This is a genomic window from Actinoplanes sp. NPDC051388, from assembly GCF_055586225.1.
Window position 1 is genome coordinate 221275 of sequence record NZ_JBVJIP010000015.1, and the last position, 54256, is coordinate 275530.

59 protein-coding genes (1 of these 59 cut by a window edge) are annotated in these 54256 nt (G+C 71.0%); 24 read left to right on the forward strand and 35 right to left on the reverse strand.

The window, feature by feature from the left end; translation table 11 throughout:
* Positions 1–117: 117 nt before the first annotated feature.
* The 5 genes from ACZ6TI_RS33260 to ACZ6TI_RS33280 form a co-directional block, all read right to left on the reverse strand.
* A complete protein-coding gene (locus ACZ6TI_RS33260; RefSeq protein ID WP_465349157.1) occupies positions 118–1425 on the reverse strand; it encodes a DUF4832 domain-containing protein in 1308 nt (435 codons plus the stop codon).
* 4 nt (positions 1426–1429) lie between these two features.
* The gene (locus ACZ6TI_RS33265; protein ID WP_465349158.1) at positions 1430–2248 is read right to left on the reverse strand and encodes a carbohydrate ABC transporter permease; all 819 of its coding nucleotides are present in this window, start codon (positions 2246–2248) and stop codon (positions 1430–1432) included.
* Positions 2241–3137, reverse strand: a complete 897-nt coding sequence (locus ACZ6TI_RS33270) for a carbohydrate ABC transporter permease (RefSeq protein WP_465349159.1) — start codon at positions 3135–3137, stop codon at positions 2241–2243. The genes ACZ6TI_RS33265 and ACZ6TI_RS33270 overlap by 8 nt, the downstream gene beginning before the upstream one ends.
* Complete coding sequence (locus ACZ6TI_RS33275; protein ID WP_465349160.1) at positions 3134–4366, reverse strand: ABC transporter substrate-binding protein; 1233 nt, start codon at positions 4364–4366, stop codon at positions 3134–3136. Before ACZ6TI_RS33275 ends, ACZ6TI_RS33270 begins: the two co-directional genes overlap by 4 nt.
* Positions 4367–4447: 81 nt before the next feature.
* Positions 4448–5575: an ROK family protein gene (locus ACZ6TI_RS33280; RefSeq protein WP_465349161.1), complete on the reverse strand. Its 1128-nt coding sequence runs from the start codon at positions 5573–5575 to the stop codon at positions 4448–4450.
* Between the two features lie 48 nt (positions 5576–5623).
* Here ACZ6TI_RS33280 and ACZ6TI_RS33285 point away from each other — a divergent pair, with 48 nt between their 5' ends.
* Complete coding sequence (locus ACZ6TI_RS33285; RefSeq protein ID WP_465349162.1) at positions 5624–6871, forward strand: Gfo/Idh/MocA family protein; 1248 nt, start codon at positions 5624–5626, stop codon at positions 6869–6871.
* Positions 6872–6874: 3 nt separating this feature from the next.
* Here the strand turns inward: ACZ6TI_RS33285 and ACZ6TI_RS33290 are convergent, their stop codons facing one another.
* The 8 genes from ACZ6TI_RS33290 to ACZ6TI_RS33325 form a co-directional block, all read right to left on the reverse strand.
* Positions 6875–7858 (reverse strand): arabinan endo-1,5-alpha-L-arabinosidase, encoded by a 984-nt coding sequence (locus ACZ6TI_RS33290; protein ID WP_465349163.1) that lies wholly within the window; start codon positions 7856–7858, stop codon positions 6875–6877.
* 257 nt (positions 7859–8115) lie between these two features.
* Positions 8116–8814: a WXG100 family type VII secretion target gene (locus ACZ6TI_RS33295; RefSeq protein WP_465349164.1), complete on the reverse strand. Its 699-nt coding sequence runs from the start codon at positions 8812–8814 to the stop codon at positions 8116–8118.
* Entirely contained in the window at positions 8811–9131 is a 321-nt protein-coding gene (locus ACZ6TI_RS33300; RefSeq protein ID WP_465349165.1) for a hypothetical protein, read from the reverse strand. The genes ACZ6TI_RS33295 and ACZ6TI_RS33300 overlap by 4 nt, the downstream gene beginning before the upstream one ends.
* 5 nt (positions 9132–9136) lie before the next feature.
* Positions 9137–9592 (reverse strand): YbaB/EbfC family nucleoid-associated protein, encoded by a 456-nt coding sequence (locus ACZ6TI_RS33305; RefSeq protein WP_465349166.1) that lies wholly within the window; start codon positions 9590–9592, stop codon positions 9137–9139.
* 160 nt (positions 9593–9752) lie between these two features.
* Complete coding sequence (locus ACZ6TI_RS33310) at positions 9753–10319, reverse strand: SitI3 family protein (RefSeq protein WP_465349167.1); 567 nt, start codon at positions 10317–10319, stop codon at positions 9753–9755.
* 1 nt (position 10320) lies between these two features.
* On the reverse strand, positions 10321–10770 hold the full coding sequence (locus tag ACZ6TI_RS33315) for a SitI3 family protein (RefSeq protein WP_465349168.1): 450 nt from the start codon (positions 10768–10770) through the stop codon (positions 10321–10323).
* Positions 10771–10804: 34 nt separating this feature from the next.
* Positions 10805–11182 (reverse strand): CdiA C-terminal domain-containing protein, encoded by a 378-nt coding sequence (locus ACZ6TI_RS33320; protein ID WP_465349228.1) that lies wholly within the window; start codon positions 11180–11182, stop codon positions 10805–10807.
* A 501-nt stretch (positions 11183–11683) separates the two neighbouring features.
* Complete coding sequence (locus ACZ6TI_RS33325) at positions 11684–12052, reverse strand: nuclear transport factor 2 family protein (RefSeq protein ID WP_465349169.1); 369 nt, start codon at positions 12050–12052, stop codon at positions 11684–11686.
* Between the two features lie 201 nt (positions 12053–12253).
* On the opposite strand from ACZ6TI_RS33325, the gene def reads away from it, so the two are divergent.
* From def to ACZ6TI_RS33340, 3 genes are all read left to right on the forward strand, one after another.
* Positions 12254–12796: a peptide deformylase gene (def, locus tag ACZ6TI_RS33330; protein ID WP_465349170.1), complete on the forward strand. Its 543-nt coding sequence runs from the start codon at positions 12254–12256 to the stop codon at positions 12794–12796.
* Positions 12797–12898: 102 nt separating this feature from the next.
* The gene (locus ACZ6TI_RS33335; RefSeq protein ID WP_465349171.1) at positions 12899–14629 is read left to right on the forward strand and encodes a hypothetical protein; all 1731 of its coding nucleotides are present in this window, start codon (positions 12899–12901) and stop codon (positions 14627–14629) included.
* A complete protein-coding gene (locus ACZ6TI_RS33340; protein ID WP_465349172.1) occupies positions 14626–14988 on the forward strand; it encodes a hypothetical protein in 363 nt (120 codons plus the stop codon). The genes ACZ6TI_RS33335 and ACZ6TI_RS33340 overlap by 4 nt, the downstream gene beginning before the upstream one ends.
* On the opposite strand, the gene ACZ6TI_RS33345 is transcribed toward ACZ6TI_RS33340, so the two are convergent.
* Positions 14985–16448: an MFS transporter gene (locus ACZ6TI_RS33345; RefSeq protein ID WP_465349173.1), complete on the reverse strand. Its 1464-nt coding sequence runs from the start codon at positions 16446–16448 to the stop codon at positions 14985–14987. The two genes, ACZ6TI_RS33340 and ACZ6TI_RS33345, sit on opposite strands and share 4 nt — an antisense overlap.
* Before the next feature lie 112 nt (positions 16449–16560).
* Here ACZ6TI_RS33345 and ACZ6TI_RS33350 point away from each other — a divergent pair, with 112 nt between their 5' ends.
* On the forward strand, positions 16561–17142 hold the full coding sequence (locus tag ACZ6TI_RS33350; protein ID WP_465349174.1) for a TetR/AcrR family transcriptional regulator: 582 nt from the start codon (positions 16561–16563) through the stop codon (positions 17140–17142).
* On the opposite strand, the gene ACZ6TI_RS33355 is transcribed toward ACZ6TI_RS33350, so the two are convergent.
* Positions 17139–17909 (reverse strand): pectate lyase, encoded by a 771-nt coding sequence (locus ACZ6TI_RS33355; protein WP_465349175.1) that lies wholly within the window; start codon positions 17907–17909, stop codon positions 17139–17141. The genes ACZ6TI_RS33350 and ACZ6TI_RS33355 overlap by 4 nt on opposite strands.
* Before the next feature lie 163 nt (positions 17910–18072).
* Between ACZ6TI_RS33355 and ACZ6TI_RS33360 the strand changes: the two genes are divergently transcribed.
* From ACZ6TI_RS33360 to ACZ6TI_RS33370, 3 genes are all read left to right on the forward strand, one after another.
* Positions 18073–18261 (forward strand): hypothetical protein, encoded by a 189-nt coding sequence (locus ACZ6TI_RS33360; RefSeq protein ID WP_465349176.1) that lies wholly within the window; start codon positions 18073–18075, stop codon positions 18259–18261.
* 90 nt (positions 18262–18351) lie between these two features.
* Positions 18352–18807 (forward strand): hypothetical protein, encoded by a 456-nt coding sequence (locus ACZ6TI_RS33365; protein WP_465349177.1) that lies wholly within the window; start codon positions 18352–18354, stop codon positions 18805–18807.
* 60 nt (positions 18808–18867) lie between these two features.
* A complete protein-coding gene (locus tag ACZ6TI_RS33370; protein ID WP_465349178.1) occupies positions 18868–19170 on the forward strand; it encodes a hypothetical protein in 303 nt (100 codons plus the stop codon).
* An 8-nt stretch (positions 19171–19178) separates the two neighbouring features.
* Here ACZ6TI_RS33370 and ACZ6TI_RS33375 read toward each other — a convergent pair whose 3' ends face one another.
* Positions 19179–19994, reverse strand: coding sequence for a hypothetical protein (locus ACZ6TI_RS33375; protein ID WP_465349179.1), 816 nt, complete (start codon positions 19992–19994; stop codon positions 19179–19181).
* A gap of 253 nt (positions 19995–20247) precedes the next feature.
* On the opposite strand from ACZ6TI_RS33375, the gene ACZ6TI_RS33380 reads away from it, so the two are divergent.
* Complete coding sequence (locus ACZ6TI_RS33380) at positions 20248–20628, forward strand: VOC family protein (protein ID WP_465349180.1); 381 nt, start codon at positions 20248–20250, stop codon at positions 20626–20628.
* On the opposite strand, the gene ACZ6TI_RS33385 is transcribed toward ACZ6TI_RS33380, so the two are convergent.
* From ACZ6TI_RS33385 to ACZ6TI_RS33400, 4 genes are all read right to left on the reverse strand, one after another.
* Positions 20625–21044, reverse strand: coding sequence for a hypothetical protein (locus ACZ6TI_RS33385; RefSeq protein WP_465349181.1), 420 nt, complete (start codon positions 21042–21044; stop codon positions 20625–20627). The two genes, ACZ6TI_RS33380 and ACZ6TI_RS33385, sit on opposite strands and share 4 nt — an antisense overlap.
* Positions 21041–25408: an eCIS core domain-containing protein gene (locus ACZ6TI_RS33390; protein ID WP_465349182.1), complete on the reverse strand. Its 4368-nt coding sequence runs from the start codon at positions 25406–25408 to the stop codon at positions 21041–21043. The genes ACZ6TI_RS33385 and ACZ6TI_RS33390 overlap by 4 nt, the downstream gene beginning before the upstream one ends.
* Positions 25409–25448: 40 nt before the next feature.
* Entirely contained in the window at positions 25449–26195 is a 747-nt protein-coding gene (locus ACZ6TI_RS33395; protein WP_465349183.1) for an LLM class flavin-dependent oxidoreductase, read from the reverse strand.
* Positions 26196–26369: 174 nt separating this feature from the next.
* Entirely contained in the window at positions 26370–26828 is a 459-nt protein-coding gene (locus ACZ6TI_RS33400; protein ID WP_465349184.1) for a nitroreductase/quinone reductase family protein, read from the reverse strand.
* A gap of 86 nt (positions 26829–26914) precedes the next feature.
* On the opposite strand from ACZ6TI_RS33400, the gene ACZ6TI_RS33405 reads away from it, so the two are divergent.
* Positions 26915–27397 carry a MarR family winged helix-turn-helix transcriptional regulator gene (locus ACZ6TI_RS33405; RefSeq protein ID WP_465349229.1) on the forward strand — a complete coding sequence of 161 codons (483 nt, stop codon included), beginning with the start codon at positions 26915–26917 and terminating at the stop codon, positions 27395–27397.
* A gap of 4 nt (positions 27398–27401) precedes the next feature.
* Here the strand turns inward: ACZ6TI_RS33405 and ACZ6TI_RS33410 are convergent, their stop codons facing one another.
* From ACZ6TI_RS33410 to ACZ6TI_RS33420, 3 genes are read right to left on the reverse strand one after another with little or no spacing between them, the layout of a single operon-like run.
* Positions 27402–28403, reverse strand: coding sequence for an amidohydrolase family protein (locus tag ACZ6TI_RS33410; protein ID WP_465349185.1), 1002 nt, complete (start codon positions 28401–28403; stop codon positions 27402–27404).
* Positions 28400–29092, reverse strand: a complete 693-nt coding sequence (locus tag ACZ6TI_RS33415; protein WP_465349186.1) for a 4-carboxy-4-hydroxy-2-oxoadipate aldolase/oxaloacetate decarboxylase — start codon at positions 29090–29092, stop codon at positions 28400–28402. The genes ACZ6TI_RS33410 and ACZ6TI_RS33415 overlap by 4 nt, the downstream gene beginning before the upstream one ends.
* 9 nt (positions 29093–29101) lie before the next feature.
* Positions 29102–29839 (reverse strand): dienelactone hydrolase family protein, encoded by a 738-nt coding sequence (locus ACZ6TI_RS33420; protein WP_465349187.1) that lies wholly within the window; start codon positions 29837–29839, stop codon positions 29102–29104.
* A gap of 76 nt (positions 29840–29915) precedes the next feature.
* Here ACZ6TI_RS33420 and ACZ6TI_RS33425 point away from each other — a divergent pair, with 76 nt between their 5' ends.
* Genes ACZ6TI_RS33425 through ACZ6TI_RS33450 form a run of 6 tightly spaced genes read left to right on the forward strand, consistent with a single transcriptional unit; the run spans position 29916 to position 33959 of the window.
* On the forward strand, positions 29916–30350 hold the full coding sequence (locus ACZ6TI_RS33425) for a MarR family winged helix-turn-helix transcriptional regulator (RefSeq protein ID WP_465349188.1): 435 nt from the start codon (positions 29916–29918) through the stop codon (positions 30348–30350).
* Between the two features lie 4 nt (positions 30351–30354).
* Positions 30355–30726: a VOC family protein gene (locus ACZ6TI_RS33430; RefSeq protein ID WP_465349189.1), complete on the forward strand. Its 372-nt coding sequence runs from the start codon at positions 30355–30357 to the stop codon at positions 30724–30726.
* 2 nt (positions 30727–30728) lie between these two features.
* The gene (locus tag ACZ6TI_RS33435) at positions 30729–31655 is read left to right on the forward strand and encodes a hypothetical protein (RefSeq protein ID WP_465349190.1); all 927 of its coding nucleotides are present in this window, start codon (positions 30729–30731) and stop codon (positions 31653–31655) included.
* A gap of 40 nt (positions 31656–31695) precedes the next feature.
* Positions 31696–32892 (forward strand): L-2-hydroxyglutarate oxidase, encoded by a 1197-nt coding sequence (lhgO, locus tag ACZ6TI_RS33440; protein WP_465349191.1) that lies wholly within the window; start codon positions 31696–31698, stop codon positions 32890–32892.
* Between the two features lie 9 nt (positions 32893–32901).
* Positions 32902–33222, forward strand: coding sequence for a hypothetical protein (locus ACZ6TI_RS33445; RefSeq protein ID WP_465349192.1), 321 nt, complete (start codon positions 32902–32904; stop codon positions 33220–33222).
* Positions 33219–33959: a hypothetical protein gene (locus ACZ6TI_RS33450; protein ID WP_465349193.1), complete on the forward strand. Its 741-nt coding sequence runs from the start codon at positions 33219–33221 to the stop codon at positions 33957–33959. The genes ACZ6TI_RS33445 and ACZ6TI_RS33450 overlap by 4 nt, the downstream gene beginning before the upstream one ends.
* On the opposite strand, the gene ACZ6TI_RS33455 is transcribed toward ACZ6TI_RS33450, so the two are convergent.
* A complete protein-coding gene (locus ACZ6TI_RS33455; protein ID WP_465349194.1) occupies positions 33951–34529 on the reverse strand; it encodes a phosphoesterase PA-phosphatase in 579 nt (192 codons plus the stop codon). The genes ACZ6TI_RS33450 and ACZ6TI_RS33455 overlap by 9 nt on opposite strands.
* A gap of 63 nt (positions 34530–34592) precedes the next feature.
* Between ACZ6TI_RS33455 and ACZ6TI_RS33460 the strand changes: the two genes are divergently transcribed.
* Positions 34593–35567, forward strand: coding sequence for a DUF4034 domain-containing protein (locus ACZ6TI_RS33460; RefSeq protein WP_465349195.1), 975 nt, complete (start codon positions 34593–34595; stop codon positions 35565–35567).
* Entirely contained in the window at positions 35567–36286 is a 720-nt protein-coding gene (locus ACZ6TI_RS33465; protein WP_465349196.1) for a YdcF family protein, read from the forward strand. The genes ACZ6TI_RS33460 and ACZ6TI_RS33465 overlap by 1 nt, the downstream gene beginning before the upstream one ends.
* Positions 36287–36401: 115 nt before the next feature.
* On the opposite strand, the gene ACZ6TI_RS33470 is transcribed toward ACZ6TI_RS33465, so the two are convergent.
* The 3 genes from ACZ6TI_RS33470 to ACZ6TI_RS33480 form a co-directional block, all read right to left on the reverse strand.
* Positions 36402–38801: a transglycosylase domain-containing protein gene (locus ACZ6TI_RS33470; RefSeq protein ID WP_465349197.1), complete on the reverse strand. Its 2400-nt coding sequence runs from the start codon at positions 38799–38801 to the stop codon at positions 36402–36404.
* Positions 38802–38904: 103 nt separating this feature from the next.
* Entirely contained in the window at positions 38905–39558 is a 654-nt protein-coding gene (locus ACZ6TI_RS33475; protein WP_465349198.1) for an alpha/beta hydrolase-fold protein, read from the reverse strand.
* A complete protein-coding gene (locus ACZ6TI_RS33480; RefSeq protein WP_465349199.1) occupies positions 39551–40018 on the reverse strand; it encodes a MarR family winged helix-turn-helix transcriptional regulator in 468 nt (155 codons plus the stop codon). Before ACZ6TI_RS33480 ends, ACZ6TI_RS33475 begins: the two co-directional genes overlap by 8 nt.
* Before the next feature lie 83 nt (positions 40019–40101).
* Between ACZ6TI_RS33480 and ACZ6TI_RS33485 the strand changes: the two genes are divergently transcribed.
* Positions 40102–40692, forward strand: a complete 591-nt coding sequence (locus tag ACZ6TI_RS33485) for an NADPH-dependent F420 reductase (protein ID WP_465349200.1) — start codon at positions 40102–40104, stop codon at positions 40690–40692.
* A gap of 117 nt (positions 40693–40809) precedes the next feature.
* Here ACZ6TI_RS33485 and ACZ6TI_RS33490 read toward each other — a convergent pair whose 3' ends face one another.
* The 5 genes from ACZ6TI_RS33490 to ACZ6TI_RS33510 form a co-directional block, all read right to left on the reverse strand.
* Positions 40810–41025, reverse strand: coding sequence for a hypothetical protein (locus tag ACZ6TI_RS33490; RefSeq protein ID WP_465349201.1), 216 nt, complete (start codon positions 41023–41025; stop codon positions 40810–40812).
* 201 nt (positions 41026–41226) lie between these two features.
* Complete coding sequence (gene menC, locus ACZ6TI_RS33495; protein ID WP_465349202.1) at positions 41227–42333, reverse strand: o-succinylbenzoate synthase; 1107 nt, start codon at positions 42331–42333, stop codon at positions 41227–41229.
* Complete coding sequence (locus ACZ6TI_RS33500) at positions 42330–43103, reverse strand: GNAT family N-acetyltransferase (RefSeq protein ID WP_465349203.1); 774 nt, start codon at positions 43101–43103, stop codon at positions 42330–42332. The genes menC and ACZ6TI_RS33500 overlap by 4 nt, the downstream gene beginning before the upstream one ends.
* A complete protein-coding gene (locus ACZ6TI_RS33505; protein ID WP_465349204.1) occupies positions 43100–44182 on the reverse strand; it encodes a M20 family metallopeptidase in 1083 nt (360 codons plus the stop codon). The genes ACZ6TI_RS33500 and ACZ6TI_RS33505 overlap by 4 nt, the downstream gene beginning before the upstream one ends.
* Entirely contained in the window at positions 44179–47424 is a 3246-nt protein-coding gene (locus ACZ6TI_RS33510; RefSeq protein ID WP_465349205.1) for a serine hydrolase, read from the reverse strand. Before ACZ6TI_RS33510 ends, ACZ6TI_RS33505 begins: the two co-directional genes overlap by 4 nt.
* Before the next feature lie 98 nt (positions 47425–47522).
* Here ACZ6TI_RS33510 and ACZ6TI_RS33515 point away from each other — a divergent pair, with 98 nt between their 5' ends.
* Genes ACZ6TI_RS33515 through ACZ6TI_RS33525 form a run of 3 tightly spaced genes read left to right on the forward strand, consistent with a single transcriptional unit; the run spans position 47523 to position 49859 of the window.
* Positions 47523–49295 (forward strand): PucR family transcriptional regulator, encoded by a 1773-nt coding sequence (locus ACZ6TI_RS33515; RefSeq protein ID WP_465349206.1) that lies wholly within the window; start codon positions 47523–47525, stop codon positions 49293–49295.
* Between the two features lie 31 nt (positions 49296–49326).
* Entirely contained in the window at positions 49327–49581 is a 255-nt protein-coding gene (locus ACZ6TI_RS33520) for a hypothetical protein (protein ID WP_465349207.1), read from the forward strand.
* On the forward strand, positions 49578–49859 hold the full coding sequence (locus ACZ6TI_RS33525; protein ID WP_465349208.1) for a hypothetical protein: 282 nt from the start codon (positions 49578–49580) through the stop codon (positions 49857–49859). The genes ACZ6TI_RS33520 and ACZ6TI_RS33525 overlap by 4 nt, the downstream gene beginning before the upstream one ends.
* On the opposite strand, the gene ACZ6TI_RS33530 is transcribed toward ACZ6TI_RS33525, so the two are convergent.
* Both ACZ6TI_RS33530 and ACZ6TI_RS33535 read right to left on the reverse strand, forming a co-directional pair.
* Positions 49780–51096, reverse strand: a complete 1317-nt coding sequence (locus tag ACZ6TI_RS33530; protein WP_465349209.1) for an MFS transporter — start codon at positions 51094–51096, stop codon at positions 49780–49782. The two genes, ACZ6TI_RS33525 and ACZ6TI_RS33530, sit on opposite strands and share 80 nt — an antisense overlap.
* Before the next feature lie 104 nt (positions 51097–51200).
* The gene (locus ACZ6TI_RS33535) at positions 51201–51899 is read right to left on the reverse strand and encodes a laminin G domain-containing protein (RefSeq protein WP_465349210.1); all 699 of its coding nucleotides are present in this window, start codon (positions 51897–51899) and stop codon (positions 51201–51203) included.
* A gap of 149 nt (positions 51900–52048) precedes the next feature.
* Here ACZ6TI_RS33535 and ACZ6TI_RS33540 point away from each other — a divergent pair, with 149 nt between their 5' ends.
* On the forward strand, positions 52049–52696 hold the full coding sequence (locus ACZ6TI_RS33540; RefSeq protein WP_465349211.1) for an AfsR/SARP family transcriptional regulator: 648 nt from the start codon (positions 52049–52051) through the stop codon (positions 52694–52696).
* Positions 52697–52912: 216 nt separating this feature from the next.
* On the opposite strand, the gene ACZ6TI_RS33545 is transcribed toward ACZ6TI_RS33540, so the two are convergent.
* On the reverse strand, positions 52913–53416 hold the full coding sequence (locus tag ACZ6TI_RS33545) for a transglutaminase-like domain-containing protein (RefSeq protein WP_465349212.1): 504 nt from the start codon (positions 53414–53416) through the stop codon (positions 52913–52915).
* Positions 53417–53604: 188 nt separating this feature from the next.
* Here ACZ6TI_RS33545 and ACZ6TI_RS33550 point away from each other — a divergent pair, with 188 nt between their 5' ends.
* Positions 53605–54256, forward strand: the start of a protein-coding gene (locus ACZ6TI_RS33550; RefSeq protein WP_465349213.1) for an ALF repeat-containing protein. The gene runs 3011 nt beyond the window's last position; 652 of the gene's 3663 nt are visible here — the first part of the coding sequence; the start codon lies at positions 53605–53607; its stop codon lies off the right edge, out of view.

Below are 54256 nucleotides of genomic sequence, written 5' to 3' on the forward strand. Positions count from 1 at the left end.
AAAGGGGGTGGCCCCAACCCCGGGCATCCGCCGGGGCAAGTGACGAGGGGCGGGACTCCCCTGGGGACGGGGGACTTCGGGTGGTGGCGGCCCGACCCCCCCCACCGGCCGGCCCGGTCAGGTGATGTCGATCGTCGCGCCCAGGTTGTTCAGGCCGGTCGCCGCCTCCCAGGTGCCCTCGTTGGCGAGCCGGATCGCATAGTCCGGCCGGTTCGTCAGCAGCGGATCGGGCAGCTCCAGCAGCAGCTGATAGCGACCGGGCCGCACCGACGACGGCACCGTCACCGCCTGGTCGAGCGACGTGACCGCGCCGGCCGCCCAGGACCGCGGGTCGGTGTTCAGCGGGATGCGATAGGTCGCGGCGGAGGACCGCAGCACCAGGTTGACCGCCCGCGGGTTGTAGGGCGCCGCGTATCCCTCGTTGCGGATCCCGATGGTCACCCGCAGAGACCCGCCGCGGGCAGCCGACCCCGGGTACGTCCCGTCCGTCAGCACCAGCCGATAGCCGAGCCGGCGCTGGATGTCCGTCATGCAGCCGCCCGCGGTGAAGCCGGCCAGCACGTCCGGGTGGTAGTCGATGTTCAGATAGGACCAGTGGAACCCGGCCAGCTCGGCGGTCGCCGTCGGGCACTGCGAACGCGGCGGGTTCACGTTGCAGGTCTCGCCGCCCATCGGCACGAACGTGGTGTCCTGCTGCAGATAGGGATACTCGACCGCCGGGTTCTCATAGGTGCCGTAGTCGTCGGGGCTGGCCAGGAAGCAGTCGTTGTGGTGGCCGATCCGCGGCACCCGCCCGGTGCCGTACATCGTGCGCTTGAACTTCGGGGTGCGCAGCTGGATGGCGCGCGAGGCGGGCAGCACCGCGAGCAGCTTGTCGGTGACCGCCTTGCGATTCGCCCAGTCCTGCGGCGAGATCACGCCCTCGTCGCCGAAGTTCCGGGTGTCCCACCACTCGCCCCAGGTGCCGATCAGGCCGGCCTGCAGCACCGCGATCACATCCTCGTTGCCCCGCAGATAGGGCGCCAGCTGGTCGAGATGCGCGAGCACCCGATCCCAGGTCGCGTCCGCGTCGTCGGTGGACGTGTAGGCGAACCGCAGCACCGCCTTCAACCCGGCCGCCCGCACCACGGCGAGCTGCTCCTGCAGCTGGGTGAGCGCGGCCGCGCTGATCGGGCTCGTCCGGAACTGCTCGAGGTAGAAGATGCACATCACCAGCGAGATGTGTTGCGTCGTCCGATATCCGCGCAGCGTCGCCTCGTCGAAGTCGTTCGCGTCGCAGTTGCCGGTGTGGTGATAGAAGCCGCGCTCCGGATTGGCGAAGACGGCGCCGGTCGGCGGATAGGCCACCCGGGTCGGCGCGGGAGCGCACAACGGCGACCCGGTCAGCAGAGTCGCGGCGAGTGCCAGGACGGCGATCAACTTCATTGCCTCACCCCTTGATTCCGGTCTGCGCGATGCCCTGAATGAACTGGCGTTGCAGAAAGACGAAAACCGCGATGACGGGTACGGAGGCCAGCAGCGAACCGGCCATCAGCACCGGATAGTCGGTCTGGTATTCCCCCTGCAGCGAGGCCAGCCCCGCGGAGAGGGTCATCCGGCTCGGGTCGTTGTTGACCACGAGCGGCCAGAACAGGTCGTTCCAGGACCACAGCAGCACCAGCACGGCCAGCGCCACCAACCCGGGCCGGGCCAGCGGCAGCACGATGGACCAGTAGATGCGGACCGGCCCGGCGCCGTCGAGCCGGGCGGCCTCCTCGAGCTCCGGCGGCAACCCGAGGAAGAACTGCCGCAGCAGGAACACCCCGAACGCGCTGAACAGCCCCGGCACGATCAGCGCCGGCAACGTGTTCAGCCAGCCGAGCGACGCGATGATCTGGTACTGCGGAATGATGAACAGCTGTGGCGGCACCATCAGCACGGACAGGAACACGCCGAAGATGAGCTTCCGTCCGGGGAACCGCAGCCGCGCGAAGGCATACGCCGCCATCGAGCAGAAGAGCACCTGACCCGCGGTACGCGCCACGGCGGTGAGAGCGGTGTTGAGAAACTGCGTCCCGAACGGCAGCAGCTCGAAGACCCGCCCGTAGTTGGTCCAGCGGCCCTCGGGCAACAGGCGTGGCGGCACCGCGGTGGCGGCGCTGAGCGAGTTGAGCGACGTGACGATCTGCCACACGAACGGCGTCACCATCACCAGCGACGCGGCGATCAGCACCGTGTGCAGGGCGATGCGGGGCAGCCGCTCACGCATAGTGCACCCACCGGCGCTGCAGGCGGAACTGGATCGCGGTGAGCGCCACGATGAACAGCAGCAGGGCGATCACGATCGCGGCCGCGTACCCTCGGTCGTTGGTCACGAAGGCCCGGTCGTAGAAGAGCTGGACCACCGTCTGCAGGCGGGGATAAGCGGGGTTGGCCCGCGCCGAGGCGCCGGAGCCGGCGATGACGAAGACCAGGTCGAAGAGTTGGAGTGAGCCGATCACCGAGACCACCGACACGAAGAACGCGGTGGGCGACAGCAGCGGCAGGGTGATCCGGAAGAACTGCCGCACCGGCCCGGCGCCGTCGATCGCGGCCGCGTCGTAGAGTTCCGCCGGGATCGCCTGCATGCCGGCCAGAAAGATGACCAGGTTGTAGCCGACGCTGCTCCACACGCCGATCACCACGAGCGCGTAGAGCGCGGTGTCCGGATCCGAGATCCAGTTGGGACCGTCGACGCCGACCAGCGCCAGCAGGTGGTTGATCAGGCCGTAATCGCCGTTGTAGAGCCAGCGCCAGACCATCGCGACCGCCACCGGCATGGTGACCACCGGCAGGAAGAACAGGGTGCGATAGACGCCGGCGCCGCGCATCTTCCGATTGAGCAGTGCCGCGAACACGATCGCGAGGGGGATCGCGATCAACCCCAGAGCCGTGTACGAGACGGTGTTGACGAACGCCCGCAGAACCTCCGCATCGCCGATCAGCCGCCGGTAGTTGTCCAGCCCCGACCAGGTGTGCCCACCGAACGCGCCCCACTCGGTGAACGAGAAGTAGGCGGTCTGCAGCACCGGCCACAGGTAGAACACGAGCAGGCCGAGCGCGGTGGGTGCGATGAACGCGTACCCCCACAGCGCCTCGGTGACGCGGTCCTTCCTCATTCCTTGGCCAGGAGCTCGTTCATCGCCTTGGCGAGCTCGGCCGCCGCCTGGTCCACCGGCTGCTCGCCGTTCCACGCCTTGGTGAGATGGGTGAGTTCGGCCTCGTTCCAGGCGGCCGTGTTCTTCGAGACGGGGTAGGGGACCGCATAGGAGACCGCGTCCAGGAAGGTCTGCAACTTCACCTCCGGATGCGCGGCCACCCAGGCGCCCTGCGTCCCCGCGTACGCCGGAATGGGTCCTTTCTTGCCGAGGATGTCCGCGGCCGGCTTGGAGCCCAGGAACTTGACGAACTCCCATGCCTGCTCGGGATGCTTCGTCTTGGCGCCGACCACGTTCGCGACCCCGTGGATGACGGTGGCCCGCTTCTCGCCCCTGGGCAGCGGCGCCACGTCCACCTTGTCCCGGGTGTAGTCGTTCTTGCTGAACTCCGAGATGTTCCAGGACCCGCCCCAGTACATCGCGACCTTGCCGGCCTCGAAGAGCTGGATCGGCGCGGTGTCGGTCATCGTCTTGAGGTCGGGGGAGTGTTTCGCGGCGATCAGATCGGTCCAGAACTTCAGCCCGGCGATCGTCTTCGGGTCGTCGTAGCCGGACCTCTTCCCGTCCGGCGTGAGCACGAAGCCGCCGGCCTGCGCGATCGTGTCGTATTGGTATTCCTGGAAGCTGGTCAGTGGCGCGGCGGTGCCGAAGACGCCGGTCGCCGGATCGGTCAGCTTCGCCGCGGCGTCCTGGAAGTCGGCCCAGGCCCAGTCGTCGCTGGGATAGGGCACCTTCTTGGCGTCGAAGAGCTTCTTGTTGTACCAGACGCCGACCGTGTCCATGTCCTTCGGCAGACCGTAGGGCTTGCCCTCGAACGTGTAGAGGTCGGCCAGCGGCTGGGGATAGACCGACATGTCGACCTGCTCGGGATTGGGCCGGATCACCCCGTTGGACGCGTAGAGCTGGAAGTTGGGCCCGTTCATCCAGAACACGTCCGGCGCCGCGCCGCCGGTGACCGCCGCCTTCATCTTGGTCCAGTAGCCCTCCCACGGGGTGACCTGGACGTCGATCGCGATGTCCGGGTGGGTGCGGGTGAACTCGGCGGCCAGGTCCTGCATGGCCGGTTGCTGATAGACGTCCCACACCCCGTAGGAGAGCGTCACCTTGCCGCCCGGCTCGTCGTCACCGCCCCCGCCGGAGCAGCCGGTGAGCACCAGGGACAGGGCGAGGACGGCGGTGAACTTTCGCATCCGTGGCTCCCGACGGGTCGACGTCTGCCAATATCATGGGGTCCACGAAAATTAATGCACGTGATGAGCCGCTGACAAGAGTCAGGAGCGAGCGAACTTCTCCACCGGGGCCAGACCGGTCCCGGCGCCCATCGCCGTGCTCACGTGGTCGAGCGCCAGCTTGGCCGCGCCCAGCGCGACCCCCTCGTCGGCCAGCGTCGACACCCGGATCTCCGGGGTGCGCAGGCACCAGCGGTCCAGTTCCCGCCGCAACGGCTCGATCATCAGGTCGGCCGAGCGGGAGAAGCCGCCGCCGATCACCACCAGCTCCGGATCCAGCGTGAGCACCAGCGCGGAGACGCCGATCGCCAGGTCCTTCACATAGCGCCGGATGGCCGCGAGCGCCCGCCGGTCGCCGTCGTGGGCGGCGGCGAAGATGTCCCCGCCGGTCGGCCAGGCGCTCAGGTGGCCAGGCGCCTTCATCCAGCCCGCGGCGGGCAGCGCGCCGATCTCGCCGGCCGCGTTCGCGAAGCCGCGGTGCAGCCTGCCGCCGATGATCAGACCGGCGCCGGTGCGCAGCCCGGAGAGGATGAAGACCAGGTCGGAGGCGTGCCGGGCGACGCCGCGCCAGGTCTCCGCCAGGGCCGCGAGCTTGCTGTCGTTCTCCACCAGCACCGGGCCGCGAACCCGGCGGGAGACGTGTGCGGCCAGGTCGACCCCGGTCCACTCGGGCAGCGCCTCGGAGAGCATCACCCGGCCGGCCCGGTCGACCAGGCCGGTGGTGGCGACCCCGGTCGCCCACAACGCGTCGCCGGCGCCGCCCAGCACGCCGCTGATCGCCCGGTCGGTGGCCCGCAGGCGCTCGGCCCGGCCCATCTCCGGCGTGACCTCGACCCGGTGGCTGTGCAGCACCGTGCCGTCCAGGTCGGTGACCAGGGCGAGCACCTTGTGCCCGCCGATGTCCACGCCGAGCAGCCGGCCGGCGTCGGCGCGGAAGCGGTAGCGCCGGGCGGGCCGGCCGACGCCACCCGCGGACGGCTCGACCTCCTGCACCCAGCCCAGGTCGAGCAGTTCGCGCACCACGTCCTCGGTCGACGCCCGGGAAAGCCCGGTGCTGCGAGACAGCTCGGTCAGGGTCATCGGCGGCCGGTCGCGCAGCGCGCCCATCGCGGTCAGCGCGTTGAGGTGCCGCAGCCGGGACAGGTCTCCGCCGGTGACGTGCGTGGTCATGGCGTAACTTTAGAGGGACTGCGTGTTAATCCGGCCGAGGGGGATGCCATGTCTGCGGTCACGTTAGCGCTCGTCGGGGCCGGGCTTCGCGGGCTGGCCTATGCGCGGCACGCCGTGCGTACCGGATCAGGGTTTGTGGTCGCGGTCGCCGAGCCGGACCGGCATCGCCGGGAGAGCGCCGCCGCGGAGTTCGGCGTCGAGCCCGGCCGCGTCTTCGAGAGCTGGACCGAGCTGACCGCCGAGCCGCGCCTCGCCGACGCCGCGATCGTCGCGACCCAGGACCGGATGCACCGCGACCCGGCGGTGCGGCTCGCCGACCTCGGCTACCACCTGCTGCTGGAGAAGCCGATGGCGCCGACCGAGGAGGACGCCACCGCGATCGCCGACGCCGCCGAGCGCAACAAGGTGATGGTCGCGGTCTGCCACGTGCTGCGCTACACGGCCTACACGCGGATGCTCAAGCGGCTGCTCGATGAGGGGCGGATCGGCCGGTTGGTCAGCGTGCAGCATCTCGAGCCGGTGGGCTGGTGGCATCACGCGCATTCGTTCGTGCGCGGCAACTGGAGCCGCGAGCAGGAGTCCGGGCCACTGCTGCTGACGAAGTGCTGCCACGACATCGACTGGCTGATCCACCTCTTCGGTTCTCCGCCGGAGCGGGTCAGCTCGTTCGGCAGCCTCTCGCACTTCAAGCCGTCCGAGGCCCCGCCCGGCGCCACCGACCGCTGCCTGGACTGCCCGGTCGAGCCGACCTGCCCCTATTCGGCCAAGCGGCTCTATCTCGACGCCGTCGCCGACCCGGACCAGCATTTCTGGCCGCTCGGCGCGGTGACCTCCACGCCCACCGAGGAGGCGGTGCTGGAGGCGTTGCGCACCGGGCCCTACGGTCGCTGCGTCTATCACGCCGGCAACGACGTGGTGGATCACCAGGTGGTGAACATGGAGTTCGCCGACGGGGCGACGTGTTCGTTCACGGTGAGCGCCTTCACCAAGATGGAGTTCCGCCACACCCGGTTGATGGGCACCCACGGACATCTCGAGGGCGACGGCCGGACCGTGCGCTATCTCGACTTCCGCACCGGCGCGGAGGAGACCTTCGACTCGGCCGCCGAGGGTGGTCCCTCGGCGGCGGACGGGCACGGCGGCGGCGATGAGGCCCTCACCGAGGCCTTCACCGCCGCCGTCGCGGCCGGCGATCCCACACTGCTGACCTCCGACGCGGCCCAAAGTCTGGCCACCCACCGCGTCGTCTGGGCGGCCGAGCGCGCCCGCGTCAACTCGGAGATCGTCCGTCTCTGATCCTCAGTAGACGTAGGGCCAGTTGGCCGAGTCCCAGCCGAGCAGGTTGATGCCCAGCCGCGCCGAGCCGTTGTTCGCGTAGTAGTGGTACCAGAGCACATCGCCGTCGATCGCCTGATGGCCCGGTCCGTGGATGCTGTCGTGCGAGGCGAGCACCTGCGTGCCACCACCGGAGTTCAGCTGCACGCCGTTGCGGTCCACATAGGGCCCGGTGACGCTGGTCGACCGGCCCACCATGATGCGGTAGGTGCTGGCCGCGCCCTGGCAGCAGCGATCGAACGACACCCACAGGTAGTAGTAGGACCCGCGCTGGGTGATCACCGGCGCCTCGATCGCGCCGCCGCCGCGCCCCGCGATGCCGCGGATCGTGCCGTCCAGCCGCTTGCCGGTGGACGGGTTCAGCTCGACCAGCTTGATGCCCGACCAGAACGATCCGAAGCTCAGCCACCAGCGCCCGGCCGAGTCGACGAACAGGTTCGGGTCGATCGCGTTCCAGTTGTCCGAGGTCCGCGACTCGATCACCAGACCCTGGTTGGTCCAGCTGCCGGACGCGCCGGTGGTGCTGGTGGCCAGGAAGATCGCGGACCGGTTCGAGCCGAACGTGGACGCCGAGTAGAACATGACGTAGCGCCCGTTGCGGTAGGAGAGGTCCGGCGCCCACAGATTGCGGCTGCCCCCGGTGTAGGGCGTGGTCCACGACGCGCCGCCGGGGAAGACGGACCCCGCATTGCGGAAGGCGATCCGATCATCGGACGTCTTGAGCGCGATGTTGTCACCGGTGTGCGCGACCAGATATCCACCGGTGGGCCGCCGCACGACGGTCGGATCGTGCACGTTGATGTCACCGGTGACGAGCCCGGGATCGGGATAGGCGGCGGGCGCGACCGCCGCGGTGGCGCCGGCCGGTGAGATGGGCACGGCGATGGCCGTGAGCAGCAACGACGCGAGGACGGCGACGCTGCGCAGACGAGGGACGGGCGATGGCATGACGTTCCCTTGGTCGCTGGGGATGACCGCCCTGGGGGAGGCGGGCTGACCCAGGGATGCTCTCCCCGGACAACGACAAGCGTCAATGAGTTGCAGTGATTTGCAGTTTCTCTATCAAGACCGGCGCATTCTCAATTCAAGAATCACATTCATTTCCCGGCTGATCATTCGGCCACCCTGCGCTCCTCCCGGGGAGACCGGTCGGCCGCGGGGCGGCCTCCCTGCCAGGCGGTGCCCACCCACCCTTTCAACCGCTTTCAGCCGAGCAGGGCCTTCAGGTTGGTGAGGCTGCTGATCAGGGCGGACGTGTACATCGCGATGCGGCCGGCCCACTTGACCACGGCCGAGGTGATCTGGGCCGCGATGTAGGGAATGGTGACCACGAAGATCGCCTCGGCGGCCCAGACGATGACCCGGGCGACCAGGTCGGCGATCAGGTCCCGGACGATCTCGCGGGTGAACTGGACCAGGTTGCCGGCCGCCTGGGTGGCCGCCGCCATGCCCGCGGCGATCGCGCCCAGGCCGCCGATCGCGTCCACGTTGTGGCCCATCATCGTCGTGTATGCCTCGGCCGCCGAACCGTGCCAGTCGGGCAGGTCGGCATTGAGGCTGTTGCCCAGCTGGGTGGACATGTCACTCAGCTCGGAGGCCATGTTCTGCCAGGTCGCGGCGTGCGAGGCCACCGCGTCGGGGTTGCCCGCCAGCTCGTCGAGCATGTGCCGCAGCGGCTCGAAGTATTCCATCGCCCAGCCCAGGCCGTTGGCCAGCAACGCGCTGATCGGGTCGAGCGCGCTCGCCACCACCTCGACCGCGAACGCGCCGCCGGCCAGCAGGTCGTCGACCCAGCCGTCGCTCTCGATCGCCTGGACCAGCCCCTGGAAGCTGTCCGCCAGCCCCGAGCCGGTCCACGGCTCCCGCGTCGAGACGACGCCGGCGACCAGGGAGTTGTCGGTCATTTCCCGAGCCCTTCGCCGGACTTGCGGATGCGGTCGCGGGCGGACGCGTCGACCTCCTCATAGACCTTGGCCACCGACGACACCGCGTCGGCGGCCAGCGAGAGGTTTTCCTCGACATAGGCCATCAGGCTGTCCTGCCGCTGGTGCCGCCCCTCGAGGACGGCGGGCAGCCAGGCGCACAGCAGCCCATAGGCCCCGGAGTCTCCCGAGATGTGCGCGCTGGCGCCCTTGACCGCACCGAACCGCCCGCGGACCGCCTCCAGGTTGCCGACGTGCCGGCGCAGCTGCGCCGGGTCGACCAGGAATCCCTCAGCCATCGCCGCTATGCCCCGTATCTCTCGTCGAACCCGTCCCGCCGGACCGGCTCGGCGGGCGCCGGCGGCTCGGCCGTGCGCAACCGCTCGCCGACCTGGGCGGCGATCGCCCGCGCGGCCGGCGACTCGGTGCCGACCGTGTCCGCGATGATCTCCTGGGCCTGATCGGCGGTCTTGCGCCGGGCCTGCTGGATGGTCTTCATGATCACTCGGCCGACGTCCTCGGGCTCGATCTGCTGGATCCGCCGCCCCAGCCGGATGTCCACCAGCGCGCCCTGCGCGTCGACGGTGACCTTGACCATCCGGGTCTCGTCCTCGGCGGACACCTGCAGCGTGGCGAGCCGGTCACTCATCGCCTTGGTGTCGGCGGCGAGCTGGTCGATCCGCCCTTTCCAGGCCGCCAGCCGCTCGGTGGCCTGCCCCGGCTCCAAGATCGCGTCGCCATCACCGATGCCGGTCGTCATGTCAAATCCCCGCTCACGATCACTGACGTCGATCGGTCATCCTACCGAGCCCCAGCCATCCGCGATGTCCTCGTCCCCCGCGCCTTAGCTGGCCACCAGCGATCCTGCCGATGCCTTACCAGGACCCCGCACTTGCGGATGAACAGCAACCAGTTGCCGGTCAGGACGAATGCCACGTCCTCCGGCCTGCTGCCGAGGCTCCGGGAGGACCCGCTGCGCGATCTCCACGGCCGGTGTCGGGGCGAGCCGGTACTCGGTCGCCAGGCGCCCGTCCTTGTCGTCCCTCAATGAGCTGGTTGGCGGCCGGGTAGCTGGCCCACCAAGTGTCCTTGCGGTGCTTGACGAGCACGCCGCCGAGCCGGCTGAACAGCAGGAAGTCGCCGTTGAGGTTGAACACCGCGTCCTCCGGCCCGGTGTCCAGGACCCGGCGGACGACGGTCAGCATGTTGGTCAAAGCCCGATGCGTGTCGACGTTCTTCTCCATCTGGAACGACAGCATCATGTGTTGCTCCGGCTGCCACTCCCAGACGCCGTCGTCCGTGGCGAGGTCGAAGTAGCCCCGCTTCCGGCCAAGCACGGACACTGCGAGCCCGTGCTGTTCCCAGAGGCCGGCCGAGAGCAGGGGCGGCGTCCCGGTCGGCCGCTCGGCCGGGATGGGGAAGGCCCGCTCGGCGATACGCTCGATGGTCGTCTCACCCGCCAGCACCAGGTTGTACTCGATGGCCATGTCAGCCCGGGATCAGCGGCGCGGCGAAGGCGTAGGAGGTCCACCATTTGTCGCGGCGATGCTTGCGGACCACGCCGCCGAGCCGGGTGAACAGCAGCCAGTTCCCGTTGAGGACGAACGATGCGTCCTCCGGCCCGGTGTCCAGCAGGCGCCGCACGATCGTCAGCATGGCGGTCACCGACAGCTCAGGGTCGGCGCCGTTGTCCATTCGGAAGATCACGGACACGTGGGCGGGCAGCTCCAGCTCCCAGTGACCATCATCCGATTCGGCGTCCATGTATCCGTTCTGCCGGGTCAGGAAGGTGATCGCGAAGCCGTAGCGGTCGTGCAGGCCGACCGACAGCATCCGCCCGGGCTTGGTCGGACGCTCCTGCGGGTCGGGGAGCGCCCGTGCGGCCACCTCCTGGATCGGGGTGCTCCCGGCAAGCGTCAGCCGGTACTCAGTCGCCATGCTTCACTCTCTCACTCTGTTCGATCTTGCGGTGCTACGGGACGATCTGGACGATCTGGCCATCCGGCAGGACTGCCTTCACCTCTTTGAGATTCTCGATCGGCCAATCCTCGAACTGCTTGCGCAGGTCCGGCACGTTGCCGCCCCAATCCTCCAGGTCAACCACCACTCGCTGGGTCTGTTCAGCGTCGATCTTGTCGTTGACTTCGGTCCAGACGCCGCGGACGTTCTTGGTCTCGCCCGGCGCGTAGCAGTCGAACACCCGGCCGTCGAGCAGATAGTCCGGATTCTTTTCGGGATCGCCCGTGTCGCCGGTCGCCGCCCGTGCTGCGGCGACCTCCGCTGGCGAAGGGTTCTGCTGAGTGTGGTGACCGCCGGCAGCGAGGAGTTGCGCCGCCGTGTTCTCTCGCATGAGAGAGCGTTGCACGTTGTCGTCCTGTTTCGGATCGATCTTCGTCGGCAGCCCTTCCGGGGTGCCGCCGAGCTCGCCCGTCGGCTGGGTGACCGAGTCGTCGGTCTGGCCTCCCGGCCTCGTGCCGGGTCCGCCGGTGCCGTCGCCGCCGGTGCCGCCGCGGCCGAGCTTCATCTCCGCGTCGACGGTGTTCTGCGCCGACGAGATGTTCTCCGCGCCGCCGCCCCCGCCGCGCGGGCGCCCGGGCCCGCCGCCGTCCGGGCCGTCGCCGTCGCCGCCGTTCCCCGGCCCTCTTGGTTTCGCCGTCATGCCCGCCCTACCCCGTTGACGTTGACCGCCGGAGCATAACGACCCAGCTCAATCCCCGGGGGGCCAGGAGCCGCGGCTAGAAGAGGCCGACCTTGAGGGCGCGCAGCGCGTAGTGCGAGCGGGACTTGACGGTGCCGACCGCGGCACCCCGAGCCCGGCGGCCACCTCCTCGGTCGAGCGCCGACGGGCGTCTCATGCTGCCTTCCCTGCCTTTGTCATTGGGGTCTGCTGGTAGAGCACGCCCTGCCAGACCCCGTTGCGGCGGGCATAGACGGTGGTGACGAAGACCTGACCGGTGGCCAGAGTCGCTCGGTATGTCACCACCCCGGCGTCAGGGCTGAGGACCATGATCTGGGTGTCGTCGATCCTCGAACTTTCGAACGGGACGCGGGGGGAGCCGAGCGTGGCGACGACGGCCGTTTTGTCGAAGACGCCTGCCGGGAGAATTGCCACGGCGTCGTCCGCAAGGTACCCACTGTAGAAGTCCTGATCCCGGTCCCGGGTGGCTGCGAGTGCTTGGTCTTTGAGGCTACGCAGCGTTTCCTCGATGTCCTCCTCCATTGGTGCTCCCATTCGTGTCGAGGCGTTGGGCGCGCGAGTTGTCATTCGCGGCCATGGTGCCACGTGCCTGTGACAAAACTGCGCCACCCGCACCCCGCCGAGGTCCGGGCGCAGTGTGCTGCCGGGTGTCGGAGGTCTCGCCGCCCGGGTCGAGCACCTGGTGCGGCGGCGTGTGACCATCTGTTCGAGGAGGCAGACATCATGAGCATCGTTGACATCCGGCTGATCGGCGACGAGGTGCTGCGGTCGAAGGCCGCGCCGGTCACCGACTTCGACGCCGAGCTCGCCAAGCTGGTGGAGGACCTGACCGAGACGCTCGAGTCGACCGGCGGCGCGGGCCTGGCCGCCCCGCAGCTCGGCGTCGGGCTGCGGGTCTTCGCGATCAGCCCGAAGATCTCCGGCGGCGAGATCGACCACCTGGTCAACCCGGTGCTCGAGTTCCCCGACGAGGAGGATCAGGACGGCCCCGAGGGCTGCCTGTCGATCCCGGGGGTCTATCTGGACACGCGGCGGCGCCGCAATGTGGTGGCCAAGGGTTACACGAAGCTCGGCGACCCGCTGCAGATCGTCGGGGAGGGCCTGCTCGCGCGCTGCATCCAGCACGAGACCGATCACCTCGACGGCGTGCTGTTCATCGACCGGCAGCGCCCCGAGCAGCGCGAGCGCCTGCTGGCCACGATCCGGGAGGCGGCCTGGTTCGAGGGCCTGCCGGCTCCCGAGGTGCGGGTGAGCCCGCACGGCTGAACAAACGCCGTCACCGGTCCACGGCAGCCCTGTCAGCCGACCGACAACGCTGCGTGACACCGCCCACTACGCTCGGCGAACAGCGGCCGGTGGGGGGCACCGATGGAACGCGAGCGACGAGTCCAGGACGAGACCACGACGACGAGCACGCCCGCGACCGCCGGCAACCCCGCGACGGCCGGCTGGGCGGCGCTGCAGCAGGCCGGCAACCGGGCGGTCGGCACGCTCGTCTCGCGGATGGCTTCCTATCCGCACGCGAGCGCGATCAGCAACGCCACCGGCCAGTCGGTGCCCGGCTCGGCGGTGCACGATCCGGCGGTCTGCCAGGACCGCGGCGTGCCCGCCTTCACCGACGGCATGGTGACCCACTTCGCCAGCCCGGCGCCGCCGGTGGGGGTCGCCGCGCACGAGGCGGCTCACCTGCTGCAGCACTCCGGCCGCACCAACGACCAGGGGCTGGGCGCCGAGCGGCACGCGCACGACGTCGCCGGCGCCGCGTCGGCCGGCCGGTCCGCCCGCGACCTGATCGGGGCCGGCGGCTCGGCGGTCGGCGCCGGGGTGCACGACTTCACCGAGTTCCCGCCGGACGCGCAGGCGGCGAGCGGCGAGTGGAAGGCGGGCGGCACGGCCCGGGTCGCCGACGAGGGCCGGATGGTGATCACCACCGCCGACAAGCACCTGGCCTTCGCCGATCCCGCGCTGATCACCGAAGCCAACGCGATCCTGCAGGCCAAGCAGTCGGGCGTGCGGATCGAGCCGGGCGGCGCGGGCCCGTCCGGGCAGGCGCCGGACGGCAGCGGCCCGAAGAGCACGGTCAAGGTCGAGTACAAGATCCTCTCCGATGAGGACAACGAGGAGTTCTACGCCGACTGCGGGGTCTCGGCCCGCGAGGTGCAGGGCGGCATGGGCACCGACACCCCGCCGAAGGGGATCTATCAGGACGCCGCCGGCAACCGGCAGGAGACCTCGCGCAGCAAGGACCCCGCGACCTTCCGGGACGAGATCTTCGTGGCCGGCGGGCTGGGACCCGACCGGGCCAGCGCGCACGCGGCGTACAACGCGCTGAGCGCCGCGGACAAGGACGCCTTCGACAAGAAGCACGGGATCAACGAGTACGCCGCTCCCGGCGTCGGCGAGGCCTTCACCCGGCGGCGCGACGACGAACAGGGTGGCAAGGGATACAACTTCCACTGGGGTGGGGTCATCATGGTGGCCGGCGGCGACCGGATGACCTTCGAGAACTACACCAAGGACCGCGGCTACAAGGCAACCGACGACGCCTGGTACTTCGCCATGTACGGCCCGCCGAGCAAGCCCGGCCAGACCTGGCACGAGCAGTGGCAGGGCGTCGGCGGGCCGGGCAAGGGCACCACGATGGCCGCGGCCACCAGCGCCGATCCCTCGCCGTTCATCCCCGGCAAGGCCGCGCTCAGCACGGCCGAACTGATCAAGAAGGCCGCCGCCTCGGCCGTCGAGGGCGAGAGGATGGCGATGCAGGGGGAGATCGCCAACCGCTGGATCAAGGTCACGGTGGTCGTCAAGAAGGCTCAGGAAGGACCGGACGACGTGTACGTGCAGGCGTCGCACAGCGGCCGGAAATATCGCACCGGGGAGGCCGAGATGGGCAGCGGCGCCAAGAACACGTTCTGGATCCCGCTGAGCGCGCTGGTCCCGGTCAACGGCAAGATCTCGGTGTCGGTCTGGGACCACGACACGCTGTCGGCGGACGACATGATCTCGATCGTGGACTTCGACGACCCGTACCAGCCGGCGGTCGACAACCGGCCGTGGGACGACGCGGTGTACAACACCACCGTGGAGTTCGACCGATGAGCGGGGCGCTGCCGGTGTGCACCACGATGGCCGAGTGCCGGGCGCACGACGGGGAGCGGGTCGAGGTCGTGGGCACGTACACGGTGTGGGATCCGATTCCCTATCGGCCCGACGGCCTGCCGCCGCCGTGGCAGGTACTCATCGCGGTCGAGCCGGACGGCGACGGCCCGTTCCTCGGCGCCTGGGGCCGGCCGGACCACCGCCGCGACCAGGCCGAGATCGCCGAGCTGGCGGGCCGGCGGGTGCGGGTGACCGGCACCTTCCGTGCCGAGATGCCACCGCACCCCACCGACCCGCCGGAGGCCGCCTCGCTCGGTGGCACGTGCGTCCACCCGATCGAGGCGATCGAGGCTCTCTAGCGGGCCCGCGCCAGCTCGACCGGTTCCGGCGGCAGGTCGTCGACGCCGGCCGCGACCGCCTCGTCGTGCCGGCGGCGGGCCGACGGCACGATCAGCGCGCCCGCCACGGCCAGCACCGCTACGATCGCGCAGACCAGGAAGCCGGTGCTGAACGCGTCGTCCGCCGGCAGCCCCTGCGGCGTGCTCTTCGACGTGATGACGGCGGCGATCACCGCCGTGCCGATGCTGCTGCCGATGGTCCGGGCGATCGCGTTCACGCTGCTCGCCTCGCCGGTCTGGGCGGCCGGGACGCTCGCGATGATGGCGTTGGACATGCCCGCGAAGGCCAGGCCGATGCCGGCGCCGGTGAAGACGCCGGAGACCACGATCTGCCAGAGGGCGCCGTGCGCGACGGCGGGCAGGGCGAACGCGATGGTGACCGAGGCCGTGCCCAGCAGCATCGGGAGCTTGGGGCCGTAGCGGCGGTCCAGCAGGCCGGCCAGCGGTCCGAAGACCATCATGGACAGCGTGGTGGGCAGCAGGAACAGGCCGGCCTCGGAGACCGTCTGGCCGAATCCGTAGCCGGTGGCGGCGGGCAGTTGCAGCAGCGTCGGGATGAGCACGAAGGTGCCGAACATCGCGAAGCCGAGCACCAGCGCGACCAGGTCGGTGGCCCAGACGCCACGGATCCGCATCAGGCGCATGTCGATGAGCGGTTCGCGTACCCGAGACTCCACCGCGACGAAGACGACCAGAGCGACCATTCCCACGCCGAGCAGGACGATCGTCCGCGCGGCGCCCCAGCCCCACTGCTGTCCCTTGCTGATCGCCAGCAGCAGCGAGACCAGCGACACCGAGAGGATGCCGGCGCCGGCCAGGTCGAGGCGGCCGGGCTTGCGGATCGACGACTCGGGCATCCCGAAGATCGCGCCGGCCAGGGCGACCGCCACCAGCACCAGCGGCAGCCAGAAGAGCCAGTGCCAGGACAGGTGCTCGACGATCGGGCCGGCGGCCACGATGCCCACGCCGGCGCCGATGCCGAAGATCGCGGAGAGCAGGCCGACGGTGACGCTGACCCGCTCGCGCGGGAGGAAGTCGCGGACCAGGCCGATGGAGAGCGGCATGATGGCGCCGGCCGCGCCCTGCAGCGCGCGGGCCACGATCAGCACGGCCAGATTGGGCGCGAGGCCGGCGAGCACGGTGCCGGCGGCGAGCAGGATCAGCACGGCGACCAGCACGCGGCGCTTGCCGACCATGTCGCCGAGACGTCCGAGGATCGGCGTCAGCACGGACGCCGACAACAGGTACGCCGTGAGCACCCAGCTGATGTCGCTGGTGGACGCCTCCAGGTCGGTCGCGATCGTGCCGAGCGCCGGCGCGACCAGCGACTGCAGCACCGCGAACGCCAGGCCACCGAGCGACAGATAGAGCACGAGCAGGGCGCCGTTGGGCTTCTTCGACTGGGTCGTCGTCTCGGTCATCGTGATCCCGGGGTTGGATGTAAACATCTGCTGACTTGGTCCAGTATCGGGGTCGCGGCGGCTAAGTCAACAATGGTTTACATCACACCGAGTAATGCTTATCCTTGCCGGTATGGGTGACACAGCGCCACGTCGGCGAGACGCCGAGTCGACCCGGCAGCTGCTGCTCGACGCCGCCCGCCGACGCTTCACCCGAGATGGGTACGCGGCCACCACGGTGCGCGACATCGCCACCGACGCGGGCGTCAACGTGGCGCTGATCAGCCGGTACTTCGTCTCGAAGGAGGGGCTGTTCGAGGCCTGCCTGGGCGGGGCGGTGGACGAGCTGGGGCAGGTCGTCCGGCACGAGGTGAGCCTGGCGGACCTGCCGCTGCTCATCGCCCGGCAGCTCACCGCGTCGGGCGCGGCGGATCATCCCAACAAGATGTTGATGCTGCTGCGGCGATCCGGGGACGAGCGGGCCGACGAGATCCGCTTCGCCGTGCTGCGGTCGTTCGCGGATCGGCTGGCCGCGACATCCGGCCTGACCGGCGACGACGCCCCGCTGCGGGCCCAGCTGGTGGTCGCCGCCGCCTTCGGGATCGCCCTGATGCGCACCACCTCCGGCCTCGAGCCGCTGACCTCGGCGACCGAGCAGGACCTCCTCGACCCGCTGCGTGACCTGGTCGAGGGGGTCCTGGGCTCGCCCGGCTAGTTCACGACGCAGGCGACGCCGTCCGGCTCGTCGGAGATCTTGGTGGGCTCGTCGCCGGTGTCGTTGCCCTCGAAGAGCTCGCAGAGGTGGATGTCGTCGGCCCCGGCGCCCGCCAGGGTGATGCCGGAGAGGGCGACCCGGTCGCCCAGGTTGGCGTTGACCCCGGCCAGCACCTTGCCCGGCGCGGTCGCGGTGACGTTCTCGATGGTCACCGTGCGGGCCGCCTGCGAGCTGCAGTTGCCACACGAGCGGTAGAGCTTGCCGAAGTCGCTGACCGCGAAGTTGCGGATCGTGACCGAGCCGCCGGCCAGCCGGTTGTCCTGGAACACCTTGTCGGTGCCCTTGGCCGCCGAACCGCCGTCGACTACGACGGTGGCACCGGACCCCCGGAAGGTGGCCGCGTCCTCGCCGACGTCCTCCCAGGTCACGTTGCTCAGCGTGCAACTGCCCGAGCAGTGCACCCCGTCGGCGGCCGGCACACCGAGGATCACGTTGCTCAGGGTGGCGCCGTCGGCCAGCTCGAACATCGGGTCCTGGCCCTCGTCCTGGCCGCCGTCGCCGAGCGCGCCGTCCGCGACGAACCGCTGCCCGCCGCCGTCGAAGTCCCCGCTGACCTCGATGGTCGCGGTGACCAGCTGGTCGGCCAGCGTACGGGGCGACTCCGCGGCCGAGGCGAAGTGCGTGGTCGCGACCGCGGTGGCCGCGGCCAGGGCGACCGCGCCGGCGGCGATGATCCGCGTTCTCGTTCTGCCCGTTCGTGGTGCCACGTGCTGCCTCCCTGCGTCACGGCGGCCCGCCGTTCGGGCCGCTGGGCGACAACACGTTCGCGAGCCACCAAAGGGATGCGTCCGGGCGAATCTGATTGAAGTCGCTCATTTGGTTGCTCGCCGACGCCCGGAAATTTCTCCGTCACTTCCCTAGGGTGGCGTCGTGGATCTGACGGTGCCGGTTCTTCTGCTCGATCTCGATGGCGTGCTGAACCCCTTCGCCGCCCCGACCTGTCCCGACGGCCACCAGGAACGCGTGCTCTTCGAGGGCGAGGAACCGGTGCGCTTCTGCCCGGCGCACGGCGGCTGGATCCGTGAGCTGGCCGCCGCCGGTGAACTGCGGAGTCCATGATGGATGCATGCTGGAATCGGTGACGTTGCGGAACGCGGTGGAGGCCGGTTTCACCGAGCTCTGGTACCGCGTCGAGAAGCGAGAGAACTCGTGAACCCGGAGCGAGCCGGGCAGGTCCGGCGGCTTCTCTTCCCCGAAGGCGCCTATCACGAGATCAGGCACGGGCTGCACGAGCCGACGATGGCCTTCGACGGTGGCGACTGGGCCCGCGACGTGCTCGATCCGTGGATCGCCGCCCATCGGCCGATCGTCGCCGCGCTGCACGAGGCCGGCCGTCCCGAGATGGCGGCGGTGGCGCTCGAGGCCGAGGACCGGTGGGCGCTCTACGCGTTCAGCCACCTGATCGACGAGCTGATCCTGCCGCTCCAGCCGCCGTCCATCGACCCGGAATACCCCGCCGACTGGCTGCCGCCGCAGATCTACCGGCAGTTCATCGCCGCGATCGGTGGCACCGTCCCGGACGCCGACGCCTTCCACCCGTTCCACCACGAGATCGTCGCGGTCGGCCCGGCCGCCGAGTGGTGGCCGGGATGCATGGTCGGCTAGCTGCTGCTGGCCCGGGCCGGCGTAACCGTCCCGGCCGGGACCGAGCGCCTGGACCCGGTCGTGGCGACCACCTCGTGCATGTACTGGGCGTCGCGCCGCCGGCACCGGGACGGCGTCGACCTGTCCCACGGCTTGGGCAGCAACTCCCGCTGGCGCACCAGCTTCCGCCGCGACTACCTGCTGCCCGGCCGCTACGCCTACAACGTCGACGCGGCGCTGCGCCCGGCCTCCGACGGGCCACCCAACGACCTGCCGCCCGACGCCATCGACCTGCTGCGCCACCGCTGCAGCACGACCACCGACCACGGCAACGACGTGTGGATCTGGGACACCCACCACGAGGAGCCGAGACCGGTGACCTGATGCGGGCTCTACCTCGCGACTAGGTTGACCGGTCGGTCGTCCCGTTCCTCGTGTTTCAAGAGGACCTGGTTCAGTTCTTCTTTGGCGGACCCGGAAGCCTTGCCGAACACCTGCTCATTGATGATCTCGGTGATCCTTTTCATCGGATCAGAAACCTGAGGACGCAGATACGCACGCACGCGGAGCAGTTGCTCGAGCCCATCGGGCACGCGATGTAGCGGTGTGCCTTCCCGGATTGTCCAGCCGTTCCGCTCCCACAGGTCCAATACGTGATTGAGGTGGTCCTCGATCTGGCCGATCTTCTTGACGACCTCGACGGTTCCGCCTCCGAGCAGATTCGTCTGACCGAACTGTTTCGCCTTGTCCTCAAATCCAAGTTGCAGTCCATTGAGAACAAGCATCTGGGCGTGGAAGCCACTGGCCTGTTCCTTGGTGAGCACCGCGGTCCGCCTCACCTCCTCTCGCTCGGCGCTGGGGTAGGTCTTCAGGTCAAGTCCGAGACTGCGTATGGTGCGGCGGACAGACTTGACGCCGTTGTAGAGGGCGACCAGCGAAGCGAGCTCGGCGCGCACCTTTGCTTTCTCCGCGGCCTTCGTCTCGCGTCTAGCGGCGACGACTTGCCAGATCGCTGCCAATGCGCCGCCCAGCACACCGACCGCGACCACTTGAACGCCCGCCTTGGCGACCTCCAACCACAGCTCGTCGAACCAATCATCGTGGCCGAGACGGGCCCGCCAGGCACCTATGACTATCGCGATGAGTCCGACGCCGGTGAAAAGCGCCAACAGCCACCAAGGATGACTGCGAGCCAGCAATTTGCGCATATCCACACCCCAGCTCGGTGAATTAGGTTTGTGACCGGGGACAAACTCCAGTCGTAGGGCACCCGGACGGGCGCCGCAATCGCCTTCTTGACACATTTATGGTCGTCTATCAGGCACGCTTTTCGGCCGTTGATCCGATGATCGGATGGAATACGGTCGCATCGTCGATGCTTGCGCCATGGCCGGGCCAATGTGTCCTTGTGAGCGCTCGACGGGGATGACAGGCGGATGGGCCGACCCGAGTGGAGGGGCTGTGGCGGTGCGGTCGCTGGGTTGGCTGGGCGTGCGGACGTCGGCTGCCGACGCGATGAACGCCTTCTATCGCGACGTATTGCGGCTCGAGGTGATCCTCGAGCGGCCGGGCGCGACCTGGTACCGGCTCCTGGACGGCACCGAGGTGCACGTCTATGGCCCGGCCGACGAGTTCCACGAGTTCTTCGGGACCGGGCCGGTGGTCGGCCTCGCCGTGGAGTCCTTCCGGGAGACGCACGCCGCTCTGGCCGAGGCTTGTGTCGAATTCCTCCATCCCGAACCGCAGCGCGCCGACGGCCGTGCCTGGCAGCACTTCCGCGCCCCCGACGGCAACGTCTACGAGATCATCGGACCCGACGATCTGGGACGCCCGGACGACTAGGCGCGGTGCCACCAGCGGTGGGTCGCCGGGATGCCGGTGGGCACCTCGAACGGGGGTGCGTCGGCGACCAGGTCCGCCAGCTCCTCGTCCAGTTCGCCCAGGTGGAAGTCGTTCAAGGGTGGCTCGGGCCAGGTGCCCAGGTCCAGCAGGTCCTGGTAGCCGGTGCGGGCCAGCAGCGCGTCGTCCAGGTCCAGCGAGCCGATGTTGATCGCGGCGCGGGCGATCAGCGGGCCGAGCGTGGCCGCCCGCTCCCGCAGGGGCGCCGCCGCGGCGTCGTCGACCAGGGCTGCCGAGCCCAGCTCGATCTCGGCCAGCCCGACGTTCACCAGCGCGGTCCGTGCCGTGCCGGGAAAGTCCTGGGCCTCGGCGGCGTCCAGGTAGCGGATCGCGGCGGCGATGCGGTCTCGCGCCGTCACTTGATCGTCTTTCCGGTGGCGCTCGCGATCAGTGCGTAGTTTTCGCGCGCGATGACGATCGCCGTCACCTCAACCCCCTCGTGCGTCCGTTTGAAGACCATCTTGGCTGCGCCGCCGCCGGCGTCGCCCAGTTCGGCCAGATTGCCCTCCGCGACGGTACGGCGCGCACTCGCCAGATAGGCCTGCGCCCGTCCCTCGAACGAGGTCGCCGTGCCCATCTCGCTGCCCGGCAACTCGCCGAAGTGCTTGTCCGGGTGGTAGGCCGCATTGGCTTCGCTGCCGAAGGTGAGCCGGGTCGCGCCGCCCTTCACCGACTCCGCCGTGGCCGGCGCGCCGAGATCCGCCCAGCCGATGCCGCCCAGCTTCTCCATCGCCCCGGCGCGCTCGCCGAGCGCCTTGTCGACCAGACTCAGATCGGCGGTGAGCTGCTCGGCCGCCACCACCTTGAGGTTCTTGTTCGCATAGGCCGGGTTGCCGACCAACGTCTCGGCCTGCTCGTCGACCCGCTTCTTGAAGAATTCCCAGCGGTCCACCATGTCGCCCGGGCTGGACGCCCCGTCGGCCGCCCACCTAGCCGCGTCCTCGCGCACCTTCTGCGGCACCTTCTTCACCAGGCCGCCACCCTTGTCGAGGGTCTTGATCCGGTTGAGCTGGTGCGGCTCGATCCTCAGCATCTTCGGGTGATCGGCCAGGCCGTACTCGGCCAGGATGTCCTTCGACGTCTGCGGCATGTCGATCAGGCCGGGCTCGAACGTCGGCTGCGTCGCCGCGGTCCCCGGCGTGCCGACGCCCATCTCGATCTCGCCCGGCCGGATGCCTTTGTCCAGCGCCGCGCGCACCTCGGCCGGGGTCTGTTTGCCGAGCAGCCCGACGATCTGCTCCGGCCCGCTCTCCATCCGCTTGACCAGCGCCGCCAGCTCGGCCGCGTTGTCACACTTGGGCAGCAGCGCGAGCGCCGACTCGGTGCTCAGCCCGGTGGTGCTCAGCGAGACCATGCCGGCCTGCTCGCCGGCCGCCAGCCCGAGCATCCGGTCGGCCAGCCGCGGGTCGTTCGTCCACTTCAGCATGGCCTCGGCGAACCCGGCGTTGTCCGCGCTGCGCACCAGCAGGCCGAGGCCCTCCGCGTCGGTGGTCATCCGCAGCAGCCGCTCGGCGGTCACCGCGTCCGGCACGTGGTCGAGCACGTTGGTCAGCTTCTTCGCGTCGCCGGCCAGGTCGATCAGCTCGGCCATCTTGCCGGGCTCGCCGAACATCAGCGCGTACTCCAGGTGGCGCACGTCGCCGGTCTTGGCCAGCATCCGTTCGAGCAGCAGCGAGTCGCCGGTGGCCGCGAGCAGCTCCTCGAGCTTCGCCAGGTCCTTGACCTGGGCCATCATCTTCTCGGCGGCGACCGGGTTCACCTTCATCAGCGCGCTCAGGTGGGTCATCTCGGCCGGGATCTTGCTCGCGCCGCGGCCGACCAGCCGCAGCGCGCCCCAGACCGCCGCCATGCCGCCGACCAGCAGCAGGTTGAGGCCGAAGCCGATCCACGCCGTGCGCAGCGCCGCCCGGGCCTGCTCGACGGTGACGCCGCCGATCGCGCCGGTCGGGTCGAGCTCGGCCAGGTCCAGCAGCTCGTAGGCGTCGGAGACACCCTTGGCGCCCATCGCCACGCCGGCCACCGCGTCCACCCCGGCGAGCACCAGCCCGGCCGCGCCCGGCACCACCAGCGACGCGACGGTCAGCAGGCCCAGCCCGACGAAGACCAGGAAGTCGTGGTCGAGCTCCTTGACGTGCTCCTCCCACTGCCAGCGCGCGATCGCATAGGCCTTGAAGGGGTTCTCCGGCACGATCGCCCAGCGGTCCAGCGCCGCGCCCATCGTGGTGTAAGGCTCATAACCCACCAACCCCAGACGGGTACGCGCTTCGTCGTACACCGCCTTCGTGTAGTCGACCGGCTTGTAGTCGCCGTCCAGAATGCGCTTGCGCACCTTCTCGAACCCGTCGACCGCCTCGCGCATGTCGTCCTTCTTGTCCTCCGCCTTCTCGTCGTTCTCCAGGTTCGCGGCCTCGCCGCGCATGAAGTCCCGGGCCTGGATCAGCGCGGGCACCTCGGCCACGGTGAGGGTGGTCCCGTTCGCCTCCACCGAGTCGAGGTCGCCGGACTGCAGCCGGGTGACCACGTCGTCCAGGAAGTGGCCGCAGATCTTGAAGCGGGCCGCCGCGTCGGCGCGATATTTCGGCCAGTTCGCCAGGTGCTCCGACATCTGGTCGCGGTTGTGCGTGATCTGCTCCAGCGCCACCGTCTTGAGCATCGGGATCCAGGTCTTCTGGATGAACTCGTCGGCGGCGAGGGCCTCGTTGCGGATGATCCCGGCGATCGTCTCGAAGCTGGTGTCGAGCTGGCCGGCGATCTGCAGCTTGCTGGCGGTCTGCTGGGCCTCGATCGCGGACTTGAGCCCGCTTAGGCCCTGGAACACGGCGAGCAGCCCGGCCACGCCGCGGGCGTCCTCACCGTTGACCGACCACGCCGCGGCGATCCCCTCGTACCAGGAGGAAAGGCCGCGCTCGAGGAGCGCTCCCGGCCGCAGGTGCGCGGTCAACGCGGTGGTCAGCGCGGCCGTGGCCGCGATCTTCTGGCTGTAGCCGAACGGGTCCTGCGCGATCGCGAACTCTTCGGGGCTGAGACTTTCCGGGCCCGCGGTGGCGAAGCGGTCCGCCAGGCCCGCGTGGAAGGTCTGCAAAGATCGACCGACCAGGACGAGGGTACGCAGCGCGTTGAACGCCGCCCGCTGCCCGACATCGGACCAGAAGGCGCCGGTGAACCCGGGTTGGGTCACCGCCCAGCGGGGGAAGTCCTTGGTCAGCGCCTCCAGCAGCTCGGTGCGCAGGCCGCTGATGTCCGCCGTCTGCACGAACTTCTCCGGGGTGCGCTGGTCGGCCACCCACCGGTCGAGCAGGAACTTCTCCATGGTGCGCGGCGCGGCCTCGGACACGTAACGGGTGACCAGCTCGCGGCGCAGCGCGTCCATCTCGCCGCTCGGCTCGAACGCGGCCAGGTCGAAGTCGTCAGCGATCAGCCGGGTGTCCCGGATGGTCGGCAGCCACTGGGCCAGGAACGCCTCGCTGTGCGTCCGGGTCATCTCGCCGGTCTGCAGCTCGGAGGGCGCCGGATCGGTTGCCGCGTAGCGCGCGTAGATGATCGGGCCGAGCAGGTCGGGATGCGCGGCGAGACCCGGCGCCGGCTCGGGACCGGTCTTCGTCTCGCGGTCCAGGATGGTCAGCGCGAGCTCGTACCGGTCCTTGCGGGCCGCGTCGAGCACCGTGACCGACGGCGCCTGTTCGCGGCCGCGCAGCGCGGCCACCTCCACCGCCCAGTCGATCTCGCCCGGCCGCAGCGTGCCGGAGGCCTCCAGGCTCTGTTCGAGCGGGTAGCGCAGCCGGCTGTTCCGGACCGCCGCCGCGCGGGCCGCGAACCGGGCGGTGAACCGGGTCAGCGCGCCGGCCTGCGGCCACGCGTTCAGGTCCCGGCGCAGGTCGTCGGCGACCGGCGGGCTCTGCAGATAGACCTGGCTCTCGTGCATCGGCCCGGCGTCGTCGTGCAGCGCGGCGACGATCTGCGTCTCGATGGCGGCGATGTTCTGCGGGTTGGCGCGCAGGTTGTCGACCAGCGCCTTGTCGAGCTCGGCGATCGGCCACCAGAAGCTCACCGACGACCCGCCGAACGAGACGTTGAGCAGCAGGTCGGTGTCGGTGAGGTCGCCGGGGGAGCGCCACACGTCCTCGTCGCCACCGCCGCCGCCGCCGGAGTGCACGTGCGGGGTGCGGCCGCCGGCGATGAGGTCGGCGGCCGCCTCGGCCTCGCGCTCGGCCGGGCTGTCCGGGTCGCTGACGGTCAGGCCGGCGCCGCTGGGGGAGGCCGCTGGGGTGCCGCCGCCCTGCAGGGTGTGCGCCACCTCGTGGGCCAGCAGGTGGGTGCCGGTCGGGGTGCCGGGGTCGTAGCGCCCGGCGCCGAAGAACACGTCCTGGCCGGTGGTGAAGGCCTCCGCGTTGAGCGACGAGGCCAGCCCGGCCGCCTCGGCGTCGCGGTGGATGCGCACCCCGGAGAGGTCGGCGCCGTAGCCGGACTCCATCTCGGTCCGCACGCCGTCGGCCATCGGCTCGCCCCGGCCCAGCCGGGAGGCGATCCGTGGCGCGAGACTCGGCAGATCGGGCGGGCCGCCGCCGTGCTCGACCATGCGGGCCACCGCGCGGTTGCCGGCCGCACCCAGCAGGCCCAGCATCTGCGCTGCCGCGGGCGAGGGTGACCGCCCCGGCGCCGGCTTCACGTCCGCCTCGGAGCGGCGTGCGGGTTCGGGCTGCAGCGGAACCTCGCTCTGCGCCATTGTCCGCAGTCTGCGATGGAATCAGCAGCTCACGCCATGGTCAGTCGGGCAGCGATGGGTGCAGTTCGCACCAGTCGATCCAGCGCTTGGCGTCATCCAGGTCGTACTTCGGGCCCAAGGTCATGACGGTGAACAACGTGACCCCCTGCGCGAGCAGCGCCGGCCCGACCTCCGCCGGGTCACCCTCGACGAAGGTGGACCGCTCGATCGTGGCCGGGTCGCGCCCGAGGTCACGGCAGTGCCGGTCCAGGACCGCCGACTGCCGGTCCAGTTCGTCGCCCTCGGCGAAGGTGTGCCAGATCCGCGCGTGCTCGGCCGCCAGCCGCAGCATCCTGGTCCCGCCGCCGGCCACCAGCACGGGCACGCTCGACCCGACCGCGGCGAGCACGTCGGCGACCTGTTGGACCCGCTCGGCCGGGGTGCCGAACGCGAACCCGTACTGCTGGAACTCCCACTCCCGGAAGCCGGCGCCGACGCCGAGCACGAAGCGGCCGCCGCTGATCTCGTGGACCGTGCGGGCCATCGCGGCGAGCAGGCCGGGTTCGCCGTAGCCGGCGCAGCTGACCAGCGGCCCGATCCGCGCCGTCGATGTGGACTCGGCCCAGGCGCCGAGCATCGTCCAGGCCTCGAAGTGCTCGCCGGTGCGGACCTTGCCCAGCGGGAAGAAGTGGTCCCAGTTGAACACCGCGTCCGCGCCGATCGCTTCGGCGGCCGAAGCGGCTCGCCGGATGCCCGGGTAGTCGGAGTGTTCCTGCGCGACCTGGACGGCGACCCGAGGCTTCGACACCCCGAGGAGGGTAACGGTCCAGACGACTTCGCGCGGTCAGCACCGCGCTGCGCGCCGCCCGGCCTCCAACGCCCGGAACGCCCGCCAGAGCGGCCTGGCCGACGCCGCGCCGGCCTGAGCCGGGTTGGCCTCGCTGCGGCCGGCCTGAGCGGGCTCGCCTCGGTGCAGCGGGCCTCAGCCGGGTCGGCGGTCCAGGCGGATCACCGGGAGCTCGCGGTCGGTCTTGGTCTGGCATTCCGCGAAGCGCGGCGACGCGGCGGTGATCTGCTGCCATGCCGCGGCCCGTTCGTCCCCGGCGAGCTGCGACGCGGTCACCGGGATGACGCCGCCGGTCAACTCGACGCTGACCCGGTCGGGATTCGCCGCGAGGTTGTGGTACCAGGCCGGATTGCCGGGGGCGCCGCCCGCGGACGCCACGATCAGCCAGCTGTCGTCCGGCCCGGGGAACCATGCGACCGGGCTCCGGCGCTCCTCGCCGCTCTTGCGGCCGATGGTGGTCAGGATCAGCACGTTCATGCCCATCGTGCGGCCCTTGCGGCGGATGCGGCGGGTGATCAGCCGGTTGGCCCAGATCAGCAGCGCACCCTTGGGCTGGCGTGCGCCCCTGGTGCCCCGGCGGGTATCGAACGCCATGTGCGCCTCCTCGGATTGAAACTTCGCGCCGCGAATTAATCTAGTTCGCAGCGCGAAGTTCCGCAAGGTAATCTGACGGCGTGGAGATGACGAAGGCCCAGGGCATCCCGGCCGCCCTGGTGCGGCTGTCGTTCCTGGTGCAGCGGCTCTATGCGCGGGCCTGCGCGGAGCACGACCTGAGCGCGGCGCAGGCCCAGCTGATGTGCGTCATCAAGGACCAGCCGCGCGGCATGACGGAGCTGACCCGGATGCTGGGTCTGGAGCGACCCGGCCTGACCGGCCTGGTCGACCGCGTCGAGCGCCGAGGTCTGCTGATCCGCGAGTCCACCCCGGCCGACCGGCGCGCGGTGATCCTGACCCTCACGCCGCCGGGCAAGCAGCTGATCGAGGCTTTCTACGCCGACGTCTCGCACCGGCTGGACGACGTCGCCGCCCACCTGCCCGCGGCCGATCGGCGGGCGTTCGAGCGCATCGCCGGCGCGATCCTCACCACCGAGGACGTCCCGGACATCTTCGGCGGCGCCTGCCACCGCGGCCGGACGTGCCCCGACCCGATGCGAGCTGATTAGGGCCTCAGCGCATCGGCCGACCCGCGGGGAGGCGGGGGTAGACGCGACGGGCGTTGTGCTCGTAGACGGCGGCCGCGGAGGACGCCGGCAGTCCCAGAGCCTCCACATAGCGGCGGGTGTCGTCGAACGGGAAGCCGGTCTGCGGGTCGATGCCGCGCACCGCGCCGATCATCTCGGAGCCGAACAGGATGTTCCGGTGGTCGATGACCGCGAAGAGGAGGTCGATGCCGGGCTGGTGATAGACGCAGGTGTCGAAGAAGACGTTGCCCAGCACCGTCTCCTCCAGCGGCGGCCGCCGCAGCATGTCGGCCAGGCCGCGGAACCGGCCCCAGTGATAGGGCACCGCGCCGCCGCCGTGCGGGATCACCAGGCGCAGGGTGGGGAAGTCGCGGAACAGGTCCGCCTGCAGCAGCTGCATGAAGGCGGTCGTGTCGGCGTTCAGGTAGTGCGAGCCGGTGGCGTGGAAGTTCGGGTTCGTCACCGCGGACACGTGCACCATGGCCGGCACGTCCAGCTCGCACATCGCCTCGTAGAACGGGTACCAGGCGCGGTCGGTGAGCGGCGGCGAGGTCCAGTGGCCGCCGCTCGGGTCGGGGTTCAGGTTGCAGCCGGCGAAGCCCAGGTCGAGCACGCATCGGCGCAGCTCGGGGATCGACCGCTCGATCGGCACGCCGGGGGACTGCGGCAGCTGGCACACCCCGGCGAACCGGCCGGGGAACAGCGACACCACCCGGGCGATCAGGTCGTTCGACACGGTCGCCCAGCGCGCGCTGACCGACTCGTCGCCCTGGTGGTGGCCCATCGCGGAGGCGCGCGGCGAGAAGATGGTCAGGTCGATGCCGCGCTCGTCCATCAGTCGCAGCTGCCCCTCGGCGATCGACCGGCGGATGTCGTCGTCGGAGAGCAGTGGATAGGGCGGCGGGGTCTTGGAGCTGAGCTGTCGTGCCCGCCAGTCGGTGTGCGCTGCCGGTGCGGTCGTGTAGTGGCCGTGGCAGTCGATGATCATGACGGTTCGGCGTAGGGGACGTACTCGATGCCCAGGCCGGGCAGGCGCTCGCGCATCCCGTACCGGTCGAGGCCGAGCTCACCGCGGCGGAAGGCCGCGCGGGTCTCGTCCTCCTTCGCCACCCGGGCGCGGGCCGCATCGAGCGCCGCCGGCGCCGTGTGGCGCGGCACCACGGCCACGCCGTCGTCGTCGGCCACCACCACGTCGCCGGGCCGGATCAGCTGTCCGCCCAGCACGATCGGCACGTTCACCGAGCCGGGCGTCTCCTTCACCGATCCCTGCGCGTGCACCGCCCGCGACCACACCGGGAAGCCCATCTCGCGCAGCGCCGCGACATCGCGCACGCCGGTGCCGAGCACCGCGCCGAGCACGCCGCGATGGGCCAGCGAGACCGCGAACAGCTCGCCGAACAGCCCGTCGGTCGAGGGCGAGTTGGTGGCCACGACCAGGACGTCGCCGGGCCGGCACTGCTCGACCGCGACGTGGATCATCAGGTTGTCGCCGGGCCAGCAGAGCACGGTGACGGCGGTGCCGCCGATGCTCGCACCGGGCCAGGCCGGCCGGAACTCGGGGCCGAGGCAGCCGGTGCGGCCCTGCGCCTCGTGCACGGTGGCCACGCCGCACCTGCCGAGCGCCTCGGCGTCCGCCCGGTCCGCGCGGGGTGGGTCTGTCACCACGACGGTCCGCATCACCCGAGCCTAGCGAAGAACGCGGTCCATAAAGGAGAGCTGCCGCGCCCAGGCGTCGGCGCAGTCGTCGCGATGCCGGTCGAAGGCCTGATCGAAGAAGCTGTGCGGCGCGTCCGGATAAACGTGCAGGTCGACCTCGACGCCGGTCTGGTCGTGCACCGCCGCGGCGAACGCCTTGGTCTCCGGCAGCGGCGTGAAGTCCTGCCCGGCGGCGAGCATCAGCAGCGGCGCCGCGACCCGATGGGTGATGTCGGCGGCCTGCGACGGGATGCCGTAGAAGCCGATCGCGCCGGCCAGGTCGTCGCCGTGCGCGGTCTGCCGCCAGGAATACGCGCCCCCGATGCAGAAGCCGAGCACGAACACCGACGTGGCGGCCGTGTTCGCGCGCAGCCACGCGATGCCCGCCGAGGCGTCCTGGGCGACCGTGGCGGCGAGGTCCGGCCGGATGTGCTCGCGATAGGGGAAGTCCTCGCCGCGGTCGCCGATGCCGGCGGTGCGCGCGTAGTAGTCGATCGCCAGCGCGTGCCGGCCCGCCTCGGCCCAGCGGATCGCCAGCTGGTGATAGAAGGGATGCAGGCCGCGGGCGTCCGGCAGGATCACCAGGGCTTGGCCGGCCGCCTCCGCCGGACTCGCGTGATAGGCCCCGACCCGGGTGCCGTCGGCCGACGTGAGGACCATGCGGCCGTGCGCACCGACGGGTCCGCTGATCGGGGGCGCGGGCGGTTTGGCGCTGTCCGGAAAGCACATGATCCACACCCTAACCGCCATTTGGTTTGGTCACAAAACCTTGATGTGTTTGTAGCAAAACTATATCGTGTCCGTTGTGACGCTTCCCGAGGAACAGCTCTCCGGCCTGCTGCGCTCGCTGTGGCGCGCGCTGGTCCGGGCCACCCGGTCGGCCGAGCAGCTGCCCACCCTGCCCGAGGCGCAGGCGCAGCTGTTGCAGCGGCTGATCGCGGCCGGCCCGCTCTCGCCCGCCCAGCTCGCCGACGACCTGCACCTGGCCCGGCCCACCGTCAGCAACCTGGTGCGCGACCTGGTCGCCGAGCAGTTCCTGGAGCGGCGCCCGTCGCAGACCGACGGCCGGTCGGTGCTGCTGCTGCCCACCGACCGCGCCCGCAAGGTGCTCGAGGCGTTCAGCCGCGGGCGGGTCGAGGTGCTCGGCCGGGCGATGGCGGACCTGCCGGACGACGACCGGGCCAAGCTCGTCGCCGCGCTGCCGGCCCTGAACCGTCTACGTGAGCGCCTGGAGGCCTGACCCGATGAGCAACAAGCCGCGCTACATCCACCACGTGAACTTCCCGACCACCGACCCCGAGCGCACGAAGGAGTGGTACGCGAAGGTCTTCGGGCTCAAGGCGATCACGCCGAAGAGCAATACCAAGGTCGTGCTGATGACCCGCGGCAACTTCGATCTGCACTTCACGCCGGTCGAGGAGATGGACCGGATGGCGCCCTACCACTTCGCGATCGAGGTGGACGACTGGGACGGCTTCCTGGCGCACCTCGCCGAGCTCGGCATCCGGCACACCCGACCGATCGAGCGGCCGGAGAACAAGTCCAAGTTCTGCTACATCCACGATCCCGACCACACGATGATCGAGTTGGTCTTCCACGGGAACCGGCCCGCCTGAGCATGGCCGACACCTTCAAGTTCCGCATCGACCACCACGGCAGCCTCGGCAAGCCGCCGGGCCTCAGTGCCGAGACGATGGATCAGGCGATCGCCGAGGTGGTCCGCACGCAGCGCCGGCTCGGGTTGTCGGTGGTCACCGACGGGGAGTTCCGCCGGGCGGGTCCGCTCAGCGCCGTCGTGGACGCGGTGGGCGGTTTCCGCCGTACGGGAGACCGCTGGACCGCCGCCGAGGACCTGAAGCCGCATCGCACCCTGGTGGCCGACGACGTCGCCGCGGTGGCCGCCCTGACCCAGGTGCCCGCCAAGGCGACCCTGCCGTCCCCGGCCTTCGTGGCCGCACAGTGCTTCGACCCGGACGCCGGCTCACCGTGGCGCAGCGCCCGCGAGCTGGGCGAGGCGGTGGCCCGGATCATTCACGACGAGATCGAGCAGATCATCGGCCGCGGTGTCCGCTATGTGCAGCTGAACAATCCGGCCGCCTTCGACCCCGCACCCCACGGGTTCACGCTCGACGACGCGATCGCCGTCGACCGCCTCGCGGTGACGCTGACCGACAAGCCGGCCGATGTCCGGATCGCGCTGTGCCCGGCGACCACGCTCACCGGGCCGGTGGACCGGGCGGCCGCCGAACGGCTCTTCACGGGCGTGCCGGTGGACCGCTGGCTCCTGCCCTGGACCTCGGGCAACCCGGCCGAGCGGGACCTGTTGCGCGCGGTGCCGGCCGACCGGGACGTGTGCCTCGGCATCGTCGATCCGGCCGCGCCCGCCCTCGAAGAGGTGGACACGATCCTGGACCGGATGGACGTCGCGTTCGGCCTCAAGGACCTCGAGGACCTGGCGGTGAGCCCGAGCACCGGCTTCCCGGCCGTCGCCGACCTCGTCCACGTCGAGACGATCGCTCGAATGTGCTGGGGCAACGAGCTGTAAGTCCCATGCCGCCGGGCCCGCGCGCTTCTACAGTCGGGGCATGGCGGATCGGAGCATCGGCATCGTCGGGGCGGGCATCGTCGGTCTGGCCATCGGCCGCGAACTCACCCGGCGCCGGCCGGGCACCCGGGTGGTGGTGGTCGACAAGGAGAACCGGGTCGCCGCGCATCAGACCGGGCACAACTCCGGGGTGGTGCACGCCGGCATCTATTACCAGCCGGGCAGCCTGAAGGCGACGCTGTGCACCAGGGGCGGCGCGATGCTGCGGGAGTACTGCGCCGACCGCGGGCTGCCCTATGAAGAGTGCGGCAAACTGGTCGTCGCGGTCTCCGCGGACGAGGTGATGCGCCTCGACGCGCTCGCCGCCCGGGCCGGCACGAACCTGGTGCCCGGCCTGCGCCGGATCGGGCCGGCCGAGATCCGCGAGATCGAGCCGCACGCCACCGGGCTCGCCGCCCTGCACTCGCCGCGGACCGCGATCACCGACTTCACCCGCATCGCCGAGTCGTTCGCCGAGGACATCGTGGCGGCCGGCGGCGAGGTGCGGCTGGGCTTCCCGGTCAGTGCCGTCACGGTCGCCGACGCCGGGATCTCGCTGGGCAACGACCACGACCAGCTCCGGGTGGACGAGCTGATCGTCTGCGCCGGCATCCACTCCGACCTGGTGGCGGCGCTGGCCGGCGACACCGCGGCGCCGCGCATCGTCCCGTTCCGCGGCGAATACATGAAGGTCCGCGACGAGAAGGCGGATCTGGTCCGCGGGCTGATCTATCCGGTGCCCGACCCGCGCTACCCGTTCCTCGGCGTGCACTACACCCGGCGGGTGTCCGGGATGCTCGAGGTGGGGCCGAACGCGGTGCTCGCCACCGCCCGGGAGGGCTACCGGCGGCGCGACGTCTCGGTGCGCGATCTGGCCGGGATCGCCGCCTGGCCGGGCACCTGGCGGATGGCCGCGAAACACTGGCGCACCGGTGTGCGGGAGGTCCGCGGCTCGCTGGCGAAGGGCGCCTACATGAAGGCGGCCCGCCGCTACGTGCCGGAGATCGGGGCGGCCGACGTGGTGCGGGCCGGCTCCGGCGTACGCGCCCAGGCGCTGGACCGCGACGGCGGTCTGGTCGACGACTTTCGCATCCACCGCCTCGGCCCGGTCACCGCCGTCCGCAACGCGCCGTCCCCGGCGGCCACCTCCAGCATGGCCATCGCGGAGCACGTCGCCGACGTCCTCGATCTCGCCTAGAGTCGTGGCGTGGCCGACAAGTGGACCCTGCATCGCGACGGGCGCCTCATCGCCGACCTGGTCGTCACCGGCGGTGACTTCCCCTGGCTCAACGCGCGGCTGGAGCCCGGTCCCGAGTTCGCCGGCGTCCGCCCGCTCTTCGACGCGGAGGTCCGCCTGCTCTCGTCGATCGACGACGAGGGGGACCGGTGGGCGGCGGCCTACGCCGACATCCGCCGCACGGTGACCCTGCGCGATCCGGACGGCTCCGAGGTGCCGGAGTTCCTGTTGCACATCGACGGCGACGAGGCCTGGTGGCGCTGGAGCGACGAACCGTTCGAGGAGTCGTGAGCTGGGTCTTCTCGTCCTCTTCGGACGGTTTTCCGGACCTCCCACCCGTCGAGAACACCGTCCTGCTGACCGAGACCGCCTATTTCGCCGCCGCACCCTCCGCGGGATGGCGGTTCGGTTCCTTTCCGGGCGGCGCGGCCTTTCTGCAGGCGCCGGGCCACGCGCCGGTGCTGTCGCTGATGCCGCCGGAAGCGGTGACCGCGCTTGCCGCCGCGCTGCCGCAGATCAAGACGGTCGATGTGGACGCTCGGCTGGCCGAGGTCGCGGCGCGTGCCTGGGGTCTGGTCGAGGGGTCGCGGATCCGGTTGCACCGGCTCGGCCGCCTGCGCCGGCCATCGCTGCCGCCCGGCACCCCGCGGGTGGCCACTGTGGCCGATCGGCCACTGCTGGTTTCCTGGTACGACGAACTGATGGCCGCCCATCCCGAGGATGCGAGCGAACTGGCCTATGTGGTGGACGAACCGCTGCGGTACGGCGGCATCACGCTCTGGGAGACCGGCGGCGTCCCGGTGGCGATGGCCGGCCGCAGCCGCGTCGTGGCGGGGATGACGCGGCTGAGTGCGGTCCACGCGCCCGGCGACCCGGCGCACGGGCGAGCCGCGCTGGTGTCGGCCTGCGCCCCGGCCTCGGAGGTGGCACGGGACGTGCTGATCTTTACGGCGGCCGACGATGACAGCATGCGTGAGCTGGGATTCGAGCCGGTGCTGGACCGGGTCGTGCTGGTCGCGTCAGCGTAGGGCCGGGAAGACCGTGGCGGCGATCAGGGCGCCGACGACGGTGCCCGCGATGACCTGGGCGCGGGTGTGTGCGGTCAGCACGACGCGGGACCAGCCGACCAGCGGCACCGCCGGCGCCGCGAGCAGCGCCCACGGGCCGAAGACCGCGGTCAGCACGGCGACCGTGCCGGCCGCGACGCCCGCGTGGATGGACATCTTCCACCAGTGGGTCACGACCGCGAAGACGGCGATGCCGGCGCCGCCCGCGATCAGCACCGCGATCACGTCGCGGGGTGCGCCCAGGACGATCAGCAGGACCAGGCCGACGGTCAGCGAGGCGATGCCGAAGAGCAGCGGCAGGCGGCGGTGCTCGCGGTCCGGGATGTGGTGGCTGGCGTATCGGCCCTGGCGCACGCCGCGCAGCACGTAGGCGAACGGGATCGCGGCCGCGAAGACCGCGCCCGGCAGGCCCCACCAGCGCGAGACGCCGTCCTGGCCGCCGGCGTGCCAGCCGACCACCACGAGTTGCGCGCCGACCAGCACGGCCGGCGCGAAGATCTCGGACACCCAGCGGGCGATTCTGGCGGCCACCACGGGAGCCTATCGATCATCTAAGCTCGCGGCCGACACAGCCGAGCACGGGGGACAGCCGCAATGTTGGGACGTAAGAAGGGACCGAAGGATCCGCACCTCGATCCGACCTTCGGCGACCCGCACCTGAAAGCCCTGATCCAGGCGTTGCGGAAGCGGAACTGGAAATTCGCCACGGAGCTGTTCGGCATGGCGGCGGACCCGGACGAGTTCGCCTTCCTGATGGAGGGCGCGGCCGGGCTCGAGGCCGGGGTCGACGGCATCCAGGAGTGGGTCGCCGACTGGATCGCCGCCGAGCCCGACGCCACGCTGCCGGTGCTGGTCGCCGGCTGCCACGCGGTCAACTGGGCGTGGCAAGCGCGGGGCGGCAAGCGGGCGCGATACACCAGCGAGGAGCAGTTCCGGGCCTTCCACGAGCGGCTGGCCTATGCCGAGCGCCTGCTGCAACGGGTGGTCGACCAGGACCCGGACAACATCACCGCGTGGACCTGGCTGGTCACCAGCGGCCGGGGCATGCAGATCGGGCACGCGGAGGCGCTGGACCGCTTCGAGGCGGTGACGCGGCTGCACCCGGGGCATGTCGTGGCGCACGAGCAGCGGTTGCAATATCTGTGCGCGAAGTGGTCCGGCAGCCGCGAGGAGATGTTCGCCTTCGCCCGGGGCGCCGCGGCGGGCGCCGGACCCAACAGCCTGCTGCACGAGCTGGTGGCGGTCGCCCACATCGAGAACTGGCTGCAGACCGAGCCGCAGGAGGAGGCGAACGCGTACATCGTGTCGGACGAGGTCGGTGCCGAGTTGCTCGCCGCGGCGGAGAACTCGATCTTCCACCCGGACTACATCCCGGCCGGCCCCGGCTGGGCGCCGCGGGTGTCGACCTTCGCGATGGCGTTCGAGCTGGCCGACGAGTTCGACGCGGCCTGGCGCGCGTTCGCGCTGCTCGACGGGCTGGTCACCCCGTGGCCGTGGATGATGCTCGGCGACCCGATGGAGAAATACACGTCGTCGCGCGACTGGGTGCACACGAACCGCGGCGGCTGATGTCCATCGCGGAGAGCATCAACACGCTGGTGCGGTTCTGCGCGCTCCGCGACGAGCCGTTGCCGACGGCGGACGTGGCGATCCTGTTCGGCGGGAGTGTGCTGGGCGGCGCCGACGTCTTCGCCGAGGCCATGCGCGCCGGAGCCGCTTCGCGTTACCTGGTCGTCGGCGGCGAGGGCCACACGACCGAGGCGTTGCGCGCGCAGTTGCCCTGGCCCGATTCGGCTTCGCTGAGCGAGGCGGCGATGTTCGCCCGCTATCTGCGGGAGCGGCACGGCCTGACGGTCGACCTGCTGGAGGAGCGGTCCACCAACTGCGGGAACAACGTCACGAACGCGCTCGCCGTGCTGCGGTCGGCGCGGGTCCCGCACGACCGGTTGCTGCTCGTCCAGGACGCGACCATGCAGCGCAGGATGGACGCGGGCTTCCGCCTGCACGCCCCACCGGGGACCAGCATCCGCAACTACGCGTCCCACCGGACGCTCGTCACCGAGGCGTTGGAATACGTCGACCCGCCGACCGGCATGTGGCCCCTCGACCACTACGTGTCCCTGCTGTTGGGCGAGGTGCCGCGCCTGACCGACGACGAACACGGGTACGGACCCGCCGGCCGCGGTTTCATCGCCCACGTCGACGTCCCCCCTGCGGTGCACCGGGCCCACCACCACCTGCGCGAGACCTTCACACCCCGGGCGGCCGACCCGCGCTGGGCCGGCTGACCCGCGCTGGGCCGGCTGACCACGCGCCGCCGGCCGGAGTTGGTCCGGCGGCGTCCTTGCCGTGCCTGGCCGGGCCTGGCCGGGCCTGGCCGGGCCTGGCGGGGCCCGGCCAGGGTCAGTCGCCGGGGCCGAAGCCGGGCGGGCCGGACGGGTTGGCGTTCGGGGCGTCCGGGGCCTTGCCCTTGCTCACCTGGATGGTGACGAAGCCGCCCTTCACCGTGCGGCCGGATGGCTCGGTGCCCGCGGCCTGGCCCTTCGGGCAGTCGGAGTCGACCTCGGTGCCCACCGAGGCGGTGAAGCCCGCGCTCTCCAGGCGGCTCTTCGCCTCCTCGACGCTTCCGCACTTGATGCCGGGGATGGACTGCTGCTCGCCGAGCGCGATCTTCGTACCCTTGGGCTTCTTGAACTGGGTCTTGGGTTTGCCCTTCATGATGTCGCGCAGCGTCTTCTCCACCGCCGGGTTCACGATGTCGTGCCGCATCTTGTAGGGGTGGTTCTGGTAGTCCGGATTCACCAGATAACCCGCCACCACCATCGACGTCGTGCCGACGATCAGGGACGCCGTCTTGTCGCTGTCGGTGGTGCCGGTCTTGCCGAAGATCGGATGGTTCACGATGCCGCGGGCGTCACCGGCCGTCTGGTGACCGCCGCAGGAACCGAGCTGGGCCTGGTCGCCGACCGGGCAGCGGGCCGCGTCGAGCGCCGCACGGGCCACGTCGGTCTCGGTCGCCTTCTCGCAGGACGGGTTGCCGATGCCGAGCTTCTCCTTCTGCAGCGTGGTGATCTGCAGCACCGGGGTCGGCTCGCAATATTTGCCGTCCGCGGCCAGCGTGGCATAGGCGTTGGCCATGTCCAGCGGTGTGGACGAGGAGACGCCGAGGGTGAAGGAACCCCAGTCGTGCGCGGAGTTCGTGGCGAGATCCTGGTCGTGCGGGTCGCGGAACTGCACGCCGAAGCGCCGGGCCGCGTCCACCACCTTCTCCGCGCCGACGCGCTCCTCCAGCGGCACGAAGTAGGTGTTCACCGAGGCCCCGAAGCCCGTCCACATGTTGTACGGGCCCTTCTCGCTCTGCGACGCGTTGGTCGGGCAGTAGTGCCCGCCGCACTCGGCCGGCGCGCCACCGTCGCGATAGAGCGGTGATTTGTACCGGTAGGTGGTGTTGATCGGGTACGCGAGCGGCAGCCCGTTTTCCAGCGCCGCCACCATGGTGAACATCTTGAACACCGAACCGGCCTGGTAACCGGTGATGTCGCCACCGCCGCTCAGCAGCGGGTTGGTGGTGTTCGGATAGGTGCCGCGCAGCCCCTTCCTGGCCTTCTTGGGATCGGACGACATCTTGTTCTGCGGGTCGACGGCATCATCGATCTTGAACCGCCGGTTGGCGGCGAGCGCGCGGACCCGGCCGGTGCCCGGCTCGATGCCCGCGAGCAGCAGCGCGTCGCGGTCGTTCACGCCGATCTTCGCCGCGATGTTCTTGCTGGCCGCCTTCGTCGCCGCCACGTCCATCGACGCCTGGATGCGGTAGCCGCCGCTCTTCAGCCGGCGCTCCCGCTCGAACGGGGTCTTGCCGAACTCCTCGCGGCTCATCCACCAGCGGTAGAAGTAGTCGCAGAAGAAGCCCCAGCTGTTCGTCTTCACCGCCGCGCAGCCGTTGCCGCTGCGCTTCGCGGTGTGCCCGAGCTTGACCTTGAGCGCGTCGGTGGCCTGCTGCGGCGTGATGAAGGCGAGATCGCGCATGTTGCCGATCACCCAGTCGCGCCGGGCCAGTGCCTTGGGGTAGCCCTGGGCGGTGGTCGGGTCGAAGCCGGACGGCGACTTGACCATGCCGGCCAGCAGCGCCGACTCCGGCACGGTGAGGTCCTTCGGCCGCTTCTGGAAGTAGACCTGGGCGGCCGCCGCGATGCCGTAGGCCCCGTTGCCGAACGGCGCCTGGTTGAGATAGCCCTGCAGGATCTGCTGCTTGGACATCTCCTTCTCCACCTGCATCGCGTATTTCATCTCGGCGATCTTGCGCTGCTTGGTGTCCGTGGTGGCGTCGATCACTTCCTGCGGGCTGTGCGCCGAATAGGACAGTGACATGCGCACGTACTGCATGGTCAGCGTGGATGCGCCCTGCTGACCGTCGTTGGAGCCGCTGTTGTTGCTGACGAACGCCCGGGCGATGCCCTTCACGTCGACGCCGTTGTGCTCGTAGAACTTGTGGTCCTCGGCCGCGACGATCGCGTTGAGCATGTTCGGCGAGATGTCCTTGAGCGGCACGTCGCTGCGGAACTCCTCCCAGAAGACCGCGATCTCGGTCTTGCCGTCGGCCGCCACCATGCGGCTCAGCTGCGGCGCGGTGACGTGCTTGAGCTCGCTGGGCAGGGCGGCGAAGGACTCGCCGCCGGCCTTGGCCGCGAGGCCCGACATGGCCACGGCGGGGAACGCGGCCGCCGCCACCACGAGACCGGAGAGCAGCCCGCAGAGCAGGAGGATCCCGGCATTGGCAAAGAACTTGCGGTCAGGTCGGCGCATCGATCCCTCAAAATGGACAGGCGGTAACTGGCGGAGGGTATCGGGTGTGCGCAAAGCCCGCCCGAGACGACTTCTGCCGGCCAGCGCTGCGTGAGTGCTTGATCTACGGACGGTGTGCGAACGCCCAGGCCGTCATCAGCGGGAACTCCGCTCGCCACAGGGCGGGCCCGTGAGACCCGGCACGCTCGCTCAGCACGACCTCGGCGCCCGCGTCGCGCAGCGCGACCGCCCATCGGGTCGCGTTGTCGAGGAAGAACTGCTCCTGCCGGCCGGCGACCAGGTAGGTGCGCGGCAGGCGGCTCGGCAGGTCGCCGGCCGGCTGGTAGCCGGCGCCCGGGGAGCCGGAGAGGATCGCGCCGTAGATCTCCGGATGCCGGAGCCCGAGCGCGATCGCGAGCTCCCCGCCGGCCGACGCGCCGAACACGGCGGTGCGCTCGGCGGGCAGTATGACGCCGAACCGCGACCGGGCCCATCGGCGGGCCTCGCCGACGAAGAACCGCTCGTGCGCGGCGAACCGGTCCGCGTCGAAGACCGGTGAGTATTCGTGGAGGCGCAACGTCTCGTCGGCCGAACCGTGCACCCCGACGATCATCGTGGCCGCTCCGGCGACCTGGCCGCCCCACCGTGAGACCGTGTGGCCGTCGGCGGCGAACACGATCGACTCGGCCGGTTCCGGCGGGACGTAGACCGTCACCTGCCGGCCGCCGTCGTAGTCGAACGTCTCGGTGACCAGCTCTCCGGCGATCGGGTCATCCATGGCCGGACTCCAGCGCGGCCAGGCGGTCGCGGACCTTGTCGCCGATGGTGGTGAGCGTTCGCAGCTCGTCCGCGGTGAGGTGGTCGATGAGCACGTCGCGGACGTCGGCGACGTGCCGCGGCGCGGCGGCGCTGATCAGCTCGCCGCCTTTCGGGGTGATGGCGATGACCGCGCTGCGCTGGTCGGTCGGGCACCGCTCGCGGGTCACCAGGCCGCGGTTCTGCATGCGGCTCAGGTGCTGGGACAGGCGGCTCTTGTCCCAGCGCAGCAGTTCGCCGAGCGCGAACGACCGGAGCCGGCCCTCGGGCGCCTCGGAGAGATGCGCGAGCACCTTGTAGTCGGCGCCGGAGATGCCGCACCGGGTGCGGAGCTGCCGCTCGATGAACTCCGCGACGCCGTCCTGCATCGTCATCAGGCTGCGCCAGGCGCGTTCCTCCTGCTCGTCCAGCCACCGCGTCATGACCGTCACGCTACCGCTTGGTTGACGTGTGAACCAATGCCTGTCTAGCCTGTGGTTCACATGTTAACCAAATGGAGGCGGTCATGACTGCATCGGCACGGCACGCGATCGTCGGCGGCGGGAACATCGGGTCGGCCCTGTCCCGGGTGTTCGCCCGAGCGGGCGTCGAGGTCGACATCGCCAACACCCGCGGGCCGGAGTCCGTCGGCCCGCTCGGTGTGGGTGTCCACGCGGTGGCCGTGGAGGAGGCGTTGCGCAGTGAAGTGATCTTCCTGGCGATCCCGTTCGCCGCGGTCGAGCGGTTCGGCGGGTCGCTGCCGGACTGGACCGGCAAGATCGTGGTCGACATGACCAACCCGCACTACGCGCCGGGTTCGGCGGAGGTGCTGCGGGACCGGCTGTCCGCGCACTACACCGCCGAGAAGCTGCCCGGCGCCGAGGTGGTCAAGGCCTTCAACCAGCTGCCGGCCGGCACCCTGGCTGCCGAGCCCTCCGCCGGCCGGCGAGTGATCTTCATCGCGTCGGACGCGCCGGAGGCCGGTGAGCGGATCGCAGCGCTCGTCCGCGAGCTGGGGCTGGCCGCGGTGCAACTGGGCCGGATCGACGAGGGCGGCCGCTTGATCGAGGCCCCGAACGCCCTGGTCCTGCGCAACCTCATCGAGCTGCCGCTGTAAAGCGCCAAGGTCGTGGTCCAAACCGCAACACCACCATCGGGTACGCCGTGGCGAATGCCGGCGGCCACACGGCGGCGGTCAGCGCTCTCGCCCCGCGGATCGCAACCGACCAGCGGCTCAGAGAGAATTGTCGGACCGGCGGCCGAAGTGGCGATGTCTGCGGGCGGCCGCCGCGCCGATCAGCGTGCCGATGAGCAGCCCGGCGAGGGCGCCGAGGAAGCCGGTGCCGATCGCCGAGTCGACGGCCTCGTAGTCGCCGCCGAACCAGCCCCAAAGACCGCCGCTCACTGCGCCCGCCGCGAGTCCGGCCAGCGGAAAGAACGTCCGTCTCATCGTTTCTCCCTCGCGGGGACCCCGGCCGTCCCTCCACATTGCTCCAAATCGATTTCCGGACCCTACGGCAGCCGCTCGGATCTTTCGATCCGGTGAGGGGTGGGGGTGAGTGGGCACGGACCTGGCAGGGAGGCCGCCCCGCGGCCGAGCGGTCTCCCCGGGAGGGGCGCAGGGCGACCCGTGGTCAGCCGGGCAAGGGGTTTACAACTTGATCCACTCGGTGGCGAGGGTGGCCGCGGCGAGCTCGTCGGCGAGCGGGTCGACGCCGATGCCCGGCCCGGTGGGCACCGGCAGATGGCCGTCGTCCAGCACGAACGGCTCGGTGATGTCGGTCCGGTAGTAGCGCGACGAGCCCGACGTGTCGCCCGGCAGTGTGAAGCCGGGCAGTGCGGCGAGCGCCACGTTCGCGGCCCGCCCCAGGCCGGTCTCCAGCATGCCGCCGCACCACACCGGCACGCCCTGCGCCACGCACACGTCGTGGATCCGGCGGGCCTCCAGATAGCCGCCGACCCGGCCCGGCTTGATGTTCACGATCTCGCACGCGCCCAGGCGGATGGCGTCGGCCGCGGCGCGCGCCGAGGTGATCGACTCGTCCAGGCAGATCGGCGTACGCACGACCTTCGCCAGCGCCGCGTGCCCGAGAATGTCCTCCTCGTCCAGCGGCTGCTCGATCAGCAGCAGCCCGAACGGGTCCAGCCGGGCCAGATGCCGGGCGTCCGCCACCGTGTACGCAGTGTTGGCGTCCACCTGCAGCAGCACGTCGTCACCGAACCGCTCGCGCACCGCCCGCACCGGCTCCACATCCCAGCCCGGCTCGATCTTCAGCTTGATCCGCAGATAGCCCTCGGCCAGATAACCGCCGACCGCCTCCAGCAGCTCGTCGATCGAGTTCATGATGCCCACCGACACCCCGCACGGCACCCGGTCCACGGTGGCGCCCAGCTCCCGGGACAGCGGCCGGCCCTCGGCCCGCAGCTCGGCGTCGAGCACCGCCAGCTCGAGCGCCGCCTTGGCCATCCGGTGCCCCTTGAACCGCGCGAGCCGGGGCGCCACCGCGGTCGCGGGCAGCGGGCCCGGGCCGGCCAGCGCCGGGATCAGGTAGCGCCGCAGCACGTCGGCCGCGCCGTCCAGATATTCCGAGGAGTACAGCGGGTCGGACATCGCCACGCACTCGCCCCAGCCCTGGGCGGCGTCGGTGACCGCGCGCACCAGCAGCACCTCGCGGTCGGTCTCGGTGCCGAAGGACGTGCGGAACGGCGCCACCAGGGGCATGGCGATGCGGCGCAGCTCGACTCCGGTCAGCGTCATGCGTTTCTCTCCTCGCGCTCCAGGACGTACCAACCGGATTTGTCGAAGCCGGTGACCCGCATGCCGGCGGCCATCGACGGCTCCAGCACCTCGCGCAGCGCGACCCTCCAGGCCGCGGCTCGCGCCGGGTCCTTGACCCGCAGCTGCTCCACATCGGACGGTGTCGCCACCAGCAGACGCCCGCCGGAAATACGGCCGAGCACCGGATCGCCGTCCGCTGAAGAATCCAGGGCGACGGCAGCGCCCGAGATGTCGGCCTGCGATGGCGCGGCAGTGGCCAGATCCCAGCGCACCAGCAGCCGATCCGAGCCGGCGCCGCGATTCACCGCGTCGTGCATGCCGCCGTAGAAATCCGGCAGATACTCCGCCGCCACCGCGCCCAGCTTCGCCAGGTTGAAGTACGCGTTGCGCCGCACTAACGGGTCGAACGTCCAGCTGATCGTCTCGATCCCGCGCTCGAGCGCCCAGGCGCGCTGGTCGAGCTTCAACAGGTAGCCGATCTGCCGCCCCCGGCCGGCCGCGGACACCCCGGTGACGTGGCTGTGCATGCTGCGTGCGGCCGGCGGCCCGAAGAAGCCGAGGCACGCGCCGAGCAGCTTGTCGCCGTCGTACGCGCCGGCCAGGTAGTTGCCGGCCTTGGTCAGCGCGCGCAGCAGCTCGGTGCTGAGCATCGAGCCGGCTGGGCCGGGCGGCCAGAGCTCGTCGAACAGCGCGACCGCCGAGTCCATCTCGCTCAGCGTGGTGAGCTGCCGGATCGTGGCGCCGCTCACGAGAGCAGGTCCTCGATCAGGCCGCGCAGCAGCTCGGTGCGGTCCACCAGCCGTGACACCAGCACGTGCTCGTCGTCCGCGTGCGCGCCGCCGCCGACCGCGCCCATCCCGTCCAGCGTCGGCACGCCGATGCCGGCGGTGAAGTTGCCGTCCGAGCCGCCACCCACCGCCACCCCGCGCAGCGGCTCCTGCCCGAGCGCGGCCGCGACCTTCTGGGCCCGCGCGAACAGCTCCGCCGAGGCGGACGGCGCCATCGGCGGGCGGTTCAGGCCGCCGGACACCTCGATCCGGGCGCCCGGCAGCACCGGCGTCAGCGCGCGCATCGCGGCGTCCACGCGGTCCTGCTCGGCCGGGTCGGCGATGCGCACGTCGACGGTCAGCTCACCCTCGGCCGGCACCGTGTTCGAGGTCGTCCCGGCGCTCAGCAGCGTCGGGGTGACCGTGGTGCCGCGGGCCGGGTCGTTCAGCGCCGCGATCGCCAGCGCCTGATGGGCCAGCTCGACGGTGGCGTTCACGCCGCGCTCCGGCTCCAGCCCGGCGTGCGCGGCCCGGCCGACGGCCCGCACGGTGTAGAGCCCGATGCCCTTGCGGGCGATCTTGAGGGCGCCGCCGTCCGCGGAGGCCTCCAGCACCAGCGCGCCGGCGCACCCGGCCGCGGACTCCTCGATCAGCGGGCGGGAGCCGGGCGAGCCGATCTCCTCGTCGCTGGTGATCAGCACCGTGACGCCGGACCGGTCGGGCAGCGCGGCGACCGCGTGGAAGGCCATCACCACGCCCGCCTTCATGTCGAAGCAGCCGGGGCCGCGCAGGATCCCGTTCTCGACCGCATAGGGATGCGCGGCCAGCGAACCGAGCGGCCAGACCGTGTCGTGGTGCCCGAGCAGCAGCACCTTCGGCGGCCCGTCGCCGAACCGCCACCGCAGGTTCGCCCCGAACCGCTCGGGCTCGCGGCCCAGGCAGGCGGCGCCGACCGCGGCGGTCAGCTCGGCGCTGCGGGCCACCGCCGCCAGGTCCTTCGACGGTGACTCGCAGCGCACCAGCGCCTCGATGTCGGCGAGCAGGTCCTCGAGCACGGTCATGAACGCACCATAGGCGTCGCCCGGGCCCCCATGTGGATGTACCGCTCGCCGGTGGGCAGCGCGTAGAACGTCACCGGGATCCAGGTCTGCGACTCGGGCCGCTTCGTCACGAAGAGGTTCTGCTCGACCGCGACCAGGTCGTACTCGGTCACCGGGTCGGGGACCAGCTCGGCCAGCGGTCCGGTCACGGTCATCCGCAGCCGCGGGCCCTTCTCGTCCTGGAACACCTCGATCCGGGTGCTGGCCCGCTCGTAGACGCCGGCGTGCGGCTCGACCGGGAAGCCGGTGGGTTCGTCCGGCGGGGTGATCGGCGGCGGCAGCGCCACGTCCACCAGCTCGGCGAAGATCTCGCGGTACAGCTCCTCGTACAGGTCGTCCGCGTTGCCGGTGTTGGTGAGCAGGGTGACCGCCAGATCCTCGCCGGGCAGCACCCGCAGGAACGCGGACTGGCCCAGCGTGTTGCCGTCGTGCCCGATCAGCCGCCGCCCGTCCCACTCCTGCCGGATCCAGCCGATTCCCCAGGAGTCGCCGAGCAGGTGCTTGTCCGGCAGGTCGACCTGGTGCGAGGCCATCGCCGCGGTCGACTCGGGGCTCAGCAGGCCGCCGCCGTCGCGCAGGTGCATGCGCGCGAACTTCAGCACGTCGCCGACCGGCGCCGAGATCAGCCCGGCCGGGCCCGCCGACCGGTTGAGCTGCCACACCGGCGCGGGCGTCTCCGGGTCCAGATGCCCGACCGCGGCGCGGTGCAGCAGCGCCTCCTCGGGCAGCGTGATCGTCTTCGTCAGGCCCAGCGGGGTGCACAGCCGGTCCTTGATCGCCTGGTCCCAGGTGCCGCCGGTGACCTTCTCGATCACCCGGCCGGCCAGCGTGAAGCCCGAGTTGCAGTACGACCAGGTGGCGCCGAGCGGGTGCACCTGGGCCTCGTCGCGCAGCGCGTGCACGTACTTCTCGATGCAGTCGTCGCCGCGGCCGGTGTCGGTGAACACGTCGCCGTCGATGCCGCTGGTGTGCGTGAGCAGGTGCCGCATGGTGACCCGCTTGGCCGCCTCCGGGTCCTTGAGCACCAGCTCGGGCAGCACCTCGGCGACCGGCGTGTCCAGGTCGAGCCGGCCCTCGTCGACCAGCTGCATCACCACCGTGGTGGTCCACACCTTGGTGATCGAGCCGATCTGGAACAGCGTGTCGGTGGTGACGTCGACGCCGGTGGCGACGCTCAGCACGCCGTGCGCGGCCTCCGCGGTCTGCTCGCCGTGCAGGATGCCGAGCGCGGCGCCGGGCACCCTGTGCTTGGTCGCCAGCGCGGTCAGCCGTCGTTGCCAATGCGCGGTGTCGATGCGCGGCTTGGCGCCGGCCGCAAAGCGGGACACCCAGTCGGCGGTGCGGCGGTTCCAGTCGATCCGGTGCGACACCGGCCCGGCCAGGATGAACAGGTGCGAGCCCTCCGGATAGAGCACCAGCTCGGCCGGCACGCCCTGCTCGCGCAGCGCGGTGTGCCACTGCTGCGCCTGACCCACCGGACAGCGCAGGTCGGCGCCGCCCTGCAGGATCAGCGTGGGCGTGCGCACGTCGGCGACCGAGGCCAGCGGCGAGTGCGCGATCAGGTCGCCGCCGCCGAACTCCAGCTCGCGCAGGAAGTGCCCGGCGTCCGAGGTGCCGGCCATGCTGGTCAGGTCGGTCACCACGCCGCCCGCGACGGCCGCCGCGAAGCGCCGATCGCGGCTGGTCAGATAGGTGGTCATGAAGCCGCCGTAGCTGTAGCCGGTCACCGCCAGCCGCTCCGGGTCCGCGACGCCCTCGGCGACCAGCACGTCGATCGGCTCGAGGAAGTCCTTGGCGTCCGAGGTGCCCCAGGCGCCGGTGACCGCGGTGAAGAACTCCTCGCCGTAGCCGTCGCTGCCACGCGGGTTGATCAGCAGCACCGTCCAGCCGTCCGCGACCAGTTCCTGGTGGTAGAGGTGGATCGGGTCGGCGGCGCCGTTCCACGCGTTGTGCGGGCCGCCGTGCACGTCGATCAGCAGGGGTGACGGGCCTTCGGCGCCGGGGTCGCGGATCAGCCAGCCGGCCACCGTGACGCCGTCCGAGATGGCGAACTCCCGTTCCTCCCGCGGATAGACTTCGACCTTCTCGCCGGCCCGCACCTCCTGGGCTCCGGTGGCCAGATCGACGAGCACGATCTCGCCGTACGAGTCCGGCCCGTTGCGCACGATGGCCGCTGACCCGCCGCGCACCGACAGGCCCGACACGTTGACCCCGGCGCCGCCCACCACCGGCAGCGGTCGCCCACCGGCCGCCTCCACCGAATAGAGGTGCGAGCAACCCCGTTCGCGCACGCAGAACACCACCGTGCGCCCGTCGCCCGCGATCTGCGGCAACCCGCCCGGGTAGGCCGGCCCGCCCGGCATCACGTTCCGGTCGAGCGGCGCGGCCAGGTTCATCGGCTCGCTGCCGACCAGCGGCACCCGCCACAGCCCGGCGTGCCCGACCGGGTCGCCGCGGTGGCCGCAGACCAGCAGCGCGGTGCCGTCCGCGGTCCAGGTGACCGAGTTGCCGGAGCCGCCGGCCAGGCCGACCCGATGCGGGACCGCCTTGGCGTCGGCGGCGTCCACGACGTAGACCGGCGCGCGATAGGTGAGGTCGGCGTCCGGCGCGGTGGCCGCCGCATAGGCCAGCAGGCTGCCGTCCGGCGACCAGGCCGGGCTGCCCGCGTTCCAGTCGCCGTCGGTCACCTGCCTGGTGTCGCCGCTCGCCACGTCGTGCACGAACAGGTGCCGGCGGCGGCCACCGAGGAAGCCGCCGCCGTCGGCCTGGTAGTCGATGCGGGTGGTGCGGATCGGTGCGTTGGTCTCGCCCGCCTCCCGGTCGACCAGCGCCGCGAACGCGATGCGCGTGCCGTCCGGCGACCAGATCGGCGCGCCGGCGCCACCCGGCAGGGACGTCGCCGCTCTGGGCTCGCCACCGTCCAGGGGCAGCAGCCAGACCTGCGGCGCGTCGTCCTGTTTGCGCAGGAAGGCGACCTGCCTGCCGTCCGGCGACCAGGCCGGGGAGGTGTCGGCGTCGCCGCGGGTCAGCCGGCGCGGCGTACCCGTCTTGGCGCCCACCCGCCAGATCGAGCGGACCGCGCGGTCCTTCTCCGCGTCCTCCGACCGCAGCACGTAGAGGATCTCGGCGCCGTCCGGGGACAGGGCCGGCTCTTCCGGCACCGTGATCGTGGTCAGATCCTCGATTCGCTGGCGTCGGGTCACCGGAATCTCCTCGCACGTCGGCCGATGTCGCGGACAAGCCTTCCGCGCACCATCCTCGTGTGGTTGGTGCGATCGGCCAAATGGCTACCCTCTGACTTGTGCCGTTCGCCGAAAGCCCACCCACCGGGCTCGCCCGGATCCTCGACGATCTGGGCGCCACGCTGCTCGAAGTGCTGCACGGCGACCCGGTGACCGCGCCGGCGATCGGTGGCGTCGCGATCCACGACCCGCTCGAGGATCCGGTGCTCTCTGACCACGCGCTCGTCCTCGGCGTCGGGCTCCGCGATCCCGGCGAGATCAAAACCCTTCTGGGTACGCTCGGCAAGCACGGCGCCCCGGCCCTGGTGGTGCGTTCGCCGCTGACCGTGACCGACGACCTGGCCGCGGCCGCCGACCGGCACGGCGTGGTCCTGCTCGGTCTCACCCGCGGCGCGTCCTGGGCCCAGCTCGCCGCCCTGCTGCGTTCGCTGCTCCACGAGGGCGACGTCGGCGACGCCCAGCCGGAGACCCTCGGCGGCATCCCGTCCGGTGACCTGTTCGCGCTGGCCAACGCGGTCGCCGCGCTGCTCGACGCGCCGGTCACCATCGAGGACCGCGCGTCCCGGGTGCTCGCCTTCTCCGGCCGCCAGGACGAGGCGGACGCGTCCCGGGTGGAGACCATCCTCGGCCGCCAGGTCCCCGAGCGATACGCCCGCAACCTCGCCGAACGCGGCGTCTTCCGCGACCTGCACCGCACCGACGGCCCGATCTACGTCGAGCCGACCGTGCTGGTGGACGGCGAGATCGCGCTGCCCCGGGTGGCGATCGCGGTGCGGGCCGGCGACGAGGTGCTCGGCTCGATCTGGGTGGCCGTGCCGGCCGCGCCGAGCGACGACCGGATGCGCGCGCTGGCCGACGCGGCAAAGCTGGTCGCCCTGCACATGCTGCGGATCCGGGCCGGTGCGGACGTGCGGCGGCGGCTGCGCACCGAGTTGCTCGGCACCGCGCTGGAGGGCGGGGCCGGTGCCCGCGACGCGCTGAGCCGGCTCGGTCTCGGCGACCAGCCGGTGGTGGTGCTGGCGCTGGCCGTGCTCGGCGTCTCGGCCGGCCCGCCCAGCGTCTCGCCCACCCTGCCCAGCGTCTCGCCCAGCGTCTCGTCCGGCCTGCCCAGCGTCTCGTCCGGCCTGCCCAGCGTCTCGTCCGGCCTGCCCAGCGTCTCGCCCGGCCTGCCCAGCGTCTCGCCCAGCCTGCTCGCCGAGGCCGGCCTGGCCGCCGAGCGCCAGCGGGTCAGCGACGGCCTGGCCATGCACCTGAGCGCCGTGCACCCGAGATGCGCCGCCGCGATGATCGGCGACGTGACCTACGGCCTGCTGCCGGTGGACTCCGCGGAGCGGGCGGTGCGGATCGCCACCGATTTCCTGGACCGGCTCGGCTCCCGGGTGCGCGCGGTGATCGGCATCGGTCCGGCGGCGGCCGACGCGGCGGCGCTGGCCGACGCCCGGGGGAGCGCGGACCGGGCGCTGCGGGTGCTGCGCGCGTCCACCGGCCGCCGGGTCGCCACGCTGGCCGACGTGCACGTGGAGTCGCTGGTCCTGGAACTGCGCGACCTGGTGGCCGCGCGCGGCGACCGCCCGACCGGTCCGGTGGCCCGGCTGTTCGCCTATGACGAGCAGCACCACACCAACCTGGTGGCGACGCTGCGGGCCTGGCTGGACGCCTTCGGCGACGTGATCGCCGCGGCCGCCGCCGGCTATGTGCACCCCAACACGTTCCGCTACCGGCTGCGCCGGCTCTCCGAGGTGGGCGGCCTCGACCTGACCGACCCGGAGGCCCGCTTCGCCGCCATGCTCCAACTCCGGGTGGTCGCCCCGCCGGTGGCCCGCGAGGGTTAGCCTGGGCGTCTCTCATGTGGAGGGTGCAGCCATGGCGATCCCGGGCCGGATCGGCGCCATCGTCCCGGCCCTGGCCTGCGCGGTGCTGCTGACCGCCTGTGCGCAGGACGACGCCGAGCTCCGCAGCAGGTGCGACGGCCCCAACCTGATCTACGAGACCTGGGTGTTCGACGCCGGCGACGAGCAGGCGCGGTTCGAGCTGACCGAGGTGCAGGTCGTACCCGATGATCCGCGCTGCGCACCGGGTGGTTCCGGTCCGCCGCCGCCGCGAAAGGTCGAGCGATGAGAAGAAGCAGAGTGCTGGTCGTCGCGGTGCTCGCCGGTGTGGCCCTGACCGGGTGCGGCAGCGAGCACTCGGACATCCGCACCCACTGCGACGGACCCAACATGGTCTATGAGGCGTGGGTGGACGAGCCGGAGAGCATCGGCATGGAGTTCCGCGAGCTTTACGTGGTGGCCGACGATCCGCGCTGCGCGCCGCCCGCTAGTCCGTCGCCTTCGCCTTCGCCGTCGACTCTGCCGACGCCTCCGGCCTCGGCGCCGCCTTCTCCGGGCCCGTCGTAGCGGCTCGGCCGCGGGAGCGGGCGTAGAGCGCCGCGAACACGGTGCCGACGCACAGGGCCGCCGCGCTCAGGCCCAATGACCAGTGGATGCCGACGATCGCGCCGAACAGGCCCACCGTCAGGCCGCTGCCGAAGCGCAGGCCGTTGGCCGACATGTTGTAGACGCCGATCACCCGGCCGCGGTCGGCCGGCGCGGCCAGCAGTTGCGCCAGGGTCTGGCCGATCGACATCGACGCCAGGTTGGCCACCCCGCCGAGCACCAGCAGGACCAGCGACAGCGGGTAGTTCGTGGAGATCGCGAACAGCAGCGTGGTCAGGCCGTAGACGCCGGTGCTGACCACGGCCGCGGCCACGGTCGGGCGGATCCGGTTGGTCGCCTCCAGCAGGACGCCGCCGATCACGCCGCCGGCGCCGTTCGCGAACAGCAGGAAGCCGTAGGCCGCGCCGGCGCTGCCCGCGCCCAGGTCGGTCGCGAAGATGGGCATTGCGGACTGCATCGAGGCGCCGACGAAAAACGAGCCCAGGCCGCCCAGGATGATCATGCTGACCAGGGTGTGGTTGGACCGGACGTCGCGCAGCACCCGGATCGAGTCGACCAGGCCGATCCGCCGGCGCGGGGCGCTGCCCTCCCGCGTGTGACCGGTGAACTTCGTGCGGAACAGGAAGATGGTCAGCGGCAGGTAGATCGCGATGTTGGCGATGATGCCCCAGGTCGGGCCCAGCCCGAGCAGCAGGGCCGAGCCGATCACCGGGCCGAAGAGCACGCCCAGGCTGCGGAACGTGGCGTTCAGGCGTACGGCGGAAGGAAGTTCTTCGTCGCCGACGAAGTCGTGCAGCATCAGCTGCTCGGCGGGACCCCACAGCGCCCCGGCGATGCCGTGCAGCACCAGCAGCAGGCAGGCGGACCAGATCTCCAGCGTGCCGGTCAGGAACAGCACGCCCCAGGCCGCCGACACCAGCATGAACAGCGTCTGCGCGGCCTGGATCACCCGGCGGCAGTCGAACCGGTCGGCCAGCCCGCCGAAATAGACCGAGAAGAACAGGAACGGCACCCAGTGGCTGATCACCTGGAAGCCGGCCAGGGCCTCCGAGTGGAACTTCTCCCACAACACCCAGTACGTGATGACGTGCTCGATGTTGTCGGCCATCATCGCCAGGGCGGCGCCGAACAGATAGGGCCGGCAGTCCTTGTTGCGCAGCGCGGCGAACCGCCGGGGCGCGGCGGCCGCCGGCGGCACGTGCTGAGCTTCGCCGCAAGAGGCGCACATTCCGATCAGCTTCCTCCCGCCTGCGGAAGTGCGCTGCCGGGGTGCGGTTCAGGTGACCTGGGCCACCATGATCATCAGCCCGCGCTGATCTCGACGTAGTCGAGGTCGCCCGCGTAGTAGTCGCAGCCGACGTCGATCTGGTCGCAGCTCACCTTGCCGCCGATGGTCACCGGCCAGGAGTTCGCGATCGCGCCAACCCATCCGCTCCGCTTCGCGACGAGCTTGCCGTCGACCTCGAGATAGACCCCCGATCGGGTACGCGAGCAGTGCATCGTGTGCCAGGAGCCGTCGTTGAGCCGCTTGGTCGAGGACACCAGGATCGAGCCGGAGGACCCGCGGTAGAGGCACTGCACGATGCCGTTCGGGATCTGCACCTTGAAGTTGCCGCCGGAGACGGTGGCCTGGCCCTTCTGCACGATGTTGCCGAACTTGTGGGTGGTCCGGAACCGCAGGGTCACCCGGTAGTCGCGGGAGCCGGGGTCGAGTTGCGAGGAGTCCGGCACGTTGATGATGTGCCCCGGGTGCGTCGGCGGGGTGTCCGGGGGCAGCCGCTCGAAGCGATACCCGGTGGCGCCGCTGATCTTCATGCCGGTGTCCACCTCGCGGCCGATCGTGCCGCGATACCCGTGCCCGCTGCTGTCGATCATGGTGCGGGCGCCGGCCGGCTCGTTCATCCGCCAGGACGCGACCAGGGTGTCGGCGGCGGCGGCAGCGGGGTTGGTCAGCAGCGCGGCGGCGAACACGACGGCGGCGACGGGGTACTGAATCTTCACGATGGCCTCGGGTGGTTGTCGCGATACGGACAAATGTAATGTAGATCCTCATATCGCTACGGCTGGGGAGGCGGGCCGAGCCGCGGATGATCAGTCGTGAGTAGTTCGCGGGCTGGTGGATGACCTGCCGCCCGGGTCAGCGTGGCGGGATGCCGACCGTGCAGATCCGTGTCCTCGGGCCGATGGTCGTGACCACGCCCCACGGCGAGACCGTGTTGCGCCCCAACGGCCGCGCCGCCCTGCTGATCGCGTTGCTGGTGCACGCGAACCGGGTGGTGCCCGCCGACGAACTGGTCGACGAGGTGTGGCCGGGGGAGGTGCCGGACGACCCCTATGCGGCGCTGCACGCTCAGGCGTCCCGGCTGCGCAAGGACTTCCGGCTGTGGGGCGCCGGGGAGCACGAGGCGTCGGTCCGCAACGTGCACCCCGGCTACCTGCTGCGCATCGACCCGGCCTGCCTCGACCTGACCGCGTTCACCGACCTGGCCGGCCGCTGCCGGCTGGGCCGGGACATCGACCCCGACGAGGTGGCGGCGGCCGCCCGGCGCGCGCTGCGGATGTGGGGCGGCACGCCCTTCGCCGGGCAGCGCCTCGGCACCATCGGGCAGCTCGCCCGGATGCGCCTGGAGGAGACCCGGCTCGGCACGCTGGAGGCGCTGATGGAGGCGGGCCTGCGGGCCGGGCTCCATCGGCACTACCTGGGCGAGCTCCAGGACCTGGCGGCGGAGCACCCCTCGCGTTTCGCCGGCCTGCTGGAGCGAGCCCGGCTCAGGAGCGTGCCCGGCCGGCCCGGCTGATCCTGGACGCGTGCCGGCCGGCCCGGCTGATCCTGGACGCATGCCGGCTGGCCCGGGTGACTGTGGACGCGGGCCGGCTGGGCCGGGTGACTGTGGACGCATGCCGGCTGGCCCGGGTGATCCCCGGACGCACGTCGGCCGGCCCCGAGTTTCTCGAGGCCGGCCGTGGTGCTGAGTGGATCTTTGCGACTGGGCCGAGTGGAACTTTGTGGCTGGTCAGCCGACGCGCAGCTCCAGCAGGACCGCGCGCTGGCCCGGCGTGGTGCCCTCGCCGATGCCCTCGGCCCCGCCGGGCTCGATGGTGGTCGACTCGGGGGCGCCCCCGTTGACCGAGTAGTTGGCCACCGTGGTGTGGGTGCTGTCGCTGAACACCAGGAACGCGTCCTGCAGCTCGAGCGTCACCCACGCGGACGGCTTGCTGGCCTTGAAGCAATAGGGATCCTGGTTGCGCGCCCGGACCTCGATGAAGTCGCCGCCGGTCACGCAGTCGGTGAGCATCAGGTGGCCGTCGCCGCGCTTGAGCAGGATGCCCCGCTCGGCCAGGATCCGGTCGGCGTCCGGATAGGCGAAGGTCTCCACGATCGAATTCGGGTCGTCCGCGGCCGCGGCCTGGACGACGGTTTCAGATGCCGGTTGACGGGCCGCTTCGGCGGCCATCCCTCCGGCGACGACAATGCCGCTGACCGCGGCGAACACACCCAGATATCCCAGGAACCGCAAGGTTCCCCACCCCCGTGTCGGTGATTATCGGATCGACGCCAGCAGATCGTACAGGCATCGATCCGGCCCGTGGGGGCGGTCCGTTTTCGCCTCTCCACAGCGGGACGAGAGCGGGACGGCAAAGACCGCCATCACTGTCTATAGTGTCCTCGACTCGCACGGACGCGGCGAAACGGGGGAACCAAAACATGCGTCCCGATCACTCCTGGCATCACCGACTTCGACAGTTCATCTACCTCGCGCTGACCACCGCGGTCTTCCTCGCCGGTGGCACCGCGGCCGGTGTGGCCTATGCGGAGGAGACCGCTCCCGACCGGGCCCGCGTGGTCCAGATCCTCAGAGAGGGCGGCCCGGGCGTTCAAAAGGCGGCGGCCGCCGCGCTGACCGGCACCGACGCCGAGCTCGTCGACTTCCTCGACTCCGGGTTCGCCCGGGCCGACGCCGAGGACGTGCAGGTCCGCGTCACCCAGCTGATGGCCGCGGGCGGCCCCGGTGTGAAGGCGGCCGCGCAGCAGGCGCTGGCCGGCACCACCGAGCAGCAGCGCCAGTTCATCACCGACGGCTGGGTCGCACCGGCCGAGGACGACCTCGAGGTCCGCATCTCGCAGGCGATGGCGATCGGCGGCCCGGGCGTCAAGGCGGCCGGCCAGGCCGCGCTCCGCGGCACCCCGGACGACATGCGGGCGTTCCTGCTCGCCGGTCAGTTCGACGCGCAGGAGGACGACGACCAGATCCGGGTCACCCAGATCCTGACGGTCGGCGGCCCGGAGGTGCGGCGCGCCGCCCAGCGTGCGCTCGGCGGCACCATCGAGGACGTCCACTACTTCCTGCTTTACGGCT

What these genes read in the sequence shown, in the direction of transcription:
- ACZ6TI_RS33260 (WP_465349157.1), bottom strand. Translation starts at nt 1,425, where the DNA reads ATGAAGTTGATCGCCGTCCTGGCACTCGCCGCGACTCTGCTGACCGGG.
- ACZ6TI_RS33265 (WP_465349158.1), bottom strand. Translation starts at nt 2,248, where the DNA reads ATGCGTGAGCGGCTGCCCCGCATCGCCCTGCACACGGTGCTGATCGCC.
- ACZ6TI_RS33270 (WP_465349159.1), bottom strand. Translation starts at nt 3,137, where the DNA reads ATGAGGAAGGACCGCGTCACCGAGGCGCTGTGGGGGTACGCGTTCATC.
- ACZ6TI_RS33275 (WP_465349160.1), bottom strand. Translation starts at nt 4,366, where the DNA reads ATGCGAAAGTTCACCGCCGTCCTCGCCCTGTCCCTGGTGCTCACCGGC.
- ACZ6TI_RS33280 (WP_465349161.1), bottom strand. Translation starts at nt 5,575, where the DNA reads ATGACCACGCACGTCACCGGCGGAGACCTGTCCCGGCTGCGGCACCTC.
- ACZ6TI_RS33285 (WP_465349162.1), top strand. Translation starts at nt 5,624, where the DNA reads ATGTCTGCGGTCACGTTAGCGCTCGTCGGGGCCGGGCTTCGCGGGCTG.
- ACZ6TI_RS33290 (WP_465349163.1), bottom strand. Translation starts at nt 7,858, where the DNA reads ATGCCATCGCCCGTCCCTCGTCTGCGCAGCGTCGCCGTCCTCGCGTCG.
- ACZ6TI_RS33295 (WP_465349164.1), bottom strand. Translation starts at nt 8,814, where the DNA reads ATGACCGACAACTCCCTGGTCGCCGGCGTCGTCTCGACGCGGGAGCCG.
- ACZ6TI_RS33300 (WP_465349165.1), bottom strand. Translation starts at nt 9,131, where the DNA reads ATGGCTGAGGGATTCCTGGTCGACCCGGCGCAGCTGCGCCGGCACGTC.
- ACZ6TI_RS33305 (WP_465349166.1), bottom strand. Translation starts at nt 9,592, where the DNA reads ATGACGACCGGCATCGGTGATGGCGACGCGATCTTGGAGCCGGGGCAG.
- ACZ6TI_RS33310 (WP_465349167.1), bottom strand. Translation starts at nt 10,319, where the DNA reads ATGGCCATCGAGTACAACCTGGTGCTGGCGGGTGAGACGACCATCGAG.
- ACZ6TI_RS33315 (WP_465349168.1), bottom strand. Translation starts at nt 10,770, where the DNA reads ATGGCGACTGAGTACCGGCTGACGCTTGCCGGGAGCACCCCGATCCAG.
- ACZ6TI_RS33320 (WP_465349228.1), bottom strand. Translation starts at nt 11,182, where the DNA reads ATGCGAGAGAACACGGCGGCGCAACTCCTCGCTGCCGGCGGTCACCAC.
- ACZ6TI_RS33325 (WP_465349169.1), bottom strand. Translation starts at nt 12,052, where the DNA reads ATGGAGGAGGACATCGAGGAAACGCTGCGTAGCCTCAAAGACCAAGCA.
- def (WP_465349170.1), top strand. Translation starts at nt 12,254, where the DNA reads ATGAGCATCGTTGACATCCGGCTGATCGGCGACGAGGTGCTGCGGTCG.
- ACZ6TI_RS33335 (WP_465349171.1), top strand. Translation starts at nt 12,899, where the DNA reads ATGGAACGCGAGCGACGAGTCCAGGACGAGACCACGACGACGAGCACG.
- ACZ6TI_RS33340 (WP_465349172.1), top strand. Translation starts at nt 14,626, where the DNA reads ATGAGCGGGGCGCTGCCGGTGTGCACCACGATGGCCGAGTGCCGGGCG.
- ACZ6TI_RS33345 (WP_465349173.1), bottom strand. Translation starts at nt 16,448, where the DNA reads ATGACCGAGACGACGACCCAGTCGAAGAAGCCCAACGGCGCCCTGCTC.
- ACZ6TI_RS33350 (WP_465349174.1), top strand. Translation starts at nt 16,561, where the DNA reads ATGGGTGACACAGCGCCACGTCGGCGAGACGCCGAGTCGACCCGGCAG.
- ACZ6TI_RS33375 (WP_465349179.1), bottom strand. Translation starts at nt 19,994, where the DNA reads ATGCGCAAATTGCTGGCTCGCAGTCATCCTTGGTGGCTGTTGGCGCTT.
- ACZ6TI_RS33390 (WP_465349182.1), bottom strand. Translation starts at nt 25,408, where the DNA reads ATGGCGCAGAGCGAGGTTCCGCTGCAGCCCGAACCCGCACGCCGCTCC.
- ACZ6TI_RS33400 (WP_465349184.1), bottom strand. Translation starts at nt 26,828, where the DNA reads ATGGCGTTCGATACCCGCCGGGGCACCAGGGGCGCACGCCAGCCCAAG.
- ACZ6TI_RS33405 (WP_465349229.1), top strand. Translation starts at nt 26,915, where the DNA reads ATGACGAAGGCCCAGGGCATCCCGGCCGCCCTGGTGCGGCTGTCGTTC.
- ACZ6TI_RS33410 (WP_465349185.1), bottom strand. Translation starts at nt 28,403, where the DNA reads ATGATCATCGACTGCCACGGCCACTACACGACCGCACCGGCAGCGCAC.
- ACZ6TI_RS33415 (WP_465349186.1), bottom strand. Translation starts at nt 29,092, where the DNA reads ATGCGGACCGTCGTGGTGACAGACCCACCCCGCGCGGACCGGGCGGAC.
- ACZ6TI_RS33420 (WP_465349187.1), bottom strand. Translation starts at nt 29,839, where the DNA reads ATGTGCTTTCCGGACAGCGCCAAACCGCCCGCGCCCCCGATCAGCGGA.
- ACZ6TI_RS33430 (WP_465349189.1), top strand. Translation starts at nt 30,355, where the DNA reads ATGAGCAACAAGCCGCGCTACATCCACCACGTGAACTTCCCGACCACC.
- ACZ6TI_RS33435 (WP_465349190.1), top strand. Translation starts at nt 30,729, where the DNA reads ATGGCCGACACCTTCAAGTTCCGCATCGACCACCACGGCAGCCTCGGC.
- lhgO (WP_465349191.1), top strand. Translation starts at nt 31,696, where the DNA reads ATGGCGGATCGGAGCATCGGCATCGTCGGGGCGGGCATCGTCGGTCTG.
- ACZ6TI_RS33460 (WP_465349195.1), top strand. Translation starts at nt 34,593, where the DNA reads ATGTTGGGACGTAAGAAGGGACCGAAGGATCCGCACCTCGATCCGACC.
- ACZ6TI_RS33465 (WP_465349196.1), top strand. Translation starts at nt 35,567, where the DNA reads ATGTCCATCGCGGAGAGCATCAACACGCTGGTGCGGTTCTGCGCGCTC.
- ACZ6TI_RS33470 (WP_465349197.1), bottom strand. Translation starts at nt 38,801, where the DNA reads ATGCGCCGACCTGACCGCAAGTTCTTTGCCAATGCCGGGATCCTCCTG.
- ACZ6TI_RS33475 (WP_465349198.1), bottom strand. Translation starts at nt 39,558, where the DNA reads ATGGATGACCCGATCGCCGGAGAGCTGGTCACCGAGACGTTCGACTAC.
- ACZ6TI_RS33480 (WP_465349199.1), bottom strand. Translation starts at nt 40,018, where the DNA reads ATGACGCGGTGGCTGGACGAGCAGGAGGAACGCGCCTGGCGCAGCCTG.
- ACZ6TI_RS33485 (WP_465349200.1), top strand. Translation starts at nt 40,102, where the DNA reads ATGACTGCATCGGCACGGCACGCGATCGTCGGCGGCGGGAACATCGGG.
- ACZ6TI_RS33490 (WP_465349201.1), bottom strand. Translation starts at nt 41,025, where the DNA reads ATGAGACGGACGTTCTTTCCGCTGGCCGGACTCGCGGCGGGCGCAGTG.
- menC (WP_465349202.1), bottom strand. Translation starts at nt 42,333, where the DNA reads ATGACGCTGACCGGAGTCGAGCTGCGCCGCATCGCCATGCCCCTGGTG.
- ACZ6TI_RS33505 (WP_465349204.1), bottom strand. Translation starts at nt 44,182, where the DNA reads ATGACCGTGCTCGAGGACCTGCTCGCCGACATCGAGGCGCTGGTGCGC.
- ACZ6TI_RS33520 (WP_465349207.1), top strand. Translation starts at nt 49,327, where the DNA reads ATGGCGATCCCGGGCCGGATCGGCGCCATCGTCCCGGCCCTGGCCTGC.
- ACZ6TI_RS33525 (WP_465349208.1), top strand. Translation starts at nt 49,578, where the DNA reads ATGAGAAGAAGCAGAGTGCTGGTCGTCGCGGTGCTCGCCGGTGTGGCC.
- ACZ6TI_RS33540 (WP_465349211.1), top strand. Translation starts at nt 52,049, where the DNA reads ATGCCGACCGTGCAGATCCGTGTCCTCGGGCCGATGGTCGTGACCACG.